This is a genomic window from Lentzea nigeriaca, assembly GCF_016907955.1.
Lineage (GTDB): Bacteria > Actinomycetota > Actinomycetes > Mycobacteriales > Pseudonocardiaceae > Lentzea > Lentzea nigeriaca.
This window is the reverse complement of the sequence record NZ_JAFBCX010000031.1, coordinates 1-56,747: the sequence shown is the minus strand read 5'-3', so window position 1 is coordinate 56,747 and position 56,747 is coordinate 1. Positions and strand designations below refer to the sequence as shown.

The 56,747-nt window shown below is 69.3% G+C and carries 50 protein-coding genes and 1 pseudogene; 22 read left to right on the top strand and 29 right to left on the bottom strand.

What is annotated here, in order from left to right; all coding sequences use genetic code 11:
• Positions 1-108: 108 nt before the first annotated feature.
• From JOD27_RS44120 to mmuM, 3 genes are all read left to right on the top strand, one after another.
• Positions 109-1,455, top strand: coding sequence for an endo-1,4-beta-xylanase (locus JOD27_RS44120; protein ID WP_239571726.1), 1,347 nt, complete (start codon positions 109-111; stop codon positions 1,453-1,455).
• A gap of 235 nt (positions 1,456-1,690) precedes the next feature.
• On the top strand, positions 1,691-2,725 hold the full coding sequence (locus JOD27_RS44115; protein ID WP_204768371.1) for a LacI family DNA-binding transcriptional regulator: 1,035 nt from the start codon (positions 1,691-1,693) through the stop codon (positions 2,723-2,725).
• A gap of 22 nt (positions 2,726-2,747) precedes the next feature.
• Entirely contained in the window at positions 2,748-3,632 is an 885-nt protein-coding gene (mmuM, locus tag JOD27_RS44110) for a homocysteine S-methyltransferase (RefSeq protein ID WP_275591968.1), read from the top strand.
• Here the strand turns inward: mmuM and JOD27_RS44105 are convergent.
• The 7 genes from JOD27_RS44105 to JOD27_RS44075 all read right to left on the bottom strand — a co-directional run bounded on the left by JOD27_RS44105 (position 3,621) and on the right by JOD27_RS44075 (position 14,432).
• Positions 3,621-4,508 carry a cellulose binding domain-containing protein gene (locus JOD27_RS44105; RefSeq protein ID WP_204768370.1) on the bottom strand — a complete coding sequence of 296 codons (888 nt, stop codon included), beginning with the start codon at positions 4,506-4,508 and terminating at the stop codon, positions 3,621-3,623. The two genes, mmuM and JOD27_RS44105, sit on opposite strands and share 12 nt — an antisense overlap.
• Positions 4,509-4,665: 157 nt before the next feature.
• Positions 4,666-7,758, bottom strand: coding sequence for a family 43 glycosylhydrolase (locus tag JOD27_RS44100; RefSeq protein WP_204768369.1), 3,093 nt, complete (start codon positions 7,756-7,758; stop codon positions 4,666-4,668).
• Positions 7,759-7,790: 32 nt separating this feature from the next.
• On the bottom strand, positions 7,791-9,005 hold the full coding sequence (gene mmsB / locus JOD27_RS44095) for a multiple monosaccharide ABC transporter permease (RefSeq protein ID WP_204768368.1): 1,215 nt from the start codon (positions 9,003-9,005) through the stop codon (positions 7,791-7,793).
• Complete coding sequence (gene mmsA, locus JOD27_RS44090; protein ID WP_239571755.1) at positions 9,002-10,507, bottom strand: multiple monosaccharide ABC transporter ATP-binding protein; 1,506 nt, start codon at positions 10,505-10,507, stop codon at positions 9,002-9,004. The genes mmsB and mmsA overlap by 4 nt, the downstream gene beginning before the upstream one ends.
• A gap of 27 nt (positions 10,508-10,534) precedes the next feature.
• Complete coding sequence (chvE, locus tag JOD27_RS44085) at positions 10,535-11,617, bottom strand: multiple monosaccharide ABC transporter substrate-binding protein (RefSeq protein ID WP_204768366.1); 1,083 nt, start codon at positions 11,615-11,617, stop codon at positions 10,535-10,537.
• A 289-nt stretch (positions 11,618-11,906) separates the two neighbouring features.
• Positions 11,907-13,097: a glycoside hydrolase family 5 protein gene (locus JOD27_RS44080; protein ID WP_307830672.1), complete on the bottom strand. Its 1,191-nt coding sequence runs from the start codon at positions 13,095-13,097 to the stop codon at positions 11,907-11,909.
• A 384-nt stretch (positions 13,098-13,481) separates the two neighbouring features.
• Positions 13,482-14,432, bottom strand: a complete 951-nt coding sequence (locus JOD27_RS44075) for an alpha/beta hydrolase (protein WP_204768365.1) — start codon at positions 14,430-14,432, stop codon at positions 13,482-13,484.
• A 98-nt stretch (positions 14,433-14,530) separates the two neighbouring features.
• Between JOD27_RS44075 and JOD27_RS44070 the strand changes: the two genes are divergently transcribed.
• Positions 14,531-15,520 (top strand): PucR family transcriptional regulator, encoded by a 990-nt coding sequence (locus JOD27_RS44070; RefSeq protein ID WP_204768364.1) that lies wholly within the window; start codon positions 14,531-14,533, stop codon positions 15,518-15,520.
• On the opposite strand, the gene JOD27_RS44065 is transcribed toward JOD27_RS44070, so the two are convergent.
• The 4 genes from JOD27_RS44065 to JOD27_RS44050 are packed head-to-tail and all read right to left on the bottom strand — an operon-like array spanning position 15,468 to position 18,686.
• Positions 15,468-16,607, bottom strand: a complete 1,140-nt coding sequence (locus JOD27_RS44065; protein ID WP_204768377.1) for an NAD(P)/FAD-dependent oxidoreductase — start codon at positions 16,605-16,607, stop codon at positions 15,468-15,470. The genes JOD27_RS44070 and JOD27_RS44065 overlap by 53 nt on opposite strands.
• A gap of 5 nt (positions 16,608-16,612) precedes the next feature.
• Entirely contained in the window at positions 16,613-16,807 is a 195-nt protein-coding gene (locus tag JOD27_RS44060; RefSeq protein ID WP_204768363.1) for a ferredoxin, read from the bottom strand.
• 12 nt (positions 16,808-16,819) lie between these two features.
• Positions 16,820-17,479 (bottom strand): TetR/AcrR family transcriptional regulator, encoded by a 660-nt coding sequence (locus JOD27_RS44055; RefSeq protein WP_204768362.1) that lies wholly within the window; start codon positions 17,477-17,479, stop codon positions 16,820-16,822.
• 4 nt (positions 17,480-17,483) lie between these two features.
• Positions 17,484-18,686, bottom strand: coding sequence for a cytochrome P450 (locus JOD27_RS44050; protein ID WP_204768361.1), 1,203 nt, complete (start codon positions 18,684-18,686; stop codon positions 17,484-17,486).
• A 149-nt stretch (positions 18,687-18,835) separates the two neighbouring features.
• Between JOD27_RS44050 and JOD27_RS44045 the strand changes: the two genes are divergently transcribed.
• Complete coding sequence (locus tag JOD27_RS44045) at positions 18,836-20,149, top strand: MFS transporter (protein ID WP_204768376.1); 1,314 nt, start codon at positions 18,836-18,838, stop codon at positions 20,147-20,149.
• Here the strand turns inward: JOD27_RS44045 and JOD27_RS44040 are convergent.
• The 4 genes from JOD27_RS44040 to JOD27_RS44025 form a co-directional block, all read right to left on the bottom strand.
• The gene (locus tag JOD27_RS44040) at positions 20,130-21,071 is read right to left on the bottom strand and encodes an alpha/beta fold hydrolase (protein WP_239571724.1); all 942 of its coding nucleotides are present in this window, start codon (positions 21,069-21,071) and stop codon (positions 20,130-20,132) included. The two genes, JOD27_RS44045 and JOD27_RS44040, sit on opposite strands and share 20 nt — an antisense overlap.
• Before the next feature lie 68 nt (positions 21,072-21,139).
• The gene (locus JOD27_RS44035; protein WP_204768359.1) at positions 21,140-21,613 is read right to left on the bottom strand and encodes a GNAT family N-acetyltransferase; all 474 of its coding nucleotides are present in this window, start codon (positions 21,611-21,613) and stop codon (positions 21,140-21,142) included.
• The gene (locus tag JOD27_RS44030; RefSeq protein ID WP_204768358.1) at positions 21,610-22,461 is read right to left on the bottom strand and encodes an NAD(+)/NADH kinase; all 852 of its coding nucleotides are present in this window, start codon (positions 22,459-22,461) and stop codon (positions 21,610-21,612) included. The genes JOD27_RS44035 and JOD27_RS44030 overlap by 4 nt, the downstream gene beginning before the upstream one ends.
• 21 nt (positions 22,462-22,482) lie before the next feature.
• Positions 22,483-23,280: an MBL fold metallo-hydrolase gene (locus JOD27_RS44025; RefSeq protein ID WP_204768357.1), complete on the bottom strand. Its 798-nt coding sequence runs from the start codon at positions 23,278-23,280 to the stop codon at positions 22,483-22,485.
• Between the two features lie 145 nt (positions 23,281-23,425).
• Here JOD27_RS44025 and JOD27_RS44020 point away from each other — a divergent pair, with 145 nt between their 5' ends.
• A complete protein-coding gene (locus JOD27_RS44020) occupies positions 23,426-23,938 on the top strand; it encodes a M15 family metallopeptidase domain-containing protein (protein ID WP_204768356.1) in 513 nt (170 codons plus the stop codon).
• Here the strand turns inward: JOD27_RS44020 and JOD27_RS44015 are convergent.
• Positions 23,892-24,911, bottom strand: coding sequence for a glycoside hydrolase family 5 protein (locus JOD27_RS44015; protein WP_204768355.1), 1,020 nt, complete (start codon positions 24,909-24,911; stop codon positions 23,892-23,894). The two genes, JOD27_RS44020 and JOD27_RS44015, sit on opposite strands and share 47 nt — an antisense overlap.
• Positions 24,912-25,021: 110 nt before the next feature.
• Here JOD27_RS44015 and JOD27_RS44010 point away from each other — a divergent pair, with 110 nt between their 5' ends.
• Positions 25,022-25,396 carry a MerR family transcriptional regulator gene (locus JOD27_RS44010; RefSeq protein WP_204768354.1) on the top strand — a complete coding sequence of 125 codons (375 nt, stop codon included), beginning with the start codon at positions 25,022-25,024 and terminating at the stop codon, positions 25,394-25,396.
• Here JOD27_RS44010 and JOD27_RS44005 read toward each other — a convergent pair.
• Positions 25,374-26,366 carry a pyridoxal-phosphate dependent enzyme gene (locus JOD27_RS44005; protein WP_239571722.1) on the bottom strand — a complete coding sequence of 331 codons (993 nt, stop codon included), beginning with the start codon at positions 26,364-26,366 and terminating at the stop codon, positions 25,374-25,376. The genes JOD27_RS44010 and JOD27_RS44005 overlap by 23 nt on opposite strands.
• Before the next feature lie 58 nt (positions 26,367-26,424).
• On the opposite strand from JOD27_RS44005, the gene JOD27_RS44000 reads away from it, so the two are divergent.
• Entirely contained in the window at positions 26,425-26,655 is a 231-nt protein-coding gene (locus tag JOD27_RS44000; protein WP_204768353.1) for a hypothetical protein, read from the top strand.
• Between the two features lie 65 nt (positions 26,656-26,720).
• A complete protein-coding gene (gene ligA, locus JOD27_RS43995; RefSeq protein ID WP_204768352.1) occupies positions 26,721-28,712 on the top strand; it encodes an NAD-dependent DNA ligase LigA in 1,992 nt (663 codons plus the stop codon).
• 871 nt (positions 28,713-29,583) lie between these two features.
• Here ligA and JOD27_RS43990 read toward each other — a convergent pair.
• The 3 genes from JOD27_RS43990 to JOD27_RS43980 all read right to left on the bottom strand — a co-directional run bounded on the left by JOD27_RS43990 (position 29,584) and on the right by JOD27_RS43980 (position 36,493).
• On the bottom strand, positions 29,584-32,682 hold the full coding sequence (locus JOD27_RS43990; RefSeq protein ID WP_204768351.1) for a M14 family metallopeptidase: 3,099 nt from the start codon (positions 32,680-32,682) through the stop codon (positions 29,584-29,586).
• A 187-nt stretch (positions 32,683-32,869) separates the two neighbouring features.
• Entirely contained in the window at positions 32,870-35,851 is a 2,982-nt protein-coding gene (locus JOD27_RS43985) for a DUF4062 domain-containing protein (protein ID WP_204768350.1), read from the bottom strand.
• Between the two features lie 96 nt (positions 35,852-35,947).
• A complete protein-coding gene (locus tag JOD27_RS43980; RefSeq protein ID WP_204768349.1) occupies positions 35,948-36,493 on the bottom strand; it encodes an SMI1/KNR4 family protein in 546 nt (181 codons plus the stop codon).
• Between the two features lie 57 nt (positions 36,494-36,550).
• On the opposite strand from JOD27_RS43980, the gene JOD27_RS43975 reads away from it, so the two are divergent.
• The 9 genes from JOD27_RS43975 to JOD27_RS43935 all read left to right on the top strand — a co-directional run bounded on the left by JOD27_RS43975 (position 36,551) and on the right by JOD27_RS43935 (position 45,317).
• Positions 36,551-37,150 (top strand): sulfite oxidase-like oxidoreductase, encoded by a 600-nt coding sequence (locus JOD27_RS43975; RefSeq protein ID WP_204768348.1) that lies wholly within the window; start codon positions 36,551-36,553, stop codon positions 37,148-37,150.
• The gene (locus JOD27_RS43970) at positions 37,120-37,860 is read left to right on the top strand and encodes a ferredoxin reductase (RefSeq protein ID WP_204768347.1); all 741 of its coding nucleotides are present in this window, start codon (positions 37,120-37,122) and stop codon (positions 37,858-37,860) included. The genes JOD27_RS43975 and JOD27_RS43970 overlap by 31 nt, the downstream gene beginning before the upstream one ends.
• Before the next feature lie 13 nt (positions 37,861-37,873).
• Positions 37,874-38,134, top strand: a complete 261-nt coding sequence (locus JOD27_RS43965; protein ID WP_204768346.1) for a DUF6510 family protein — start codon at positions 37,874-37,876, stop codon at positions 38,132-38,134.
• A 148-nt stretch (positions 38,135-38,282) separates the two neighbouring features.
• Positions 38,283-41,375: a PA14 domain-containing protein gene (locus JOD27_RS43960; protein WP_204768345.1), complete on the top strand. Its 3,093-nt coding sequence runs from the start codon at positions 38,283-38,285 to the stop codon at positions 41,373-41,375.
• Between the two features lie 53 nt (positions 41,376-41,428).
• Positions 41,429-42,271 (top strand): NYN domain-containing protein, encoded by an 843-nt coding sequence (locus JOD27_RS43955; protein WP_204768344.1) that lies wholly within the window; start codon positions 41,429-41,431, stop codon positions 42,269-42,271.
• Between the two features lie 108 nt (positions 42,272-42,379).
• Positions 42,380-43,006 carry a DUF2238 domain-containing protein gene (locus tag JOD27_RS43950; protein ID WP_204768343.1) on the top strand — a complete coding sequence of 209 codons (627 nt, stop codon included), beginning with the start codon at positions 42,380-42,382 and terminating at the stop codon, positions 43,004-43,006.
• A gap of 19 nt (positions 43,007-43,025) precedes the next feature.
• Positions 43,026-43,709, top strand: a complete 684-nt coding sequence (locus tag JOD27_RS43945) for an alanyl-tRNA editing protein (RefSeq protein WP_204768342.1) — start codon at positions 43,026-43,028, stop codon at positions 43,707-43,709.
• Positions 43,709-44,263: a helix-turn-helix domain-containing protein gene (locus tag JOD27_RS43940; protein ID WP_204768341.1), complete on the top strand. Its 555-nt coding sequence runs from the start codon at positions 43,709-43,711 to the stop codon at positions 44,261-44,263. The genes JOD27_RS43945 and JOD27_RS43940 overlap by 1 nt, the downstream gene beginning before the upstream one ends.
• Positions 44,264-44,276: 13 nt before the next feature.
• Positions 44,277-45,317, top strand: coding sequence for a threonine aldolase family protein (locus JOD27_RS43935; RefSeq protein ID WP_204768340.1), 1,041 nt, complete (start codon positions 44,277-44,279; stop codon positions 45,315-45,317).
• Here JOD27_RS43935 and JOD27_RS43930 read toward each other — a convergent pair.
• The 5 genes and pseudogenes from JOD27_RS43930 to JOD27_RS43910 all read right to left on the bottom strand — a co-directional run bounded on the left by JOD27_RS43930 (position 45,310) and on the right by JOD27_RS43910 (position 49,251).
• The gene (locus JOD27_RS43930; RefSeq protein WP_307830671.1) at positions 45,310-45,906 is read right to left on the bottom strand and encodes a TetR/AcrR family transcriptional regulator; all 597 of its coding nucleotides are present in this window, start codon (positions 45,904-45,906) and stop codon (positions 45,310-45,312) included. The two genes, JOD27_RS43935 and JOD27_RS43930, sit on opposite strands and share 8 nt — an antisense overlap.
• Positions 45,907-46,006: 100 nt before the next feature.
• Positions 46,007-46,522: pseudogene (locus JOD27_RS43925) on the bottom strand (response regulator); the annotation flags it as partial.
• A gap of 5 nt (positions 46,523-46,527) precedes the next feature.
• Entirely contained in the window at positions 46,528-47,613 is a 1,086-nt protein-coding gene (locus tag JOD27_RS43920) for a sensor histidine kinase (protein WP_307830670.1), read from the bottom strand.
• Positions 47,614-47,623: 10 nt separating this feature from the next.
• A complete protein-coding gene (locus JOD27_RS43915; protein ID WP_204768338.1) occupies positions 47,624-48,352 on the bottom strand; it encodes an ABC transporter permease in 729 nt (242 codons plus the stop codon).
• Positions 48,352-49,251: an ABC transporter ATP-binding protein gene (locus tag JOD27_RS43910; RefSeq protein ID WP_204768337.1), complete on the bottom strand. Its 900-nt coding sequence runs from the start codon at positions 49,249-49,251 to the stop codon at positions 48,352-48,354. The genes JOD27_RS43915 and JOD27_RS43910 overlap by 1 nt, the downstream gene beginning before the upstream one ends.
• A 211-nt stretch (positions 49,252-49,462) precedes the next feature.
• Between JOD27_RS43910 and JOD27_RS43905 the strand changes: the two genes are divergently transcribed.
• Positions 49,463-50,650 (top strand): serine/threonine-protein kinase, encoded by a 1,188-nt coding sequence (locus tag JOD27_RS43905; protein ID WP_204768336.1) that lies wholly within the window; start codon positions 49,463-49,465, stop codon positions 50,648-50,650.
• Here the strand turns inward: JOD27_RS43905 and JOD27_RS43900 are convergent.
• The 3 genes from JOD27_RS43900 to JOD27_RS43890 form a co-directional block, all read right to left on the bottom strand.
• Positions 50,617-51,723, bottom strand: a complete 1,107-nt coding sequence (locus tag JOD27_RS43900) for a sensor histidine kinase (protein WP_204768372.1) — start codon at positions 51,721-51,723, stop codon at positions 50,617-50,619. The genes JOD27_RS43905 and JOD27_RS43900 overlap by 34 nt on opposite strands.
• Before the next feature lie 16 nt (positions 51,724-51,739).
• The gene (locus JOD27_RS43895) at positions 51,740-52,294 is read right to left on the bottom strand and encodes a VanZ family protein (RefSeq protein ID WP_204768335.1); all 555 of its coding nucleotides are present in this window, start codon (positions 52,292-52,294) and stop codon (positions 51,740-51,742) included.
• Between the two features lie 67 nt (positions 52,295-52,361).
• Positions 52,362-53,144 (bottom strand): GAF and ANTAR domain-containing protein, encoded by a 783-nt coding sequence (locus JOD27_RS43890; protein ID WP_204768334.1) that lies wholly within the window; start codon positions 53,142-53,144, stop codon positions 52,362-52,364.
• Positions 53,145-53,278: 134 nt separating this feature from the next.
• Here JOD27_RS43890 and JOD27_RS43885 point away from each other — a divergent pair, with 134 nt between their 5' ends.
• The 3 genes from JOD27_RS43885 (at position 53,279) to JOD27_RS43875 (ending at position 56,011) form a co-directional block, all read left to right on the top strand.
• Positions 53,279-54,514, top strand: coding sequence for an MFS transporter (locus JOD27_RS43885; protein ID WP_204768333.1), 1,236 nt, complete (start codon positions 53,279-53,281; stop codon positions 54,512-54,514).
• Positions 54,515-54,690: 176 nt separating this feature from the next.
• Positions 54,691-55,506 carry a thermonuclease family protein gene (locus JOD27_RS43880; RefSeq protein WP_204768332.1) on the top strand — a complete coding sequence of 272 codons (816 nt, stop codon included), beginning with the start codon at positions 54,691-54,693 and terminating at the stop codon, positions 55,504-55,506.
• On the top strand, positions 55,496-56,011 hold the full coding sequence (locus JOD27_RS43875; protein WP_204768331.1) for a hypothetical protein: 516 nt from the start codon (positions 55,496-55,498) through the stop codon (positions 56,009-56,011). Before JOD27_RS43880 ends, JOD27_RS43875 begins: the two co-directional genes overlap by 11 nt.
• A gap of 523 nt (positions 56,012-56,534) precedes the next feature.
• Here JOD27_RS43875 and JOD27_RS43870 read toward each other — a convergent pair.
• The coding region (locus JOD27_RS43870) for an HNH endonuclease signature motif containing protein (protein WP_204768330.1) at positions 56,535-56,747 on the bottom strand (213 nt) is incomplete at its 5' end.

Genomic DNA, 56,747 nt, shown 5'->3' with positions numbered 1-56,747 from the left:
ACATGTCGGGCGCGCTGCCGGACGCCCCGCTGTCGGGCAAGTGGTTCTCCGCACAGTTCCAGGAACTCATGCGCAACGCCTACCCGGCGCTGTGAGGAAGAGACCGTCATGAAACGACTCCCGCACGTGCTGTCGCTCGTGCTGGCGTCGACCGTCGCCGTCGCAGCCCCCGCTGCGACGGCGACGGCTGACGACGCCGGGCAGTGCAAGATCACCTACAGCGTGCCGAACGACTGGGGCTCCGGGTTCACCGGCGCGGTGTCCATCACGAACACCTCGGGCATGGCGATCGATGGCTGGACGCTCACCTTCTCGTTTCCCGGCAACCAGAGGATCACCAACGGCTGGGGTGCCACGTGGACCCAGACGTCGGCGACCGCGATGAGCTGGAACCGGACCATCGCGCCCGGTGCCACGCTCTCCGGTCTCGGGTTCAACGCGTCCTACAGCGGCGCCAACAGCCCGCCCGCGGAGTTCCGGCTCAACGGGCAGCTGTGCAACGCGCCGACGCCCGGCACCAAGCCGTTGCGGGACCTGGCCGCTGCCAGGGGGAAGTACTTCGGCAGCGCGATGACCGTGCCGGAGCTCGAGGACACGCAGAACCGTGAACTGACCGCACGCGAGGCCGGGGTCATCACCGTCGGCAACGAGATGAAGTGGGAGGCCACCGAACCCTCTCGCGGCCAGTTCACGTTCACCGGCGGCGACCGGATCTGGGCGGGTGCGGTCGCCGCCGGCCAACGCGTGCGCGGCCACACACTGGTGTGGCACAACCAGACCCCGCAGTGGGTTCAGGACCTACCGGCGAACCAGCTGCGGCAGGCGATGCTCGACCACATCGCCGCCGTGGCGGGGCACTACCGCGGCAAGGTGTTCGCCTGGGACGTCGTCAACGAGGCGTTCGAGGATAACGGCACGCGCCGGCAGTCGTTCTGGCAGCAGAAGCTCGGGGACGGCTACCTCGCGGAGGCGTTCCGCGCCGCTCGTGCCGCGGACCCGGACGCCAAGCTGTACTACAACGACTACAACACCGACGGGCTCGGCGCGAAGAGCGACGCCGTGTACGAGCTGGTGAAGTCGTTCAAGCAGCAGGGCGTGCCGATCGACGGCGTCGGGTTCCAGTCGCACCTGCTGCTCGGCGGTGTGCCGGCATCGATGCGGCAGAACCTGCAACGGTTCGCGGACCTCGGCGTGGACGTGGCGATCACCGAGCTCGACATCCGGATGACGCTGCCCGCGGACTCCGTGAAGCTCGCGACCCAGGCCGCGGACTACGGCGCCGTGGCCAGAGCCTGTCTCGCCGTGACGCGGTGCGTCGGCATCACCACGTGGTCACTGTCCGACAAGCACTCGTGGATTCCGTCGGTTTTCCCGGGCCAAGGGGCGGCGCTGCCGTTCGACGAAACGTTCGCACCCAAACCCGCATATCGGGCGCTCGCGGGCGCCTTCAGTTGACGCGAAGTGTGAACGTGCTCACGCTCTGTATCGATTGGTTCCGCGCTGCGGAGCGTGAGCGCGAACACGCTGAGCTGCAAGAAGTTTCTGTTCTGGAACTTTCCAGACAACACAATTCGTCTGGACCACGTATCGCAAACAATGTTAACGCGAACATGACCCTTGAGTTCACCTGAACGTGCTCCCTATCGTGGCGGAACGCAGCAGGTGAAGTGGGTTCGCGAGAGGGGTCGGTGTGGTCACCATCGCGGACGTCGCACGACACGCTGGTGTCGCCCCGAGCACGGTTTCCTACGTGCTGACGGGCAAGCGGTCGATCTCGGCCGACACCAAGTCGCGGGTGCGCGAGAGCATCAGGGCGCTCGGCTACCAACCGCACGCGGGCGAGCGGGCGTTGAACTCCAGCAGGGCCAACGTGATCGGGCTCGTGCTGCCGTTGCGCGCGGGTCTCCATCTCCCGGTGATGATGCGGTTCGTCACGGCGGCCGTGACGGCCGCGCGCAGACACGACATGGACGTGCTGCTCATGACCGCTGAGGACGGTGCCCCAGGCTTGCGCAGAGCCGCTGACAGCGCCCAGGCCGACGGTTTCCTGGTGCTCGACGTGGAGATGGACGACGACCGCGTCCCCGTGCTTCGCGAGCTCGCGAAGCCGTCCGTCCTCATCGGACACCCGGCGGCCACGAAGGGCCTCACCTGCGTGGACCTCGACTTCGAGGCCGCGGGCGCCAAGTGCGTCGACCACCTCGCCGACCTCGGCCACCGCTCCATCGGTTTCCTCGGCGCCCCGAGCGCCGTCTACCGCCGCAACACCGGTTTCGCCCATCGCGCGATGGCCGGGTTCAGCGCGGCCGCCATGCGGCGCGGCATCGCCACGACGGCCATGCCCGCGGAAGAGGACTACGAGTCGGTGCTCAGGTCCGTCCAGGCGCTGCTGCGCGCCCACCCGGCGATGACAGCGCTGGTCGTGCACAACGACGCGGCGCTCGGCTGGGTGAGCTCGTGTCTGCGCGCCTCCGGGCGCAAGGTGCCCGGCGACGTCGCCGTGGTCGCGATCTGCCCCGATGAGCTCGCCGAACAGGTCTCGCCCCCGCTCACCTCCGTGCGGCTGCCGGTGGACGAGCTGGGCCGGCACGCGGTGGAACTCCTGGTGGGCAAGCTCGAGGGGCGCACGGTCCCGCCGCTGCTGTTGCTGCCGCCACGGCTGTCCCGGCGCGTGAGCACCCCGGAGCTCGCCGCCGCCCGGTTCGGCGCGGCCTCCTCCAGCTGACCGTAGAATCGCCGGGGTGGAACTGACGAACGCCTTGGCGCACAGGGTCGTCGTGCTGGACGGCGGTATGTCGACGGCACTGGAACTCGCGGGGCACGACCTGTCCGACGCTCTGTGGTCGGGCAGGCTCCTGCTGACCGACCCGGACGCGGTGCGCGAGGCTCACCTGGCGTTCTACCGCGCGGGTGCCGAGGTCGCCATCACCGCGAGCTACCAGGTGACCTACGAGGGCTTCGCGCGGCACGGCATCGGTGCTGACGAGACCACGCGGCTGTTGCGTGCCAGCGTCGCGCTGGCCCGGTCCGCCGCCTCCGATGTGGACGGACCGCGCTGGGTCGCGGCCTCCGTCGGACCTTACGGGGCGATGCTCGCCGACGGGTCGGAGTACCGCGGCAACTACGGCCTGGGCAGGCAGGAGCTCGTGGAGTTCCACCGGCCTCGCATCGAGACGCTGGTCTCGGCCGACCCGGATGTGATCGCCGTCGAAACGATTCCCGATGTGGACGAGGCGTTGGCTGTCGTCGACGTCGTACGCGGCAGCGGTGTGCCGATGTGGCTGTCCTACAGCATTCGCGGCGACCGGACGTGCGCCGGGCAGCCGCTGGAGGAGGCGTTCGCGGTCGCCGCGGGGGCCGACGAGGTCGTTGCGGTCGGTGTGAACTGTTGTGCCCCTGAGGATGTCGCGCACGCGGTCGACGTGGCCCGGAAGGTCACCGGGCTGCCCGTGGTGGTGTATCCGAACAGCGGGGAGCAGTGGGACGCGACGGAGCGCGCGTGGACCGGTGCCGGCACCGGGTTCGGCACGCTGGCGGGGGAGTGGACGGAGCGCGGCGCCCGGCTGGTCGGCGGGTGTTGCCGGACCGGGCCGGACGCGATCGGTGTGCTCGCTGCCGCGCTAACCGAGTGAGCAGGTCACACCGTTGACCACGAACGTGGCCGGCGGGACGTTCGGCCCGGACGTGACCGCGTTGAACCGCAACGACACCTGCTCGCCCACGTTGATCGAACCGTTGCCGTCCTGGCTCACCGCCAGCACGTCCCCGCCGTACTGGTAGGCCGTCATGCCCCAGGTCTCCCTGATCTGCTGACCGCTCGGGAACCTCCAGTACAGCTTCCACTGCGTGAACGGCTTGTCGGTGTTGTTGCGGACGGTCAGCTCGGAGTTGAAGCCGCCCGGCCATTCCCTGGCCAGGCGGTACGTGACCACGCAGCCCTTCTTCTCGACCGGCGGAGGCTTGGGGGTCGTGGTGGTCGGAGCGGGTGGCGGCGGAGGAGGGGGAGCGACCGTCGGTGTGGCGTCCTGGCCCTTGCACGGTAGGCCCCACAGGCCCAGGCCCGCCTCCGCGGCGGCCTTCTCCGGCTCGGTGAGGACCGGGTCGTCCTTCTCGGCGCGGGCGGCACCCTGGCTCACGGCGAGCAAGGCGAAGTCGTGGTCGTTGGCCAGGCGCAGCGTGATGGCCGACTCCGAGGCGCGGCTGTAGCGCACCGGCTTGCCGAGCAGGGTGTCCTTGGCGAACTTCAGCGATGCGGCCGACCAGCACTCTCCTGGCGCCGCCATGCCGAGCACGCGGGCCTTCACGCCGTTCGACAGCACGACGGTCCTGCCGTCGACGACCTCCTCGACCGTCTCGGGCGGCGGTGGGAGAACGGTGACGTGCTGGGGCGAGGTCACCGAAGACGGGGTGTTGGCGGGGGTTTCCGCGGCGCTCGTCGCACACGCGGCCACGACGAGCACGGCGAAGGGCGTGTACAGGATGGGCCGGTGGTGGCCGAACGGTCTCAAGAATCCCCCGGTGCTGGTCGTCCCGTGTCCGGGAGTGGACCGTACGTCCCTCCGGCGGAACGCGGGAAGCGCTTTCCCGACCGCGAGAGTGAGTTGTAACAATAAAACGACCCGTTCGACGCCGTTCGAGTCGAACGGCGTCGAACGGGCCTGTCACCTAGTTGAAGTAGGCCCGGCAGTGCTGCGGCCGGATCCTTTGTGGAGCCACGCTTTCCAGGGTCGGCGCGACGGGCGCGATGGTGCCGTCGCGGTTGAACCGCATCCTGTCGATCGTGGTCTCGCGGTGCATGCCGTCACCGCCGGGGATGGCGAAGCGGTGGTACACGAGGTACCAGTCGTCGGTGCCGGGCACCTGCAGCATCGAGCTGTGGCCGGTGCCGAGGACGCCGAGCTTCGGGTCCTTCTGCAGGATCAGGCCGCGGTTGGTGAACGGGCCGAGCGGGCTCGACGCCGTCGCGTAGCCGACGCGGTAGTTCTCGCTGCGGGTGTCGTCGATCGACCAGCTCAGGTAGTAGGTGCCCTTGCGCTCCACCATGAACAGGCCCTCGCGGAAGTCGTCGAGCCCGGTGATCCGCGTGACGCGAGCCGGGTCGTACGACACCATGTCGGGGTTCAGCGGCACGACGTAGGCCTCACCGTTGCCCCAGTAGAGGTATGGCTGGCCGGACTTGTCGATGAACACCGCAGGGTCGATCGCCTGGCCACCACCTGGGTTGCGCGCCACCAGCGGCTTGCCGGAGTCCACGAACGGGCCCGTCGGCGAGTCCGACACCGCGACACCGATCTTCGCCTCGGCGCAGAAGTAGAAGTAGTACTTGCCGTTGCGCTCGGCGATCGTCGGTGCCCAGGCCCGGCTGTCCGCCCAGCTCACATCCGGGCCGAGGTCGAGGATGACGCCCTCGTCCTTCCAGTCGACGAGGTTCTTCGACGACCACGCGGAGAACTTCGTGCCGCTCCAGCCGTCGAACCCGTCGGTGGTGGCGTAGATGTAGTACGTGTCCCCGAATGCGATGATGTTCGGGTCGGCGTTCAGGCCAGGCAGCACGGGACTGCGCATCTCGTGCGCCTCCACCGTCCACTCACGACGGTCGCCGGAGGAGTTGGTGACGACGAACTTCCTGGGCTTGCGTAGGTCGACGGTTCCGGCCGGAGTGATCTTCGAGCCGGGCGCGAGACCGAACTTCGGCGCGAGCCTGCGCAGGTCCGTGCCGGGCTTGACCGGCAGCACCACCGTGTTCGCGGCCGGGTCGATCACCGCGGGCACCTTGAGCGACGCCAGCTCGACCGATGAGATCACGGTGCTGTTCGACGGGAGCGCGGCGACCTCCGCACCCGACAGGGCCCGGTTGTACAGCCGGACGTCCTTCATCTTGCCGATCAGCGTCTTGTCCGCGGCGTAGACCGAGCGGCCCAGGTAGTTCGCCGCCGTCACGCCATCGCCGAGGTCCGACGGCTTGATCGTCACGCCTGTGTTGCGCGCGACCTCGGCACCGTCGAGGTACAGCACCTCGACCCCGTTGCCGATGGTCAGCGTGACGTTCTTCCAGACACCGCGGGGCAACGCCCGACCGGAGTTGGCGCCCTGCTCGGTCGTCCAGTTGCCGGACGCGATCGCGCCGCGATAGCTGTCGCCGGTGCTGAAAAGGTAGCCGTTGCCGACCCCGTCCTTCGCGGTGTTGCCGAACCCGTAGAGGAAGTACGGCGTCTGCTGCCCGGGATCCACCAGCACGTCCGCGGACATCGTGAACGCCGAGGCACCGGTCAGCATGTTGTTCGGCAGCTGGACGTACCCGCCGTTCAACGACAACGCCCCGCCGGACCACGAGGTGTTGCCGGCCAGCGCACCGTCGTAACCGTGGCCGGTGGCGTCGGCGGCGACCGACCCGGACGTGGCGTTGAGCGGCCAGTGCGCGACAAGACCCTTCGCGTCGGCCTTGACCGGCGCAGGGGGAGCGGTCAGCCGGTTCAGCTCGGCCTGCGTGACCGGGAGGACGGTGCCGTGGCGCGGGGACGCGGGCAGCTTCGCACCGGTCGACATCGTCCACTTGCCGGACGCGAGGTCGGTCGTCTCGAACGGCACGTAGCCGCGGCCGCCGAACTCGTCGATGAACAGGTACCACTTGTTCTCGGTGTTGGACTTGAAGCCCGTCGGCCCCTCACCCGCGGAGAGTCCGGGGCTCGTCGCGGTGGCCTTGCCGATGCACTCCGCCACGAAGTCGTACTTCGGGTTGAGCAGGTCGGTCGACTTCTCCGCGGTGATGAACTTGCTGCACGGCGTGCTCGACGTGTTGTTCCGCTCGTCCTTCGTGTACCGGTAGTACGTGCCCTTGTCCTCGATGATCGTCGAGTCGATCACGGAGTAGCCGGGGTCGATCCACACCTTCGGCGCGCTGAACGTCACGAAGTCACGCGTCGTCGCGTACATCATGCGGTTGTAGCTGTCGCCGGTGTGGTTCGGGTCGTTCTCCGCGTAGAGCTTCGACGCCCAGTAGACGACGTACGTGCCGCGCTTGGCGTCCCAGAACGCTTCCGGCGCCCACGTGTTGCCCGCGGTGGGCGGCGACACCTGGACGCTGCGCTGGCGGGACCAGTGCGCGAGGTCGGTCGACTCCCACACCATGATCGACCGGCTGCCGCTGCGCTGGGCCGCGTCCCAGCCGCGTCCGCCGTTGATCTTCAGGTCCGTGGCCAGGAGGAAGAACTTGTCACCCTCGGGCGAGCGCAGGATGAACGGGTCGCGCACACCCAGCTCGCCGAGGGTGGACTTGAGGATCGGCTGGCCGTTGTTGAGCTCCGCCCAGTCGAGAGGGTTGTCGCCCTTGCTCGCGGCGGCGTAGATCTGCTCACCGCTGGGGCTGCCCTCACCGGTGAAGTAGAAGAAGCTGTAACCCGCCAACGGTTCCTTGGCGGGCAGCGGCGCGACCGTCGCCGTCAGCTTCCTCGTCGTGCTCTGGAACCCGCGGCTCACCTTGGCCGTCAGCACGACCGTGGCCGGCTTGGCGCCCGAGGCAGGGCGGGTGACCTCACCGGTCGGGGTGATCACGGACCGGTTCGACGACGTCCACGTGATCGTGGTGTCGCCGGAACCGGTGGTGGGCAGGGTCAGGTGTCCGCGCACGTCGTCGATGTTCGGCACGGACAACGCCTCGGCGGCGCTCTTGACCACGGATTCGGCTGCGTTGGCGGGAACAGGGACCAACGCGGCCGTCACCGCGAGAACGACGCCGAGGCGGCGCAGGGATAACAACATCGTTGTTGCTGCCTTCCGATTTGCAGGGGGTGTCAGGCCCTTCTCTTGGTCCACACGTCGTAGGCAACCGCCGCGAGCAGGACCAGTCCCTTCACGAGCATCACGCGCTCACTGGGAGCGCCGATCAGGGACATGCCGTTGTTGATGACGCCCATGATCAGGCCGCCGGTGATCGCGCCGACGACCTTGCCGACGCCACCCTGGACGGCGGCGCCGCCGATGAACGCCGCCGCGATGGCGTCGAGCTCGAACGCCGTACCCGCGGTGGGACCGGCCTGGTTGAGCCGTCCCGCGAAGATGACGCCCGCGAGCGCGGCCAGCGCGCCCATGTTCACGAACACCCAGAACGTGACGGCCTTGACCTTCACGCCCGACAGCGTGGCGGCCTGCAGGTTGCCGCCGATCGAGTAGATGTGCCGGCCGAACACGGAGTTGTTGGCCATCAACGAGTAACCGAGCGCCAGCGCCGCGAGCAGCACCAGCACCCACGGCAGGTTGCGGAACCGCGCCAGCTGCACCACGACCGCCATCACGACGACGCCGACACCGACGATCTTCAGCACGAACAGCGGCATCGCGTCGACGGACTGGCCGTAGCCGAGGCGGGCGGCACGCTTGCGCCACTGCGACAACGCGAACCCCGCGACGAACAGGAGCCCGGCCAGCAGGCTGACGAGGTCGGCACCGCCCAGTGGGCCGAGAGCGACGTTGCCGAGGTAGCCGCCCGTGAAACCGTTGGACAGCGATCGGATCTCGTCCGGGAACGGCCCGATGCCCTGGTTGCCCAGCGTGGTGAGAGTGAGCGCGCGGAACACCAGCATGCCCGCCAGCGTCACGATGAACGCCGGGATGCCGAAGTACGCGATCCAGTATCCCTGCGCCGCACCGATGAGCGCGCCCGCGAGCAGCGTCAGCAGCACCGCGACCGGCCACGGCAGTCCCCAGTGGACGGTCAGCACCGCGCAGATCGCACCCGTCAGCGCCACCGTCGAGCCCACCGACAGGTCGATGTGCCCGCCGATGATCACCAGGATCATGCCGATCGCGAGGATCAGCACATAGGAGTTCTGGACGATGATGTTCGAGATGTTCTGCGGCTGCAGCAGGGCACCGTCGGTCAGGAACGCGAAGAGCACCACGATGAGTGCGAACGCGACGTAGATGCCGGACTGCCGCAGGTTGATGGAGATCCGGCTCTGGGGAGCCGTCGGTGCGGTCGCCGCTGTGGTCGCGGTCTTCGTGGTCATGAGTTCTGTCCTCGGGTCATGTACTGCATCAGGCGTTCCTGCGTTGCCTCCGCCCGGTCCACCTCTCCGGTGATCCGGCCTTCGGACAACGCGTAGATCCGGTCGCACAGGCCGAGCAGCTCCGGCAGCTCGGAGGAGATCACGAGCACGGCCCTGCCCTGCGCGGCGAGATCGTTGATGATCGAGTAGATCTCGTACTTCGCGCCGACGTCGATGCCGCGCGTCGGCTCGTCGAGGATCAGCACGTCCGGGTCGGTGAACATCCACTTCGCCAGCACGACCTTCTGCTGGTTGCCACCCGACAGCGTGCCGACCTGCGTCGACACCGCGGGCGTGCGGATGCCCATCGAGCGGCGGAACCGTTCCGCGACCGAGAACTCCTCGTTCTCGTTCACCCAGCCGTTCTTCGAGAGCTTGTCCAGCGCCGCGGCGGAGACGTTGCGCTGCACGCCCTCGATGAGGTTGAGCCCGTACCGCTTGCGGTCCTCGCTGACGTACGCGAGCCCGTTGCGGATGGCGGCCTGCACGGTCCTGGTGTCGATCTCCTGGCCGTCCTTCACGACCCGGCCGGAGATGCCGACCCCGTACGAGCGGCCGAACACGCTCATCGCGAGCTCGGTGCGGCCGGCACCCATCAGCCCGGCGAGACCGACGATCTCGCCGCGCCGCAACGTGAGCGTGGCGCGGTCGACGAGCACGCGGTCGGGCTGGGCTGGGCTGTGCACGGTCCAGTCCTCGATGCGCAGCACCTCGTCACCGATGTCGGGCGTGCGCGGCGGGAACCGGTGCTCCAGGTCGCGGCCGACCATGCCCGCGATGATCCGTTCCTCGCTGAGCCCCTGTGCCGGCAGCGTCTCGATGGTCTTGCCGTCGCGCAGCACCGTGACGGTGTCCGCGATTCTGGTGACCTCGTTGAGCTTGTGCGAGATGATCACCGAGGTGATGCCCTCGTCCCGCAGCCCGTCCAGCAGGTCCAGCAGGTGCTGCGAGTCGTCGTCGTTCAACGCCGCCGTCGGCTCGTCCAGGATCAGCAGACTGACCTCTTTGGACAGTGCCTTCGCGATCTCTACCAGCTGCTGCTTGCCGACACCGAGGTCGTTGACCGGGGTCGTGGGGTTCTCGCGCAGACCGACGCGGTCGAGCAGTGCCTGGGCCTCGTGGTTGGTGCGGTTCCAGTCGATGAACCCGCGCCGCGCTCTTTCGTTGCCCAGGAACAGGTTCTCCGCCACCGAGAGCTGGCCGCACAGCGCCAGCTCCTGGTGGATGATCACGATGCCGCGCCGCTCGCTGTCGCGCACGCCGTGGAACGCGCACGGCTCGCCGTCGAAGACGATCTCGCCTTCGTACGTGCCGTGCGGGTGAACGCCCGACAGCACCTTCATCAGCGTGGACTTGCCGGCGCCGTTCTCTCCGCAGATCGCGTGGATCTCACCGCGCCGCACGCTCAACGAGACGTCGTGCAGCGCGGTGACCCCTGCGAACCTCTTGGTGATGCCCTGCATCACCAGGATTTCGTCAGACACATTTACTCACTTGAGCTGGTCGGCGGTGTAGTAACCGGTGTCGATCAGCTCTTTCTTGTAGTTGGCCTTGTCCACCGGGACGGGCTGCAGCAGGTACGACGGGACGACCTTGACGCCGTTGTCGTAGTCCTTGGTGTTGTTCACCTCGGGCTTGCCGCCCTTGAGCACGGCGTCGGCCATCGTCACGGTGACCTCGGCGAGCTTGCGGGTGTCCTTGTGGATCGTCGAGTACTGCTCACCGGCGATGATCGACTTCACCGAGGCGACCTCGGCGTCCTGACCGGTGACGATCGGGTAGGCCTGGCCGGCGGTGCCGTAGCCACCGCTCTTCAGTGCGGACAGGATGCCGATCGAGATGCCGTCGTACGGGGAGAGGACGCCGTCGACCTTCGCACCACCGTAGGTCGAGGTGAGGATGTCCTCCATGCGCTTCTGCGCGGTGGCCGGGTCCCAGCGCAGGATCGCGACGGTCTTGAAGTCCTTCTGGCCGGACTTCACGACGAGCTTGCCCTGGTCGATGAGCGGCTGCAGCACCGACATCGCGCCGTTGAAGAAGAACGTGGCGTTGTTGTCGTCCGGCGAGCCCGCGAACAGCTCGATGTTGAACGGACCCTCACCACGGGTCTTCAGACCGGCGAGCAGCGAGTTCGCCTGCTCCACACCGACCTTGAAGTTGTCGAACGTCGCGTAGTAGTCGACGTTCTTGCTCTGCCGGATCAGCCGGTCGTAGGCGATCACCGGGATCTTGGCGTCCGCAGCCTGCTGCAGCTGCGACGTGATCGCGGTGCCGTCGATCGAGGCGACGATCAGGAGCTTGGCGCCCTTGGTGATCTGGTTCTCGATCTGGTTCGCCTGCGTGGGGATGTCGTTCTCCGCGTACTGGAGGTCGACCTTGTAGCCCTTGCCTTCGAGGGCCTTCTTGATGTTGTCGCCGTCGTGGATCCACCGTTCCGACGACCGGGTCGGCATGGTCACGCCCACGAGCGCGCCATCGTTCGAACCGCTTTGCTTGTCGATGGTCTTCTCCGCCGAACCGCAGGCTGTCAGCGTGAGAACCAGCGCGGCGGCGGCGATGTGCGGGAGCCTCATAGGCGGCGAGTGTTATCGCTAACAATCTCCTCGTCAAGGTCTTGTTAACTCCGAGACCAAATTGATGTTAGCGCTCACAGAACGGAACCGGTTCCACCTGGCACGGACCTGGGCCGACCTGGGAGGACGCCCAGGTGAGGGGGTGCGCGGTTCGTGCGGTGGGGTCCGAGGGGCGGTCAGGGGTGTTGTTGCGGGATGGTAAACGTCCTTCGCCGGCAAGGGTATCCGGTGCGAAGCCGAGTGCCGCCGCGCCGGGCGGACGCGGCGGCACCGAGCGGGCGGCGCGTGGTCAGCTGCCGACTCCGCTCCTGATGGCGTCGATCATGCCCTGCTGGGTGATCGCGAGACTCCGCCGGTCGACCAGCCCGAACCCGTACTGGCCGGTGTAGCCGTTGTCCCAGTACACGGGTGCCGCGCCGTACTTCTTGGCCGTGGCGGCGACGGCCCGCACGTAGTCCGCGCGGTAGCGGGGGTTGGTGGAGTCGGCGAACGCCTTGTCGATCGCGCCGTACTCACCGACGACGACGGGGTATCCCTGCGTGACGAACTTGTCGTACATCTTCTTCAGCTGCCCGTCGAGGAAGTCCTCCTGGCCCCAGGTCGACCTCCTCGACGCATCCGTGGAGCCCCGGCCCCACTGCGTGATCTTGGTGCTCTCCTCGCCCGTGAAGTCCCACGGGTCGTAGTAATGGACCGAGATCATGATGCGCTTCTCGTTGCCGGGGATGGAGGGGGAGCGGTAGCTGTCGGTCGGCAGCACGAAGCCGTAGTTGCCCGCGGTGTAGTCGATGTTGGTGTTCCAGCCGGGGACGAGCAGCCATCGCGACGGGTTGTTGCCGCCCGCCCTGCGCACGGTGTCCACGAAGATCTGGTTGTAGCTGTTGATGTTCGAGTAGCACGGCTGGGTCGGCTGGCCCCACTGCCCGTCGAAGTTCTCGTTCATCGACTCGAGGATCAGGCGCTGGTCGTAGTTCGCGAACCTGGTCGCGATCTGCTGCCAGACCTTCTGGTACTTGTCCTTGATCGCCGTCTGGTTGGGGGCGTCGCAGATCAGCCACGAGCCGGTGACGGTCTTGTACCCGTCGCCGTGCATGTTGATCAGCACGTACAGGCCGCGGTGGTAGGCGTAGTCGACGACTTCCTGGATCCGGTTCAGCCAGCCGGAGTTGATCGTGTAGTTCGGGCCGGGGCCGATGTTGTTCAGGTAGGAGACCGGAATCCGGATGGTCCTGAACCCGGCGGCCTTCACCTTGTCGACGAGCGCCTGGGTGATGGTCGGCTGGCCCCACGCGGTCTCGCTCGGGTAGCCGTTCGAGTTGGCCTCCATCTGGTTGCCCAGGTTCCAGCCCGCGCCCAGGTCGGCGACGATCTGCGCCGGTGTGGCCGCCGACGCCTGGTTCGCCGGTCCGGTCACGCCCGTCGCGACCGTCAGCAGGACGGCGAGCGAGATGCCGCTGAACCTTCGTTTTCTCGAAGTCACGCTTGGTGCTCCTCTCTTCAGCGGCGGGGCTGGTACCGACGTTTCAGAAAGCGATTTCCGAGCTGAAGGTAGGGCGGGTCGTGAGAGGTGGTCAAGCTTTCAACTGATCGTTTGAGGGTAAACTCGGATGCGTTCGACGATCGGCCGCGATGTTGATCGGTACGCTTTGCATTGGCGGGGTCGAATGGCGACCACGGCGGCGTATCGGCAGCTCAGCGAGGTATGGGCGGGTTCGAGCGTTGCGTTGAAACTCTGTCGAATTCTCCCGCTCGCCAGTACTCCTGCGGGATTCCCAATTCGGCCGGGGCGAATTGTCGAATCGACTGTCGAACAAACAGAAAACCCGCGCGTCCGCAAGGACGCGCGGGTTCGGAGGGGATCGGTTCAGATTCGCAAACCGCGACGCAACGCCTCCAGCTCGTCGGCGAACATCCTGCGGGTGATCGCCGCACTCTCGACGAAGCCGGACCCGTGGAACGTGGCGGGGTAGTGGCGCAGCTCGGTCGGCACACCGGCGTGGGCGAGCCTGCGGGCGTACTCGATGCCCTCGTCGCGCAGCGGGTCGTACTGGCAGGTGGTCACGAACGCCGGTGGCAGGCCCGCGAGGTCGGTGGCGCGGGCGGGCGCGGCGTAGGGCGAGACGTCGTCGCCGCCCGGTTCGGTGCCGAGGTAGCTGGCCCAGCTGAAGATGGCGTTGGGCCGGTTCCACAGCGGGGTGTCGACGTAGTCGCGCATCGACTCCGTGTCGAGGCGGTCGTCGAGCTCGGGGATGCCGAGGTACTGGAAGCACAGCTCGGGGCCGCCGCGGTCGCGAGCGAGCAGTGCGGTCCCGGCACTGAGCCCGCCACCGGCGCTTTCCCCGCCGATGCCAAGGCGCTTCGGGTCGATGCCCAGCTCGTCGGCCTTCGCCGCGACCCACTGCAGCGCGGCGTAGCAGTCCTCGACCGGTGCCGGGAACGGGTGCTCCGGCGCCAGCCGGTAGTCGACCGACACGATGACGATGCCGAGCTCGTCGGCGAGCCGCAGGACGTGCGAGTGGAACATGTCCAGATCGCCCAGGACGAACCCGCCGCCGTGGATGTACACCAGGCCGGGCACGGCTTCCGTGCGGTTCGCCGGGCTGTAGATCCGCACCGGCACGTCGGGGGCGTCGGAGGGACCGGGAACCGTTGTGTCGCGGACGTCGACGGGGTTCGCCGGTTCGTACACCGGCCGGAGCTCGGCCAGCTGGGACTGCCCTCCGCGGGCGGTCAGCAGGGCGTCGTAGTCCTGCAGCACCACTGACGGCAGCATGTCGAGCCAGGGCAGCAGTTCGGGGTCGATGGCGTAGCTCATGACCTGATCCTCGGCTCGGCGTGACGGGGCGGGCAGCCGACACGTGGCGGGCAATCATGGCACCGGACCCGCCACGTGTCTGGGGCTATGGTGACGGGGTGAGAGGCCTGCTGCTGAGGTTGTCCGCGCTGGACGCCGACGCCGAGAACGCGGTGCGGGTGATCGGGTTCTTCGATCGCCTCATCACCGAGCGCGCGGGCCTCGACACGCTGGTGCGCAGCACGGCCGAGCTCGCCGGGTGCCCGGTGGGTCTTTCCGCGCCCGGCCAGGGGCTCGCGCTGCGGGCCGACTCGGGTGCCGCCGTCACGGCGGGGCAGGCGCCGAGGCGAGCCGCGGTGCGGTCGCTCGAGGGCGGCGTGGAGGTCTGGGTCGCGCGCGACGGCACGCCCGCGCCGCTCGACGACATGCTGCTGGAACGCTTCGCGATCGCCGCCGCGGTGCTGCTCGACCACTCCAGCGTTCCGCTGCCGGAGCTCGGTGATCCCGCGCTCGTCGAACTGGTGCTCTCGCATGGCGTCGGCACCGCGGAACGGTGCCGCGCCCTGCATTTGCTCGGCATTCCGGTGACGAGTCCGTTGCGGGTGCTCGCCACCACCGGCGAGGCCGAGGGACGGTCGGCGTTGCTGGGCACCGTGCGGGCGGTGCTGGTCACCGAGGTTCGCGAGGCCGAAGGCAGGATCGGGGTCGGGCCGGTGGTGCCCGCCCTCGACGCGGCCAAGTCGTGGGAGGCCGCGCGGACGGCGTTGCGGTACACATCGGACAGTGATCCGGTCGTGTGGTGGGAACGGCTCGGCGGCCTCGCTCTGCTCGCGGAGCAGCTGGATCCCGCGGACATCGCGGCGCTGCCCGACGTGCGGGTGCTCGACCGGCTGGACGAGGAACCGGACATGATCACGGCGCTGTCCGCGCTCGCCGCGACCGGGTCGGTGCGCAAGGCGGCGACCGCGGTGCACCGGCATCACAGCACGATGACCGCACGGCTCGCCCGTGCCGAGTCGATGCTCGGGTTCGAGCTCGACTCGGCGTCCGGACGGTTCAGGCTGCACCTGGCGTTGATGCTGCGGCGGTTGCGGGACAACGCGGAGTGATCTGCTGGCGGTGCTGCCGAGCCTGCTTGGGCATGTTCCAGCCCAGCACGCCGACCACCTCGCCGCCGCGGTGGTACCGCACCACGAAACGACGTTCGGCCAGGCTTCCCTCCACAACGGACGTTTCCGGTCCGACGAACCCATGGACGTGGATCTTCGCGTCGAACTGGTCGGTCCAGAAGTACGGCACCGGTGTGTAGGGCTGGTCGGCGCCGAGGATGTTGCCCGCGACGGCGACGGCCTGCTCGGTGGCGTTCGTCCGGTTCTCCAGCCGCACCAGCCTGCCGAGCGTCTCGTGGTGCCAGCGGGCGACGTCGCCCACGGCCCAGATGCCGTCGGCGGCACGGCAGCGGGAGTCGCACACGACGCCGTTGCCGAGCACGAGTCCGCTGTCCTGCAACCACTCGGTCGCAGGAACGGAGCCGAACGCCACCACGACGAGGTCAGCGGGCAGCACCTCGCCGGTCTCCAGCAGCACGCCGTGGTCGTCGACGCCGGTGACGGCTGCGCCGAGGCGCAGGTCGACGCCTTGTGAGGTGTGCAGTTCGGCGAGGAGTTCAGCGACCACCGGCCCGAGTTGCAGCGCCATCGGGGCCTGCTGCGGGCCGGTCAGGGTGACGGCGACGCCCATCTGCCGCGCGGTCGCGGCGATCTCGGCGCCCAGCACGCCGTCTCCGACGACGATCGTCCGCTTGCGCTTCAACAGATCCGAGCGCAACGCCAGCGCTTCGTCGAGCGTCCGGAGCGTGCGCTGCCCCGGCAACGTGCGGGGGTGCAGACCCGCGGCCAGCACGACGTTCTCGGCCTTGAGCACACGACCGGACGCGGTGTGCACGGCCCGCTCGGCGACGTCGAGGTGCACGGCGGGGTCGCCGAGTACGAACTCCGCGTCGAGAGCGCCGAGCGCTTCCGGCGAGCGGAGCTGGGCCTTCCCGGGTTCCCACGTGCCTGACAGGACCTGTTTGGACAGTGGCGGCCGGTCGTACGGCAGGTGCGGCTCGGCACCGAGAATCGTCAGGCGACCGGTGTAGCCCTTGCGGCGCAACGCCTCGGCGGTCGCGAGCCCGGCGGCGGACGCGCCGACGATCAGCGTCACGACGACACCGAGATCGCGGCGGCCGGGCAGACGCTAGCCGCCTCCTGCACGAGCGAGTGCAGTTCGGCGGGCGGTTCGGCGTCGAGCAGCACCACGATGCCGTCCTCGTCGCGCTGGTCGAACACGTCCGGCGCGAGCAGCACGCACGTTCCGGCGCCGCAGCACTTGTCCTGGTCAACAGTGATCTTCACGGTCAAGCCTTCTCATGAGTCGGTGGTGACCGGCGCGAGCCAGAGACCGACGAGGGCGTCGACGAGGCCGGTCGCGGCGTCGCGCCAGCCGGCTCGCGGGGTCGGGGTGTTGTCGGCGAGCGCGCGCTCGCGTTCGGCGATCATGTGCACGAGCAGCTGCCTGGACATGTCGAACCGTTCGGCCCGCACGTCGTCAGGGAGGTGCTGGAGGCAGAGCTCGAGCCCCGCCAGGACCCGCACCATCGACGGCGACGACTGCGTCTCCCCGACGATGATCGGCCGCAGCATCGGATCGGTCATGACCTGCGCGCCGAACCGGGCGAACCAGGTCGGGCTGCCCACCTCCGCCAGGTGGTCCGTGACCGGCCGTACCAGGCAGGACAGCCAGTCGCGCACGTCCGTGCTGTCGCCGATCTCGGCGAGCACCTGCTGCCTGCGCTCCTCGATCTGCGCGAGGTGCTTGCGGGCGATGGCCCGCACGAGGTCGGCCTTGGTGCCGAAGTGGTAGCCGACGGCCGTGTTGTTGCCCTGCCCGGCGGCCTCGCTGACCTGCCGGTTCGAGACAGCCAGCACCCCGTGCTCGGCGAACAGGCGTTCGGCCGCGGTCAGGATCAGCTCACGCGTGGCGTGCGCCCGCTCCGCCCGTGACGGGTTGTCGTCGACCTTGTTCATCACTTCACCATCGCACCGGTAGTTCCACGAGCCCGCCCACGACGAGCCCCTCGACTCGACGTAGATCTTCCACTTCGACCGCCAGGTCGAGCGACGGGAGCCTGCGCAGCAGCACCTCGAGCACCACCTGCAGCTCGGTGCGGGCAAGCGGCTGACCGAGGCACGCGTGGGCGCCGGCACCGAACGCCAGGTGCTGGTTGGGGCTGCGGCTCAAGTCCATTTCGGACGCTCGGTCGAACACGTCCTCGTCGCGGTTTGCCGCGGCCATGCTGCACATCGCGGTGGTGCCCGCAGGCAGGACGACCCCGCCGATCTCGATCTCCTCGGTGAGGTAGCGGGCCATGCCGACGCCTGCATTGGCGTCGAGCCGCAGCGCCTCCTCGACGGCGGTGCGCACCAGCGACGGGTCGGCGAGCAGCTGCTCCCAGCGGCTGCGCTCGGACAGCAGCATCGCGACCATCTTCGTGATCATGTTCGCGGTCGTCTCGTGGCCCGCGATCAGCAACCCGATGCCGGTGGCGATGAGCGTCCGGTCGGACATCGGCTCCGGGTCCGTGGCCAACGCGCTGAGCAGGTCGTCGCCCGGCTGTTCGCGCTTGGCGGCGATGTGCGCGGCCATGTACCGCCCGAACTCCTGCTCGGCGGCCTTCATCTCCTCCGCGCTGTAGCGGGTCATGCTCAGCATCGTGTCCGACCAGTGCGAGAACTGGTCGCGGTCGGCGTCGGGGACGCCCAGCATGTCGCAGATGACCCATACCGGCAGCGGAAAACCGAGGCTCGCCTTGAGGTCCGCGGGCGCGCCCTTGGCGACCATCTCGTCGATGAGCTGCTCGGCCATCGCCGCGATGCCCGGCCGCAGCGCGTTCATCCGCTTGGCGGTGAACCACTTGCCGATGCCGCGCCGCCACGTCAGGTGCGCCTCGCCGTGCTGCGGGATGACCTCGGCCATGTCGCTGTTGAAGATGCCGCCTTCCTCGCTGTCCGCGATGCGCGCGGCGTCGTCGCCGCGAGTCGGCCTGGTGAACCGCGGGTCGGACAGGACGTTCTTGACGTCCTCGTGGCGGGTGAGCAGCGCGGCCACGTCACCGCTGGCCAGTTTCACGTGTGCCACCGGGCATTTCGACCGCAGCTGCGCCCACTCGGCCGGCGGTTCGAGGGCCGCGTCGGCGGGGAACGGGAAACGCGGCAGTTCGTCTACTTCGGACATTCGGGAGGTTCCTTCGTGGTGGGAGGCGTCTCCTCTTCACCATGTCGACCCGGATGGATTAAGTCAAGTGATTGACTTAGAGTGGTGGCGTGCTCCTCGACGAAACGCGTCCGGTGACGCGCCCCAACGTGGTCGTGGCCGTGCTCGCGATGGGCGGCATCGTGGTGTCGCTGATGCAGACGCTGGTGATTCCGCTCCTGCCGCGGTTTCCGCAGCTCCTGGGCTCGTCGCCCGGCGACACGGCGTGGGTGGTCACCTCGACGCTGCTCGCCGGCGCGGTCGCGACCCCCGTGGTCGGGCGGCTCGGCGACATGTACGGCAAGCGCCGCATGCTGCTGGTCAGCCTGGTCATGCTGATCCTCGGCTCGGTGATCGCCGCGCTCAGCCACTCGCTGCTGCCGATGATCGCCGGACGGGTCGTGCAGGGCCTCGCGGTCGGCGTGATCCCGCTCGGCATCAGCATCATGCGCGACGAGCTGCCGGTCGAGCGGCTGGCGTCGGCGACCGCGCTGATGAGCGCCTCGCTGGGCGTCGGGGGAGCGCTGGGCCTGCCCGCGGCGGCGTTCCTGGCCGAGCGGAGCGACTGGCACCTGCTGTTCTGGACGTCGGCGGCGGCCGGGGTGATCGTGCTCGCCGCGGTGCTGGTCTTCGTGCCGGAGTCCGCGGTCCGCAGCGGCGGCCGGTTCGACCTCCTCGGCGCCGCCGGGCTTTCGGTCGCGCTGGTGTGCCTGCTGCTCGGCGTTTCGAAGGCGTCCGCGTGGAGTGCCGGTGCCATCACGGGGTTGTTCGTCGCGGCGGCGGTCGTGTTGCTGGTGTGGGGCTGGTGGGAGCTGCGGTCGTCGCAGTCGCTCGTCGATCTGCGCACCACGGCCCGTCGTCAGGTGCTGCTGACCAACATCGCGTCGGCGGTGTTCGCGTTCTCGATGTTCGCGCAGTCGTTGGTGCTGCCGCAGATTCTGCAGCTGCCGACGTCGACCGGGCACGGGCTCGGCCAGTCGTTGCTCGTCACCGGTCTCGTGCTGGTGCCGTCCGGACTGGTGATGATGGCGATAGCACCGGTGTCCGCGCGGATCTCGAACGCGCGCGGCCCCCGCGCCACGTTGATGCTGGGCACCGTCGTGGTCGCTTCTGGTTACGGCACAGGGGTTTTCCTGATGTCCGCGGTGTGGCAGCTCGTCGTGGTGTCGGCGGTGATCGGCGCCGGGATCGGCCTGGCGTACGGCGCGATGCCCGCCCTGATCATGGGTGCTGTGCCGGCGTCGGAAACCGCGGCAGCCAACAGCCTCAACACCTTGATGCGCGCGATCGGCACGTCGATCTCCAGCGCTGTGGCCGGTGTCGTGCTGACGCAGGTGACGATCCCGTTCAGCTTCCGCCTGATCATGGGCCTGGGTGCCGCGACCGCGCTGCTGGCGTGCGCGGTCGCGGCGTTCATTCCCCGGCTCAGCCGAAAAACTCCGTGAGGGAACGGGCGACGGCGTCGGGCTGCTCCTCCGCGAGCCAGTGTCCGGCGCCCTCGACCGCCACGACCTTGGAGTCGACCGCGACGTTCGGCAGTGCGGCCACCATCTGCTCGTAGGACAGGATCGACGCGAGTCCCAGCACCGGCGGCGTCAGCTTGGCGTACGTCTTGCCGTCGGCGATGTCCTGGTGGAACGCCTTGTACCAGCCGTTGCTCGCACGGATGGCGTCCGGCGAGTTGTACGCCCGCGCGTAGATCTCCCTGGACCGCTCGTCGAGGCCGTCCGGGTTGAGCGCGGTGTTCGCGAACAGCCAGTCGATCAGGTACCGGAACCGCCCGGCGAGCAACTGCTCCGGCAGCGTCTGCACCTGGTTGAACGCGAACCACCACAGGCTGAACTGGCCGGGCGGCGGCAGCAGCGGGATGTGGTAGTAGCCCTCGTCGGGGTGCAGCACGTCCAGCAACGCCACCTTGCGCGTGGCGCCGGGGAAGTTGGCCGCGAAGCTGAACGCGACCTGGCTGCCGATGTCGTGCCCGGCGATGTTCACCTTGCCGTACCCGAGCTTCTTGACGAGCTCGTGGATGTCGGCGGCCATCGTCTTCTTGTCGTAGCCGCCCTGCGGCTTCTCCGACCCGCCCATGCCCCTCAGGTCCACCGCGATGACCCGGAACTTCGTGGCGAGGGCGGGCATGATCTTGTGGTACTCCCACCACGTCTGTGGCCAGCCCGGTAGCAGCACGAGCGGCTCGCCCCTGCCGCCCGTCACGTAGTGCAGGCGCACACCGTTGACCTGGGCGTGGTTGTGCCGGAATCCGGGCAGGTCCGCCTCGTGGTCGCTGTCGGCGGACGCGACGCCGGTGGCGCCCAGCGCGGCGATGCCCGCGCCTAACGCGAACATGCCGCGTCTGTTCAACTCTGACATCTCGCAAACCCCCATAGTCCGCTCGGCGCTCGCCGAGCGCGGCACGAGCCTAGGTGGAGGCGGCGGCGTTATCGAGGGAGTTGGTAGGACATGGTCGGCCAGATCGTTCCCTTGATCTCGCGGTCCTGGTCACGTCCCGGGTCGCGGACGAACCCGGCGCGTTCCGCGACCTTGCGCGAGCCGGTGTTGTCGCGATGAGTCCACAGCCGCAGCTCGTCGACCGCGTGGTTCGCGAAGATCCAGTCCACGAACTCCTTGAGCGCCTGGGAAGCCAGGCCTCGTCCGCGTGCGTGCGCCGCGACCAGATAGGACACGTGCCCGATTCCGTTCTCGAAGTCCACGGCCACGTTGCCACAGCGCTCACCGGCGTCCTCGATGCAGAACGCCGCGGTGGCCGGGTTGTCCCGCAGGCCCGCGATCGCCGCGGCCACCTGGTCCGCGGTGATCGTCGGCGGATCGGTGGTGTAGCGCTGGACCTCGGGATCCCTGGTGGCTTCCGCGTACCAGGCGGCGTCGTCGACCGTCCACTCGCGCAGCCTCATCCGAGCTCCGCCGAGTCCGTCAGCCGCAGCTTGCGCCGTGCCCGCTGGTAGAACGTCGTCATCCCGAGCCGGACCACGCGTGCGGCACCGGGACGTGCCTGCAAGGACACCCGCTCGCCCGGCTTCACGTACCCGGCGACCATCCCGTCCACCTCGACCGCGAGCCGTCCGCTGGACGGCAGCAGGTCGAGGTCGACGTCGTCGCGCACCGACAGCACCACCCCGCGGCTGTAGGCGGAGTGCGGGGCGGCCGGGGTCACGAGCAGCGCCTCCACGGACGGGCTGGTGATCGGCCCGCCCGCGGAGAAGCTGTATGCCGTGGAGCCGGTCGGGGTGGCGACGATGACCGCGTCCGCCGCGTAGCTGACGAACGGCTGGCCCGCCACGCGCACCGCCACCCGCGCACTGCCCTCGCCGGGGATGCGGACGACGGCGATGTCGTTGAACGCCGTGACCCTGCCGCCGTTGAAGACCGCGTCGACGGCCAGGCGGGGTTCGACGGTGAAGGCGTGGGCGTCGATGGCGGACAGCGCGGCGGGCAGGTCCGGGACGTCGACCTCGGCCAGGAAACCGAGTTTGCCCAGGTTGACGCCCAGGACCGGGGCGCGTTCGCCGTCGGCCAGGCGCATGGCTCGCAACATCGTGCCGTCGCCGCCGAGGCTCACGACCAGGTCGGCGCGGCGGCCCAGCTCCTCCGGGGAGACCGGGGTGGCCTCGCAGCGCAGGCGCTGGATCTCGTCCGCGATGCCGAGGATCTCGACACCGCGGTTGGCCGCCCAGCCGAGGACCGCCTCGACGGCCGCGGCGGAGTCCCGTTGCGGGTGCAGCACCAGGCCGGCGGCGTGCACGTCAGCACTTCCTCGTTGCGGTCACGAAGCCAGTCTGCCGAATTCCCACGGGTCGTGGGCGCTGAAGAGCGTGACCTCGTCGGAGTGGTCGCGCGCGAGGGTCCTCAGCCGGACCTGGGTGTCGATCCTCTGGTCGTGGTCGACCTCGGAGGTGGTCTGCACGATGTCCATCAAGGGGTGTGTTTCGGGGTTTTCGTCCAGTTCTCGGTGGTAGTAGTAGGCATCCCCGCAGTGCAGGAGCCACCTGGTGCCGTCGTGCACGGCGATTCCGGTGTGTCCCGCGGTGTGGCCGCCCATCGGGACGAGCTTGATCTCCTCCGGGAGACCGGACGGCTGGATCGCGGTGAAGCCGAACCACGGGTCGCCTGTGGACTCGTAGGTGCGCCAGTGTGGACCGTGGGCCCAGTGGGCCGGGCGGTAACGCCGGCTCGGGGCTTGCGCCACGGCCGCGCGGAGTTCGGCCTCCAGGACGTGGACCGCGGCGTGCGGGAAGTCCGGCAGGCCGCCGCAGTGGTCGACGTCGAGGTGCGTGAGGAGGACGTGCCGGACGTCGGCCGGTGTGAAACCCAGGCGTTCGACCTGGCGGATGGCCGTTTCGTGCTCCTGCAACGCCGGCTGGGTCATGTCCACCCAGTCGGCGCTGAGGCTGCCGCCGGGGTCGCGGACGTCGTCCAGGCCGAGTCCTGTCTCGACGAGGACGAGTCCATTTCGGTCGGTTTCGACCAGCAGGCAGTGGTTGACGGCCGGTGCGCTCGGCAGACCTTCGTAGGTGGGGTCGATCTGGCGTACGGAACCGCAGTTGAGGTGGTGGATCTTCATGGGGACGAGGGTGCGACTTGAACCGTGGTTGAGGTCAAGCCCTCGGTCGAACGGCTGATGTCCGGCCCGGCCAACCGTCCGTTCGGCGTCCGGGGTCGACCTTGAGGAGGAGTCCGGCGTGGTCGCGCGTTCCTAGGTTGGCCGCATGACCATCCTGCTGGCCGATCCGGTCTTGCGCGCCGTTCGCGTCCTGGAGAACGGCGATCCGTTGGCACCACTCGTCTTCGCGCCTGACGTGCTGGTCAGGCAGGGGCTCGCGCTGCGGCTGGTCGACGCCCGCGACGCGCTGCCGTCCGGTGTGGACCTGCGGGTGATCGAGGGGCATCGCAGCATCGCCGACCAGAACGCGATCATCGAGCGGTATACCGGCGATCTGCGTGAGCTCCACCCGTCGGCCGATGCCGTCGAGCTCGACCGGGCCTGGCACCTGGATCTCCAGCGGCGGCCCGGTCCTGCGCCCGGAGTCCGGGTCATCGAGCACGGCGACGTCGATCTCCCTGCCCGCGAGCACCTCCTCGACGAGCACCCGGTCGTCGCCGCCGCCGGGCCGATCGCGGCGGTGCTCACGATCGTGGCGGCGGCGCTCAGCCGGCGTTACGTGGAGGAACCTGTCATGCGGCGAGGTAGCCGTTCACCAGCTCCAGCCACGCCTGCTTGACGATCCAGCCATCGGGATCGGCCGGGTCGCGGTAGTAGATGCCGTGGGTGTCCGGGTTGGTGCCGTTGAGCCGGTAGGTCCACCAGGCCCAGCCGATCCCGTTGTCCTCGAAGGCCTGCAACACGGTGCGGGCCTTCAGCTTCGCGTCGTCCGCACCGCTCTCGACACCGACCTGGTTGATCCAGACCGGCACGTTGTGGGCGGTGCGGAAGTCGGTGATGGGCTTGATGCGGTTGAGCGGCTTGTCGAAGATGAAGTAGTTGCAGGTGTAGATGACCTTCGGGTCGGCCGTGGTGAAGGCGCCCTCCAGGTGGCTGCAGCTGTAGTTGTCGTTGGGCCCCACCACGACCGGTGTGCGGCGGTCGATCCCGCGGATGACGCCGATCATCTCGTCGTAGAACGCGCGTACCTGGTCGTCGCTCTGACCGATGGGCTTGGGCTCGGGCAGGATCTCGAAGGCGCCCATGTACGGCGTGGCCTTGTAGCGCCGCACGAGGAACTGCCAGACCTCCTTGAACTGCTGCTTCATCACGGGGTCGGTCCAGAAGTTGTCGGGCGTTCCGCCAGCGCCCTGGCCGTAGTTCGAGTCGACGAACAGCGTGATCCACAGGTGCTTGGCACTGGCCTGCTCGATCGTCTGGTCGAGCAGCGCCAGGTGGCCGGCCTTGATGTGGCTGGGGTTGGCGGGATCGGGGTCGCGACTGTCCACGTCGTCCTTCCACTCGCCCCACCAGCGCAACGGGATCCGCACCGAGTTGGCGCCCGCCGCCACGTGGTCGCCTGGGTCCTGCGTCTGGACGGTGCCCCAGTGCCCCCAGTTGTAGCCCCGCAGCACGATCGGGTTTCCGGCCGGGTCGACGACGTTCGCGCCCGACACCGAGAGACGTGGCTGTGCCGCCGCCGACGCCGGGACGGCGCCCAGCAGCAGCGCCGTCGCGGTCGTCAGGCCGAATAACACCCGTCTCAGTTCCATGCTCTGCCCCTCTCAAGGAAACGTTCGGGGCGGTACGTTGCCGGAGCCGGAACCGGGGCTGGTTCGGGATTTGTTCGAGGAATGTCAAGATCGCGATTAGCCTCGGCCGGGTGTTGGACATCGCCGAAGTGGCCGAGAGGACGGGGCTGGCGCCGTCGGCTCTGCGGTTCTACGAGAAGAAGGGGCTGCTCTCGTCGAGCGGTCGCAACGGACTGCGCCGCACGTACGAACCCGAGGTGCTGCACCGGCTGGAGCTGATCAACTGCGCGCGCCGGGCCGGGTTCTCGATCGCGGAGATCAGCCGGTTCCTGGTGGCGACGCCGGGGGACGACGCGTTGCGCGCCAGGATGGCCGAGAAGGTCGCCGAGCTGGACGAGGACATCGCCCGGTTGCAGCGCATGCGGCACAGCCTGGAGCACGCCACGACGTGCACCCACGAACCGCTGGTGGAGTGCCCGGAGTTCAAGCAGGCGCTGAGGTCGTGAGACCTTCGGTGCTGATGAGGACGACCGTGCCGAGGTCGCCCAGGTCGTCGCGGACGGCGCGGAGCCCGGCGAGGGGTGCGGCGCCGCACGGTCCTGAGTAGACGTTCAGGGCATGCAGGTCGCGGACGGCTCGGGCGCAGTCGGAGTCGGAGATGGCGACGGCGGCGTCCAGGCCGTGGTGCAGGAACGGCCAGGCGGTGGCCGACGGTGTGCCGCAGTTGAGGCCGGTCATGATCGTGTCGCCCGTGGGGATGGTCGTGAGTGCGCCGGCTTGGAGGCTTTCCAGGACGCAGGCGGCGTTCTCCGGTTCGACGGCCAGGAGTCTCGTGCGCGAGTCGCGGCCGCGGTAATGGGTGATCACGGCCTGGGCGAACGAGCCGACGCCGACGGGGATCACGACGAGATCGGGTTCTTCGGTGAGTTGCTCGTCGATCTCGGCGCACAGGGTGCTGTAGCCCTCGACGATCCAGGCCGGGATCTCCTCGTAGCCGGGCCGGCCCATGTCCTGGACGAGGACGCCGTCGGCCCTGGCGGCCGTGTTGACCGCGTCGTCGTACGTGCCGTCGACGATCGTGACCTCGGCCTGTTCGGCCTTGATGGCTTCGATGGCGTGCTGGGGGACGTTGTGCGGCACGAAGATGTGTGCGCGCTGGTGGAAAAGGCGCGCCATGCGCGCGACGGCGCGGCCGTGGTTGCCATCGGTCGCGGAGGTGAGGGTGATCTGTCCGGTTCTTCCCTGCAGGACGCGGTGCACGGCCCACGACGCGCCGAGAGCCTTGAATGCGGGCAGGCCGAGCCGGGAGGATTCGTCCTTGACGAACAACCGGCCGACGCGGAGTTCGGTCGCGAGGGCCGGGAGTTCCGTCAGTGGCGTGGGCGCGTAGCCGGGAAACCGCGCGTGGAAGTCCCGCACGCCGGTGGGCGCGGGCGGGCACGTCCAGGTGTGGGCGTCTGGCCGCAGGAACTTCATGAGCACAGCGTGCGGTGGCGCCGATCGCCGGTCCAGCGCATGTCGGGAGGAGGTGCCGATGACCGACGAGGAGCTGTTGGTCGAGTTCGCGCTGACCCGCCTCGACAACCCCGGCCTCGACCTGGAGGAGGTCGCGGCGCTGGTGGTCCGCCGGGTGGGGCCGCAGCGCATGGTCGAGTTCGCGGGGCAGACGCTCGCGCACCGCGACGAGCTGCGCGGGGCCGTGTTCCCGGCCGCCGTGGAGCACGTACTGCGGGTGGTGCTGACGCTGCGAGGGCCGCGGGACTAGCGGCTTGACCAGCGGTTTTTCCTGGTTGACCGGAATTGTCGGTGCCGCCGGGTACCGTCCGTCCCATGAGTGCTGGGGACCGGATTCAGGAGCTCGCCGCGCGGATCGTGGAGCTGCGCGACGCGTACTACCAGGGCGCGCCGCTGGTGGCCGACGCGGAGTACGACGCGGTGGAGGACGAGCTGCGCGCGTTGATCGCGGAGCACCCGGAGCTGACGCCGGAGGACAACCCGCTCGACCACGTGGGCGCGCCGTCGGTGCTGCATGCGCCGGTGCGGCACTCGCGCCCGATGCTGTCGCTCGAGAAGGCGAACAAGCCGGAGCAGGTCGAGGCGTTCTTCGCCCGTTTCCCCGGCCAGCCCGTGGTCGTCATGCCGAAGCTCGACGGCCTGTCGCTGGCACTCGTCTACGAGAACGGACGGCTAGTGCGCGCGGTCACCCGCGGCGACGGCACGACGGGCGACGACGTCACGTTCCTGACGCGCGCGTTGTGCGACGGCGTGCCGGACAAGGTGGACGCGCCGGGGCGCGTCGAGGTGCGCGGCGAGTGCGTGATGCTGCGCTCGACCTTCAACGCCTACAACCAGAAGCACCCCGACAAGCCGTTGATCAACCCGCGTAACGCGGCTGCGGGCACTCTGCGCGCGAAGGACCCGAAGGCCGTCGAGGGCCGCCGCATGCAGTTCTTCGCGTTCGACTTGACCACCGAACCCGAGAGCGCCGACTCCGACCTCGACGCGGGTCTGCGCAAGCTCGGCTTCAGCGTCGCCGAGATGCGGCACTGCTCGACCGCCGCCGAGGCGCAGGAGCAGATCGGCGCGATCGAGCAGCAGCGCAACGACCTCGACTACGACCTCGACGGCGCCGTCCTGCGCCTGGCCAACCGCGACGCCTACGCCGCCGCGGGCACCCGCTCCAGCTCCCCGCGCGGCGCGATCGCCTACAAGTTCGCCGCCGAGGAGAAGACGACGATCCTGACCGATGTCGTCTGGGACGTGGGCAAGACCGGGAAGATCGCTCCGGTCGCCTGGCTGGAGCCGGTCTTCGTCGGCGGCACCACGGTCACCCGCGCGACCCTGGCGAACCAGGAGGTCATCCGCTCGCGAGGCATCAAGATCGGCGACACGGTCCTGGTCCGCCGCGCGGGCGACGTGATCCCGTTCGTGGCGGGAGTGCTCGACGCCTCCAAGCGCACCGGCGCCGAACGCGAGATCGTCCCGCCGTCGGACTGCCCGTCCTGCGCCCAGCCGCTGACCGAACAGGGCAACAGCCGCGAGCTGTTCTGCACCAACGCCGCCTGCCCGGCCCAGACCGTCCGCCGCCTGATCCACTGGTCGTCCCGCGCCGGAGCCGACATCGACGCCATCGGCCAGGTGTGGATCGAACGCCTCGCCGACACCGGCGACCTGGTGAACCCGTCCGACTTCTACACGCTCACCAAGGAACGGCTCCTGGAGTTCGACCGCGTCGGCGAGGTCTCAGCGACCCGCATGATCGAGTCGATCGACCGCAGCCGCTCCGTGGGCCTGCGCCGCGCCCTCATCGGCCTGTCCATCCCGATGGCCTCGGAAGGCACCGCCGCGCGCCTCTGCCGGGCAGGTTTCAGATCACTGGAGGAGGTGGCCGACGCGGGCGTCGAGAAGCTGGTGGCCGTGGAGGACATCGGCCAGAAGGTGGCCGAGTCCCTGACCCAGCACCTGGCTCGCCTGCGCCCGGAGATCGAACGTCTCCGCGAGCGCGGCGTCTCCCTGGACGTCCGCGAGGAGGACCTGCCGCCCGAGGTCGTGGCGGGCGCACCGCTGGAAGGCAAGACCGTCGTCATCACCGGCTCGATCAGCGACCCGCGCTCGGGCGAGAAGGTGACCCGCCCGACGTTCCAGAAGATGTGCGAACGCGCGGGCGCCACCACCGCCTCCTCGGTGTCGGCGACCACCGACATGCTCATCACGGGCGCCGGCGTGGGCGCGAGCAAGCTGACGAAGGCGGAGAAGCTCGGCGTCGAGGTGGTCGACCAGTCCGACATCTGGCCGCTGCTGATCGAGGCGGGCGTCGCCTGACCCGGTGAGCGAGAACGCCCTCAGGCCGCCGTCGGGGGACAGGTGACGGCCTGAGGGCGAGTCTGGTGGCCGGTGTGGCGGTCGCCTCTCGGCGAGGGGCTCGACGCGGTACCGGGTTTCCGGTGTTCCGCGAAGGCAATTGGGTGAGGCCCGGGGGACACGAACCGCACCGACCACTGTGTTCAACGGGGTCTGGACGCCTGGTGTTTCCGGCTTACCTGTGTGGTCGCTCACTGCGGTGAAGCCGTGGTGTTGCAAGGAAAGGCGCGGTGACGCGACGTTTCAGACCGTGGCTTGGGGCCTGTGGGAATGGCGGGGAAAGGGATGCCCCCAGGCCGTCATCGGGGGAGAACGTGACGGTCTGAGGGCAAGTCTGGTGCTTGGGAAGCCCGCAGGCCACCGCTGGGGGGTGTGACAGTGGCCTGGGGCGGGTCGTGATGGTCGGTGCGGCGGTCGCCTCTCGGCGAGGGGCTCGACGCGGTACCAGCCGAACGGTCTTCCGCGAAGGCAGTCGGGGTGAGGCCCAGGGGACCTGTACCGCACCGACGCTCTCTACAACGGTGGGGGAGTCTCGGGTGTTTCCGGCCGGTCTGTGTGGTCGGTCACCGTGAAGTTGTTGTTTTGCAAGGAAAACTGAGGAGGGTAGGCGCGGTGGTCGCCTCTCGGCGGTGGGCTCGACGCGGTACGAGCCGAACGGTCTTCCGCGAAGGCGATTTGGGTGGGACCCAGGGGACACGAACCGCACCGATCGTTCTCTACAACGGCCCCGGCATCCCCTGTGTTTCCAGGTGATCTGTGTGCTCGCTCACCGCGCCGCGAAAGCGGGCGGCGTGGTCAGGAGACCACGCCGCCCGCTTCCCGCCGGGCAGAGTCAGTTGCCCAGCAGGTACTTCATCGACCTGGACATCACGGCGTTGCGGACCGCGGCGCTCGTGATGCCCTCGAAGCCGAACCCGAAGTACAGGGTGTCGGCCGTACTCACCACGGCACCCTCCGGGAACCCGGCGGCGGTGGTGCGGGTGAAGTTGTTCGGGTTCGGCGCGCTGCCCGCGGGCGGGCCGGTGACGACCCAACCGTCCAAACCGGACTCGAATGACGTGGTGCCTTCGCCGGTCGTGACGGTGATGTCGTCGACGAACGTGCCAAGACCCTGAGATGCCCAGTCGCTCGCGTAGGCGATGGAGACCTCGACCTGGCTGCCCGCGTAGGCGGACAGGTCGACGTTCCACTGCTGCCAGCCGCCGGAGTTGCCGGACGCCGCGTTCCAGGTACCGGTGGAACCGGTCGGTGAACAGGTGCCGTCGGCGTTGATCGTCTGGTAGTGGTCGAGGTGCGGATGCAGATCACGCCAGCCCGCCGGGCAGCTCTCGCCGGTGGCGGTGGAGGTGTGCCCGTTCAGGTCGGGCAGCGTCGTCCAGTTGGTGCCGCCGGCCGTGCGGGCCTCGACGAACACGTGGTCCCACGCGAGTTCGGTGTCGTACGAGGTGTAGAACGACATCTGGGCGCCACCGGCGGGAACGGTGATCGTCCGGGTCAGTCGCTTGTACGACACGTCACTGATCTGCGAGTACATGTAGTAGGTACCGGTATGCGGCGCGAACGGGCCACCGGGGCGGTCCCAGGCGGCTGCGACCGTACTGGCGAACTGCGGGTACTGGTTCACCGGCAGCAGGCCACTCGTCGTCAGGAACGACGCGGTGTTGGTCTGGTTCTGTGCGCTGTCCGCTCCGTTGAGGCCCCACGTGAGGCCCGTGTAGGGATCCGCGACACCCTTGACGGGGAACGGGTTGTGGTTCTCGTCCTGACCCGCGCCGCCGTTGATGATCGCGGCGCCGAACCAGTACTCGATGACGTCGTTCACGCCGTTGCCGGAACCGCGCAGGAGGCGGCACCGCGTGTCCCTGTCCGGCAGGCTGCTGCACTGCTTGTTCTCGAACGGGTCGTAGAACTGGTTGCCGATCCCGCTGGCGCCGGTGTACTGGTGCCCGGCGTTCTTGCCGGTGTAGAGCACCTTTCCGCCCTCGTTGAGGTAATCGCGGATCTCGAAGAGCTCCGTCTGCGCCAGGCTCGAGGCGTTGCCGGGGCCCCAGCCCGCCTCGCGCGTCACGAGGTCGTCGCCGGTGTACCAGATGACGGCCTGGTAGTGGCTCAGCACGCCGAGCGCGTCAGGTGCCTTGCGGCCATGCGCGTCCACGTCGTACACGTCGTGGCTGACGCCGTTGGCGTTGAGTGCGTCGGTGTAGTACGACAGGTACTTCGGTGCCGTGACGCCCTGTACGGGCGAGGCGCCGGTGTAGTCCTCGGCGGCGAGGACGAGCACCTTGCCGCCGCTCTCGGAGACGGCGTGGTAGGTGAACGAGCCGCTGGTCTGACCGCCGCCCTCGAACCACACCTTGACGTCGTCACCGGGGTTCGTGCCGGTCACCGTGCCACGCACGACGTGGTAGTAGTTCGCGTTGCCCGCGCTGTAGCGCTCGCCGCCGGTCCACTCGGTCGTCGGCGCGCTGTGCACCGGGCCGTTGCCGACCTGCCACTTGGCGGTCACCGCGCCGAGCGACTTCTTCGCCAGCACGCGGACTTCCTGCGGGTCGCCGTACGACTCGGTGAACGTGAAGTCCAACATGGACAGTGGGCCGTTCTCCTGGTCGGCCTCGGCCTGGTCCAGGTAGAACGGCTGGACGCCGATGCCGACGGCAGACTTCGGGTTGGCAGGGTCGGGCGCGGACTTCGCGAGCGACAGCGAGAACGGCAGCGCCCTCTGGAACTCGGCCTCGACGAGCGCCTCGTCGTCGGGGAAGACGAAGCCGCAGCCGTCGCAGCCCTCGCCGAGCTCCGGCGTGAACGCCACGGTGCCGTTGTGGCTGTCGGCGTAGTCGGTGGTCTCGCCGTTGGTCACGTACAGCTCGTCGGAGCTGATGCCGGGGTCGAAGCCGGGGATCGCGGGGTTGGCGTCGGTGCCGGCGAGTGCGGTGTAGATCGGGTTGTCGGCCTCGGGCGTGCCGGTCTGCCAGCCCTGCGGGTAGAGGATGAACGGGCCGTAGGAGTGCATGTTGGACTGGAACTTCGGCTTGATCCGGTCGAGCAGTCCCTGCATCGCCTTGGTCTCGGGCTCGGAGACCGCGTTGGGCCCGCGGTAGGTCTCGCTGGCGGTCGCGCTCGACGAGCCTTCGTTGTCGTAGTTGAAGTGCTCGTCGAAGTTGCGGTTCGGGTCGACGCCGTCACCGACGGTGATCTGCCCGTTGCCGTCGTTGTCGCGGAGGTTCTTGCGCCACAGGCGTTCCACGTCGAACGTGTACTGGTAGCCGTCCGGGTTGGCGACGAGCACGAACCACAGCTCGGTCGCCTTCAGCAGGTCCTTGATCTCCTTGTCGCCCGCCTTGAACCGGTTGACGACGTGGTTCAGCAGCCTGCGGTTGACCTCGGTGCTGATCCACTCACGCGCGTGCTGCGTCGACGAGTACAACACCGCGGGCCTGCTGCCGTCGCGCAGACCGACGGCGCCCTGCGTCACCTTCAGCGCGATGATCTCGCGGCCCTGCCCGGTCTTCCCGAGCACCTCGAGCTTCACGAGGTTCTGGTTGTCGCGGGCCAACGCGTACAGCTGGTCGCGGATCCCGCCAGGTTGGTCGTAGGACCGCCACACCGTGTACCCGGCGGCGGCCTGTTCGGCGGCGAGCTGCCGTGCGCTCTTGCCGTCCTTGTTCTTCTTCACCTTCGCGTCGACACCGCGCCTGGCCAGTTCCGCCTGCTGGCCGCCGGTGAGCACGAGGTCGACCTCGACCTTGTCGCCGGACGTCCGGGTGCCGGTGACGTCGAAGCCTTGTCTGGACAGGTCAGCCGCCTGCTGAGGTGTCACGTCGGCGACGTAGACGTCGAGCGGGTCGGCCGTGGGAGCGGCCGCGGCGGGTGACGCCGCCACGCCGCCGAGGACGAGGGCCAATGCGGACAGGAGTGTCGTGGACCGCTTCATCGCGTTCCTCCGTGGCGTGCGTGGTCGACGCAAGACCAGCCGACGCTACGCCGATCGGGCGTTACTTTGACGGGCCTTTCGGCCCTGCTCTTTCGGCCTAACAGTGGCATGACGTGACTACGCGGACGCTCACCGTCACCCATCGCAGTTCACCCGCGAGCCGAAACGGGTTCGTCGGCGCGGGTTCCTAGGTTGATCTCCTGGCGTCGCGCCGGTTCCTGACCTCCTTGAGAACCTTCACCTCCCACGGCAGCGGAGGATCGCTCGCCGGGTCGTACGGCGCGAGTCGTGGTTGAGCCGCACCGAGATCGTGCAGCAGCAAGGAAGCTTCCCGCAGGTCGTAACGACGGACGTGCGGCTCGCCATCGGCCCAGGCCCTCCGGTACGCCAGTTCCGCCTGCGCGAGAGCCTTCTCGTACTCGCCGAGTGCCCGCCACAGCAGGGCGAGCGGTGCGTGCGCCGGTCGGTCGCCGGAGGAGAGGCGTGCGGCCTCCGCGGCGGCGTTCGACGACTGTCCTGAGTGGAGCCTGGCGAGCACGAGCTTGGTGGCGGTGTCGGTGTCGTGGATGTCGGACGTGCGCGCCATCCGCATCGCCTCGCCGAGCTCGTGCGCGGCCGCGCCCCAGTCCTCCAGCTGCAGGAACAGGTTCCCTCTCAGCCTGTGCACCTTGCGCTGCAACGCTTTGCTGTTCGTCGCTCGCGCGTGGTCCTCGATCGACGTGAGCTCCGAGTCGGACAGCCGGCCGGTGCGCAGCTTGAAGTACGCGTTCACGATCTCCGCCTGTCCGCTGCGGCGCGCGGCGTAGTCCCAGCTGTGCAGGAAGTCGAGCGACGCCCAGATCTTCTCGGCCTCCGCCTCCTGTCCCGCGTCGACAAGGCGTTCGAACGTCGTGAGGCGCGCCACGAACAACGCCCTGCCGTTCGGATAAAGCTCGGCCAGCTCCAGCGCGAGGCGCACCACCCGGTCGGCCCGCGCCAACCGGTTCAACCCGTCGAGCGTGGTCGCCGCGTTCGCGAGGTTCACCACGGCACGCACCGAGTTGCCGCTGTCGATGTTCTTGGTCAACGCGAGACCGTGCAGCGCGAGGGCGCGCTCCAGCTCGCCCACCCTCGTCAACGCGCACGCCGCATCGGTCGCGAGCGACGCGGCCTGTTCGGTGATGAGGTCGCGATGCGGTGCCGACCAGCCGTGCGTGAAAAACGGTTGCAGGAGCGAGAGAACCTCCGGAAACGCTTCGAGCTTGTGCACCAGCGCACCGCCCAGCTCGGTGTACCGCAGGCCCGCCTCGTGGATGCGGCCCAGCTGGACGAGCGTGCGCACGAGGGTCATCCCGTGGCGCAGGTCCTCCACGCTCTCGGGCTCGACGTGCGGGTTCTCCCACCGCGCGGAGAAGTGGTCGACCATGCGCTGCCCGATGCGGTGCACGTCCTCCTTGAGCAGCCCACCGGCCGTGACACCGCGCACCACGGGGTGGATGTCGTAGCGCTGGGTTCGCCGGTCGTACTGCAACAGCCCGCGGTGCTCGAGGTCGTGCACGGTCGCGCTGAGCTTGTGCAGGGCCGCCGCCTGCTCCTCCGGTTCGGCCGGCCGGTCGAGCGGCAGGTGCGGGTTGAACGCGCTGAGCGTCTCGTAGTCGACGGTCTCCGAGAGCAGCGCCAGCGTGTTGAGCAGCTGCCAGCTCGGTTCCGGCAGCGCCGCGAGTGCCGCGCGCAGGATGTGGTTGCGCTTCCCCACGAGGTCGAGCTCGGAGAGTTTGAGATGGCCGCCGTGGTGAGGGTCGGCGGCCCAGGCGTCGAAGTCGCCGCGTGCCGGGAGGTAGCCGTTGACCAGGCCGGCCACGACCCCGGTCACCAGCGGGTGGCAGTCGCAGTGCCGCTTCAGATACGCGCGTATGGCCGCGGAATCGCCGGCGACGTTGCAGCTGCGCAGCAGGGCCTCGGCGTCGGCGGGCCGCAGCCCGGGCAGGCGTTCGTGCAGCACGCCGGGAATGGGGTGGTTCGACGTGTTGAGCAGCACGGACGGCACGAGGCGCGAGGTGATGAGGATCTTCGACGGCTCGGCACCCGCGAGCTGCCGCAGGAGGTCCTCGTCCTCGACGCGGATCGCACCGCACGGATCGCGGTCGGTGATGTCGTCCGACTCACCCGCGCGGTCGTCGAGCAGCTGCGACGCGTCGTAGTGGTGGTAGGCGGCGAGAACCCGTTCGAGTCCGTCGAGGACGAAGAGCCACGGGTGGCGCTTGAGCTGCCGCACGAGCAGCTCCGCGACCTCGGCCGACCCCTTCATCGCGAACTCGCCGACCGGGCGCATCGTCGTGTACGCGAGGGCGCGGCGGCAGAAGTCGTCCATCACCGCGCCCTTCTCGTAGAACGAGTACCAGAACCGGCCGGCCCAGTCGCCGCGCACGGCGGGAGCGTGGCGCGTGATCCACTGCCACGAGAGCATGCTCTTCCCGGCACCGCCGATCGACTCGAAGAGCAGCACGGGATGCTGGTCGGCCGCGTCCGCCCAGTCGTTCAGCGTCGCGAGCTGGGCCTGCCTGCCGACGAACGTGTGCGACCCGATGTAGCTCGGGTGGGCGTAGAGCGCGGGCGGAGCAGGAACGTCGAGGTCGACGTCCTGTGCGGGAGCCGACGTGAGGTGCCAGCGCAGCTCGGCGACCGACTGCGTGGCGGCCGCCGAGAAGTCGGCCAGGTCGTTGAACACCCTGTACACGCGGTGGACCGAACCACCCGCGGACGCGCGTTTGGCCTCCTCCCGGAACGCCTCCAGCTTCCGTCGCTTGTCGGGATCGACCTCCACCGCGCCGGCGACCACTGGATGGGCCGGCCCCATGATGAAGACCAGGATCGGCAGGCCCAGCCTGCGAGCCTCGCGGAACTCCAGCTCGGTGAGCGAGAGCCGGTCCGGATTCTCATGGCACTCCGGCACCTGGCCGTACCGGTGGCTGATCACCCCGACGTAGGCGGCCGCGTGCCGCACCTTGCTCAGCGACGCCTCGACGACCGTGCCGGCGGGCAACGCCGCGTCCTGCTCCATCGCCACCGGGTGCAGGTGCTGTCCCTCGATCGCCCGCATCAGCGCGGCGCGGTGCTCCTCGAGATCCTCGAACGTGCTCGACACGACGACGCCGGGGTAGCGGCGCGGTTGCGGCCTGTGTGGATGCACAGCGCCACAGTACGATCATCCGGCCGTAGACCGACGTAACCGTTGCGGTAAAAGCACTTTATGCGCGCCCAGGTGGAAATCCGGCGGGCCTGTGCGTCAACGGCACCAGGACTGGACGGTCTCCTCGAAGCCGGGGAACTCGGCACGGGCGGCGGCCAGCACCTCTGCGGGCGTGCGCGGTCCGACAGCGGAGTACTTCTCGGCCACGGCGCGGAGTTTCTCGTGCGGCACCCCGCTGTCGGACCCGAACTCGACGGCTTCCTGCGGGCCGACGCCACCGGCGAGCAGCCACAGGAACTCGTCCAGGCTCGTCGCCACGACCCCGGTCTCGCCCTCGGAGCCGAAGAACACGACCGGCTGCTCGGTCAGCGGCCGTCCGGGGCGCACCAGCCAGAGCGCGGCCAGGCCGCCGGTGCCGTCCTTCCCGAACACCCGGAACGCATCGCCGTTCAGCTCCTTGTTGCCGGTCCAGGCCCAGATCCACTCGTTCGTCTCCTCGGGGGAGTCGAACTCGACGTACGGCTCGTAGTCGATGTTGTACGGCGCCGGGGTGTCGGTCTTCTCGTCGTAGTCCCAGGGGAAGTCGATGCCGCTCAACGCGTCCAGTGCGGCGGGGAACGAGCGATTGTCGGTGATCTCCACGCGCGCACGGTACAGACCGGCGTGGCGCGTTCGCGGCCGGTGCTGTGTACTGCACCCATGCCGATCGTCTCACCCGGCTTCACCGGCCGGCGCCAGTCGCCGGACGTGCAGCTGCCACCGGGGCAGTACCTCACCGAGGACTTCCCGGTGCTCACCGCGGGCCCGACGCCGCGCGTGCCGACCGACCGGTGGGAGTTCACCGTCAGCACCGAGATCGGGCAGAAGCACACCTGGTCGTGGCAACAGCTGATCGAGCTGCCCGCGGAGAAGATCACGACGGACATCCACTGCGTCACCAAGTGGTCCAAGCTGCACACCCGGTGGAAGGGCGTGTCCCTGGACGTGCTGCTGGAGGACGTGGAGACGGCGGCGGACTTCGCGCTCGTGCACTCCTACGGCGGCTACACGACCAACCTGCCGCTGGAGGACCTGCTCGACGGCCAGGCGTGGATCGCCTACCGCTACGACGACGATGACCTCACGCCGGAGCACGGCGGGCCGGCGCGGTTGCTGGTGCCGCACCTGTACTTCTGGAAGTCGGCCAAGTGGGTCCGCGGCATCCGGCTGCTGCTCGAGGACGAACCCGGCTTCTGGGAAACCGCCGGCTACCACGACTACGGAGACCCATGGCGCGAGCAGCGGTATCAGGGCGACTGACCTGGCGGGTGGCCGAACTGGCCGACGCCGCCGACCTCACCAAGAGCGCGCGCACCCTGGTCTTCGACGTGCCCGGCTGGCCGGGACACCTGCCGGGGCAGCACATCGACGTGCGGCTCACCGCCGAGGACGGCTATTCGGTGCAGCGCAGCTACTCCGTCTCGTCGGCCCCGGACGGCGACCGGGTCGAGCTGGCCGTGCAGCGGGTGACCGACGGCGAGGTGTCGCCGTACCTGTGCGACGTGCTCTCGGTGGGCGACAAGATCGAGCTGCGCGGGCCGGTCGGCGGCTGGTTCGTGTGGCGGGCCACCGACCAGGCGCCGGTGACGCTGGTGGCGGGCGGGTCCGGCATCGCGCCGCTGATGGCGATGATCCGGACACGGGCCGCGGAGGGCAGCCGCGTGCCGTTCCGGCTGGTGTACTCGGTTCGCACGCCGGAAGACGTGATGTTCGCGGACGAGTTGCGGCAGCGTGCCCGTGAGGACGCGGGGCTCGACGTGCGGCTCGTCTACACCCGGCAGGCCCCGGAGGGGTCTTCGGAGCCGCCGGGCCGGCTGGGTGTGGCCACCTTGAACACGCACGGATGGCCCGCCGAGTTCACTCCGAACTGCTTCGTGTGCGGGCCCACCGGTTTCGTGGAGACGGTGTCCGACATCCTCGTGGCGCTGGGCCACGATCCGCGCCGCGTCCGCACCGAACGCTTCGGCTGACAGGAGACCACCGATGAGCGACCACGTCGACGGCAACGCGCTGGCGGGCGATCTGCGGGAGATCTTCGCGGTGGACCTGACCGTGGCGACGGGCCAGTGCGCGGGCTGCGGATACCGGGGCTCGGTGGCGACGTTGCACGTCTACCAGAACGCGCCCGGTCTCGTGGCGCGCTGCCCGCACTGCGAGGAGGTCGTGCTGCGGCTGGTGCGCGCGCCCGGCCGCGCGTGGCTGGACCTGCGCGGCACGGTGAGCCTGGAGATTCCGCTGCCGTAGTCCATGTCCGCGCTCTCACGCAGTGCGTGAACTTGTCCGGTTTGACATGGCCGATGCCTCCGTTCGGAGGTAGCCGGTCTCTGAGCCCTGTGCGTGGATAGATGGGAGCGCTCTTACAACGTTGTAAAAAGCGAAGGGGACCTCGCCGATGAGAAAAGCCGCCCCCGTACTCGTCGCGCTGCTGGCGCTGGGCGTCGCGCCCGGCACACCACCCGCGGGCGCCGCCGAGCCCGTGCACGGCCTGAAAGGCGAGTACTTCAGCATGTCGGCGCCCGGTGCGCGGGACTTCGCGACCCTCGCGGGCACCGTGCTCGACGCCGAGGTGAACCACGCGGACCTGACCTCGATCTTCGGGTTCCTGGCCGGCCGCACCGAACACACGACCGCGCGCTGGACCGGCCGGATCACCGCGCCGCGGACCGGTGACTACACCTTCCACGCCATCGGGGACAACGGGTTCCGGCTGTTCGTCGACGACAAACCGGTGATCGACCACTGGGTCGGCGACTGGGACCGCGAGCAGACCAGCGCGCCGGTGTCGCTGACCGCCGGGCGGCAGTACGACTTCCGGCTGGAGATGTTCCAGGACACCGGTGGCGCCAACATGTTCCTGCGCTGGTCGGGCGCGGGCCTGCCGAAGCAGATCGTGCCGGAGTCGGCGTTCACGCCGCCGCCGGACTTCCAGGTCGTGCCGCGCACCGCCGCGGTGTCCGGCGACGGCCGGGTGCTGACGGCGGAGTTCGGCGGACGCGTCACGAACGTCACCGACCTGAAGGCCCACCTGCGGATCGACGTGGACGCGACGCCGATGCCGGTCGACGTGATCACCGCGAGCCGGGGCCGGCTCACGGTCCGGCTGAGCGAGAAAGTGCTGAAGAGCCAACGGGTCCGCCTCCTCTACGACGGTGCGGGACAACTCACGGTCGACGGGAGGAAGGTCGGGAAGACCGCACGCACGGTCGCGAACTCGTCGACGCAGCGGTTGAGGACACCGTGGGGCGAGAAGATCGACTCGCGCAACCCGTTGCCGGAGTACCCGAGGCCGCAGCTGGAACGCGAGAAGTGGCTCAACCTCAACGGTCCGTGGGAGTTCGCGGGCGCTAAAGCGGGACAGCAGCCGGTGTTCGGGCAACGGCTGCCCGAGCGGGTGATCGTGCCGTTCCCGATCGAGTCGCAGCTCTCCGGGCTGGAACGGCACGAGGACCACATGTTCTACCGCCGCACGGTGACCGTGCCGCGTGACTGGTCGGGACAACGCGTGAAGCTCAACTTCGGCGCGGTCGACCACGAGGCCAAGGTGTGGGTGAACGGCAAGCTCGTCGCCGAGCACTCCGGTGGTTACACGGCGTTCAGCGCGGACATCACCGATGCCCTCGTGCGCGGCGAGCAGGAGATCGTCGTCGCGGTCACCGACACGACCGGCCCGCACCAGCCCAAGGGCAAGCAGTCGCGCGACCCCGGTGGCATCTTCTACACGCCGTCGTCGGGCATCTGGCAGACCGTGTGGATGGAGCCTGTGCCGGACAAGGCGATCGACGACGTCAAGATGACGCCGGACCTCGCCACGAGCTCGCTCGCGCTGGAGGTCAGGTCCACCGGCGACGCCGGCGTCACGGCGGTCGCGAAGGACGCGCGCGGCAGGCAGGTCGGCGCGGTCACCGGGCCCGCCAACACGAAACTGACCCTGCCGGTGCCGGACCCGCACCTGTGGTCGCCGGACGACCCGTACCTCTACCAGCTGGAGATCAGGTTGGGCGGAGACCGGGTGAAGAGCTACTTCGGCATGCGGTCCACCGGGATCACCGACGTCGGCGGGCAGAAGAAGCTGACGCTCAACGGAAAGCCCGTCTTCTCGTTGATGATGCTGGACCAGGGCTTCTTCCCGGACGGCCTGAACACCGCGCCGAGCGACGCGGCGCTGGAGTTCGACCTCAGGGCGCAGAAGGACCTCGGGTTCAACTCGGTGCGCAAGCACATCAAGGGCGAGCCCGCCCGCTGGTACTACCACGCGGACCGGCTGGGACTGCTGGTGTGGCAGGACTTCGTGTCCGTCGAGGACGGTGGGAGCCCGGCCGCGCAGCAGGCGTTCCTGACCGAGAACCGCGAGATGATGAAGCAGCTGCACAACTCGCCGTCGATCTTCGCCTGGATCGTGTTCAACGAGGGCTGGGGCGAGTGGGACCGCACGGTCACCGGCCAGATCACCGACGAGGTCAAGGCCGCCGACCCGAGCCGGATCGTCAACGCGCACAGCGGCGTGAACTGCTGTGCCTCCAAGGGTGATTCCGGCAGGGGTGACGTCATCGACCACCACGACTACAACAACACCGATCCGGCCCGCCCGGACGGCAGGCGGGTCGTGATGGACGGCGAGCACGGCGGCTTCACGCTGCGAACTCCGGGCCACCAGTGGCCGGGCGCGCCGGCGAACATCTACAGCGGCGTGGCGGACAAGGCGGCGCTGACGGCGAAGTACGTCGACAACACCCGCACGTTCTACCTCGGGCAGGCGCGCGCCGAGCTGTCCGCGTCGGTCTACACCCAGGTCACCGACCTGGAGAACGAGCTCAACGGGTTCTGGACCTACGACCGCAAGCGCATCAAGGTCGATCCCGGTCCCGTTCGCGAGATCAACCGGCGGGTGATCGAGGCGGGTGCGGGGAAGCCGTACCCGTACGCGGGGCGCGGCGAGTGGAAGTTCGAGGAGGGCAGGGGAACGGAGGCGAAGGACTCGAGCGGCGGCGACAACCCGCTGACGCTGAGCCCGTCCGGTGTCGCGTGGAAGTCCGGTGCCGTGGAGTTCACCGGTGGCTCCGCCGACACCTACGGCCCGGTGGTCGACACGACGGGCGACTACACGGTGTCCGCGCGGGTGCGGCTCGACGAGCTGCCCGGCAACTACGCCACCGCCGTGAGCCAGGACGGCCGGGAGCGGGAGAACCCGTTCTACCTGCAGTACGGGCAGGGCGCGTTCGCGTTCAGCACGCCGGGCGGCAACAGGGCCCGCTTCGAGATCATCCCGGAACTCGGCCGCTGGTACGAGCTGACGGGTGTGCGGGCGGGCGACGAGATCCGGCTGTACGTCGACGGTGTGCGGGTCGCCACGGCCCCGGCGGGTCCGGCGATCGTGAGCACCGGGGCGTTCACGGTGGGACGCGCCAAGTTCGGCGGCCAGAACGTGGACTTCTGGCGTGGCGCGATCGACGACGTGAGCATCGTGGGCCGTGCGCTGACCGGTTGAGTGGCGAGGTGCTGGACCCGCTGGTCCAGCACCTCGCAGGTAATGTCTGTCCAATGGGGAAGATCGTCCGCATAGGCGTGTTCTACGACGGCACGTGGTTCGCGTACCTCAGCGACTTCTACGCCACCGCGCACGAGCGGGCCGCCCGGATCTCGCTGGACGGTCTGCACGACGCCCTGCGCTGGTACGTCCACACCGAGACGGGCCACCCGATCGACGAGTGCGTCGTCTCCGAGGCGCACTACGTCCGCGGCCGCATCGACACCCCGGCCGCGTCGTTCGACGCGGTGCTGAGCGCCGCGGGCGTGACTCGCCACGACCTGCCTCTGCACGGCGGCAAGGAGAAGGGCGTCGACGTCCAGCTGGCGCTGGAGGCCTGGGACCGCGCGACCACCGTGCCGTTGCAGTGGGTCGTCCTGCTCACCGGTGACGCCGACTTCACCCCGCTCGTGACGAGGCTGACCGAACGCGGCGTGCACGTGGTCGTCCCGGTCGTGGACGTCCGGACCGCCGCGCCCGCCTGGACCCCGCGCACCGCCGCACCGCTGCGCGCCGCGACGCCTTTCACCCCAGGTTTCGACGAGCTGTTCGCTCCGGGCGACCTGCCCGAGTACCCGCTGCGGCGCGCGTTCGTGCGGTCGTCGGAGGCGGTCGCGTCACCGGTGGGTGCTCCGCGCGGTCGTCGGCGGGGGACCGTGACGACGTGGAAGTCCGGGCAGTCGCACGGGTTCATCACCGACACGCGTGGTGGTTCGTGGTTCGTGTCGCGCGACGATCTGCCGGAGGGGCTGACGTTGCTGCTGGCCGGCACGCCGGTGTCGTTCACCGGGTCGCCGGTGCCGATGCCGGGCCGCAAGTACCCGAGAGCGCAGCTGGTCCGGCTCGACGACAGATGACACGCGCGGGTGGGTCTGCCCGGCGTTCGCGCTCGTTACGCTGGTCGTGATCGCGGTTGAGCGCCGCCAGGTAACCGAACACCTCGAACACCCATAGATTGACCCCGCATGGAGCACGAAGTGCGCGGCGTGGGCCGGACCGAGGGCCGGGTGCTGGCGGGCGTCGTGATCGCCGCGCTCGTGGCGAGCGGAGTGCAGGCGAGGTCGCTCGGCACCTGGGTGCTCGAGGTCGTGTGGGTGCTGATCGGGCTGCCGCTGGTGGTGGCGCTGCACAAGCGGTTTCCGTTGACCAGGCTGTTGTCGTGGCTGTTGGTGCTGCACGCGTTGGTGCTCTGCTACGGCGGGCAGTACACGTACGCCGAGACGCCGCTGGGGGAGTGGGCGCAGGAGCTGCTCGGCACTCAGCGCAACAACTACGACCGCTTCGCTCACTTCATCCAGGGCTTCGTGCCCGCGGTGGCGGTCCGGGAGGTGTTGCTGCGGCGGACACCGCTGCGGCCGGGCGGCTGGGTCGGCTTCCTCACGGCGAGCGTGTGTCTCGCGATCAGCGCGTGCTTCGAGTTCGTCGAGTGGTTCAGCGCTCTGATCCTGGGCAGCGGGGCCGACGACTTCCTCGCCACCCAAGGCGATCAGTGGGACACCCAGTGGGACATGTTCCTGTGCTTGTGCGGCGCCATCGTGTCGTTGATCGTGTGGCGCGGGGTCCACGACCGTCAGCTCCAGCGTTCGTTATAGTAAACGCATCGTTCAACGGTTGGAGCTGACGATGCAGGTCAAGGCGTACCTCGACGACACCTACGCGGACGAGGCCGACACTCGGGTGATCGCGGTTGGGCAGCGCGACGGACGGCCGTGGGTCGCCGTCGAGCACTGCCTGTTCCACCCGCAGGGCGGCGGTCAGCCCGCCGACCGGGGCTGGCTGGACGACGTCGAGGTCGTGCCCGTCCGGGACGAGGAGTCGGGTCTGGTGGTGACCGAGGGACCGCAGTCGGCCGTGGGGCAACGGGTGCGGGCCAGGATCGATCTGCGGGTCAGGCTCGCGCACGCCGCCCTGCACACCGCCGGGCACCTGGTCGAGGCGGCGGGCCGTTCGTTCGGGTGGGAGCTGGCCGGGAGCAACCACTTCCCCGGTCAGGCGCGCGTCGAGTTCACCGATCCGCGTGCCGATCCCCGGCTGGCCGATCCCGATGGCCGCGAGGAGATCACCGCCGAACTGCGCAAGGTGGTCGCGGCGGCCGTCGACGAGGACCTGCCGGTGACCGCCGAGACGAACGACCAGGGGCGGCGAGTGGTGTTCCTGGGAGACCTGCACGCGGCACCGTGCGGCGGGACGCACGTGCGCAGCCTCGGCGACCTCGCCGATCTCGTGGTGCCGACGCTGAAGGTCAAGAAGGGACGCGTCCGGGTGTCGTACTCCGCCGTGCACGGGGAGCGGTGATGGCGTCGACGAGCAGCACCGCCGCGTCCGTGGGCGCGCAGATCCGCCGTCGTCGTGAGCAGCGCGGCATGACCGGCTCCGAGCTCGCGCGACGGGCGGGCCTCAGCAAGGCGACACTGTCCAAACTGGAGGCAGGGCTGGGCAACCCGACGGTGGAGACGCTCGACGCGCTCGCCATCGCCCTGCGGATCCCGCTGACCGACCTGCTGACCCGCGACACCGACCCCGGACCGGTGTTCGTGCCCGGTACCGAGATCGCAGAGGGCGAGGTCGGCCGGGAGCTGCTGCGCCGGATCAGCAGCGGCAACAGCCTGGAGATCTGGCGGCTGCGCATGCCGAAGGACACCGAGATGCACGGCATCCCGCACGCGACCGGCACCGTCGAGCACCTGCTGGTCGTCTCCGGCCGGCTGACCGCGGGCCCGTCGGAGAACCCGCGCGAGCTGGCGCCCGGCGACCTGCTCGCGTTCGCGGGAGACGCTCCCCACCTCTACCGCACGGGCACGGAACCGGCGGACGTCACCGTCGTCATCGCCTCGCCCATCGTCAGCTGAAAGGGCCCACCACGTGACCGCCTACGCGCACGCCTTCGCCAGCGACAACTCCGCCGGAACCACCCCGGAGATCCTCGACGCCGTGGCCCGCGCCTCCTCGGGACCCGCTGCGGCGTACGGCAACGACACCACCAGCGCCGAGGTTCGCCGGCGGCTGTGCGAGATGTTCGAACGCGACGTGGACGTGCTGTTCACGTCGACCGGTTCCGCCGCCAACGCGCTGTGCCTCGCGGCACTGACCCGGCCGTGGGGAAGCGTGTTGTGCCACCGCGAAAGTCACGTCGACAACGACGAGTGCGGAGCGCCCGAGTTCTTCACCGCGGGCGCCAAGCTCGTTCCGCTGCCCGGCGACGACGCCAAGATCGACCCCGACGCCCTGCGTGCCGCCGTGCGGCACAAGAAAGGCGACGTGCACAGCGTCGAGCCGTCCGTCGTGAGCATCAGCCAGGCCACGGAAACCGGCGGGGTCCACACTCTCGACGAGCTCCGCACGATCGGCGAGATCACCAAGGAGGCGGGGCTGCGCCTGCACCTGGACGGCGCGCGCTTCGCCGGCGCGGTCGCCGCTCTCGGCTGCACCCCCGCCGAGATGAGCTGGAAGGCAGGCGTCGACCTGCTTTCCTTCGGTGCCACCAAGAACGGCACGATGACCGCGGACGCCGTCGTCGTCTTCGACCGCTCGCTCACCCCGGAGCTCTCGTTCCGCGCCAAGCGCGCGGGCCAGCTCACGTCCAAGATGCGCTTCCAGGCCGCCCAGCTCGCCGCCTACCTGACCGACGAGCTGTGGCTGCGCAACGCCAGGCACGCCAACGCGATGGCCGCTCGACTCCAGAATGGACTGAAGGCGGTCCCCGGTGTCGAGCTCGTCGCCTCGGTCGACGCCAACATCATCTTCTGCCGGCTGCCACAGCACGTCACCGACGGCCTGCTGGCTCAGGGATACGCCTTCTACCACGACCGCTGGGAGCCGGGAGTAGCCCGGCTCGTCACCTCGTTCGCGACCGCGCCCGAGGACGTCGACGGTCTGCTCACCGCCATCAGTGCGCTCAGCTGACGCCGCAGACGCGTTCCGCGAGGACCTGCCAACCGGCGATCAGACCGTCCACCTCGGGCGTGCCCTCGCTGTGCAGGTACAGCAGGATCGGCCCCTCCAGTGCGGCGACCAGCTGCAACGCCAGGGCGCCGCTCGCGGCCTCCGCCGGGCACGCCTCGCCCAGCAGCATCCGCACGTGGAACAGCGACGGGCTCTCGCTCACGGGAACGGGCCGGCCGGGATCGAGCGAGGCTCGCGCCAGGACCATGTGCTCCGCCAGGAACTCCAGGCGTGCCCGGCCGAACGCGACCAGCCGCTCGACCGGCGGCGCACCGGGACCGAGTGGTGGCGGACCGCTCAGCACCCGCTGCTGGAAGTGCCGCTCCTCCTCGTCGAGCAGCGCGTGGAAGATGCCGGCACGGGTACGGAAGCGGCGGAACACCGTGCCCTTGCCCAGCCCCGCCTGCTCGGCGAGGCCGTCCATGGTGACCTTGTCGGCGCCCAGCTCCGCCACCATCCGGCGGGCGACGTCGATCAGGTGGGCGCGGTTGCGTGCGGCATCGGCCCGTTCCTCACGAGGGCGGCCCCACGGCAGCGCGACAGGTTCCACGGGCTGAACGCTACCCGGCCTACAGCCAGCCGCTGTCCTCCGCGACCCGCACCGCCTCCGCCCTCGTCCGCGCCCCCGTCTTGCCGATCGCGGCGCTGAGGTGGTTGCGCACGGTGCCCTCGGACAGGTGCAGCGCCTTCGCCAGATCGGCCACCGTGCCGCCATCACGGGCCACGGCGAGGACGTCGCGTTCCCGGTCGGTCAACGGGCTGTGCCCCGTCGCGAGCGACTCGGCGGCGAGCGCCGGATCCACCACCCGCAGACCGGCGTGCACCCGGCGGACGGCGTCGACGAGCTGTTCGGGGGTGGCGTCCTTGACGACGAACCCCGCCGCGCCCGCCGCCATCGCCCGCGCCAGGTAGCCCGGCCGTCCGAACGTCGTGCAGACGATCACCCGGCACCCCGGTACGGTCTTGCGCAGCTCGGCGGCGGCGGTGAGGCCGTCCACCCCAGGCATCTGGACGTCGAGCAACGCGACGTGGGGCTCGGTGCGCCGGGCGGCGGCCACGACCTCGTCGCCCGCGCTGACCTGGGCGACGACCTCGATGTCGGGTTCCAGGCCCAGCATCGCGGCGAACGCGCCCCGCACCAGCGCCTGGTCGTCCGCCAGCAACACCTTGATCACACCGCCTCCTGTCCGACCTCGGCGCGCAGCCGGAAGCCGCCGTCCGCCAAAGGCCCCGCGAGCACTGTTCCGCCGTGCGGGGCCAGCCGTTCCGACAGGCCCCGCAAACCGGTTCCGGGCTCACCGACGCCGACGCCGCGCCCGTTGTCCCGCACCTCGAGCCACGTGGCGCCGAGCCGGACCGAACAGCGGGTCGCGGCCGCGTGCCGCAGCACGTTGGTGATCGCCTCACGCAGCACGTACCCGAACACCCCCTGCAGCTCGGGTCGCACGTTGTCCACGGCGTGCGGCAGGTCCGCCTCGACCCCGGCCGTGCGCAACGCCGCCCGCGCGCCGACCACCTCGGCCGACAGCGACACCTCCCGGTAGCCGGAGACAGTCGTGCGCACATCGCTGAGCGCCTGCCGGGTGAGGTGCTCGACCTCGCGGATCTCCGCGAGCGCCCGGTCGGGTTCCGAGCTCTCCAGCAACCGCCGCGCCACGCCCGTCTTCAACGTGATCGTCGTGAGGCTGTGCCCCAGGATGTCGTGCAGGTCCCGCGCCAGCCGGGTGCGTTCCTCGGTCCTCGCCAGCGAGGCGATCTCGTCCTGCGCCGCCGACAACGCCTGGTTCGCCCGGATCATCCTGCCCACCGCGAGCATGCCCAGGGAGACCGACAGCAACGTGGCCAGGCGGTCGCCGTCGCGCGGGAGTTCCTGCGTGAGGTACATCGTGGCCGCGAGCACCAGGAGCACCGACCCGTCGATCGCGATGGCGCGCCACGGCTTCAGCACGACCGCGACCGTGGACATGATGTAGACCATCAGGCCCGCGTAGTCCATGCCCAGCCAGAACACCGCGACGAGGCCGATCGCGGTGAGCACCAGGCACGCCAGCGTGTTGAAGTTCTCGCCGGCGCCGGACCAGAGCCACCGCGGGATCAGCATCCAGCCGACCCCGTAGGCCAGCAGCACCAGCACCAGCCCCACCCGCTCCACCAGGGGCCGGTCGCCGACGGCGACGTCGTAGATCACCGAGGGGATGTAGAGCAGGACGAACAGGACGGAGAACCAGTACCACTTGTTGTTGTCCTTGCGGCGCACGACGACGAACCTAGCTTTGCGCGCGGTAGCGGCGCACGGCGATCAGCGACAAACCAGCCACCCACAGGCCGATCACGACCAAGGCCTGCCTGATGTCGATCCCCGAGACGAACGGCGCCTCCGTGAGCTGCTTGACCCAGTACGTCGGCAGCACCTTCATGATCGTCGCCAGCCAGTCCGGCGCCACGTCCGCCGGGATCCAGATGCCGCCCAGCAGACCGAACAGCATCGACGCCAGGCCCGTGATCGCCTGCATGCCGTCCGCGGTCGCGACCAGTCCGATCACGATGCCCAGCAGCACGAACGGAACCGCGCCCAGCCACAGCGTCGCGAGCACACCGACCCAGTGCAGCGCGTCCATCCGGACGCCCTCGGCCACGCCGATCGCGCACACCAGCAGGATGGCGGGCAAGCCCACCAGCATGCCCAGCGCGCCCTTGGTCATCAGGTAGCCGGAGCCGGTCAGCGGGGTCAGCCGCAGCTGCCGCTGCCAGCCCAGCCCGCGTTCGACCGCGATTCGCGCGCCGATCGACAGCGGGCCCGCCATCACGCCGAACAACGCCATGTTCATCATCAGCGACGTGGTGACCGGTAATCCGTTCGGGAATGTGCCTTCGCCGCCGCCGTAGAGGTTCACGAACAGCACGAACATCACCGAGGGCACCACCACGGTGAAGATCAGGTAGCGGCCGTTGCGCACCGCGCGCCGGAGTTCCAGTGCCAGGAAACGGGTGTTCATCAGTTGTCCTCTCCGGTCAGCGCGAGGAACGCGTCCTCGAGTCCGAGCGCGGTGATCTCGATGTCGTGGGCGGTGGGGTAGCGGGTCAGCAGCGCGCGTACTGCGGCGTCGGAGTCCGTACAGGTCAACGTGATCTGGTCGCCCCGGCGTTCGACCAAACGGACGCCCGGCAGCGTCAGATCGGTCGCTCCCGGCACCACCGCGCGCAACGTGCGGCCGGACACCGCGGCCCGCACCTGGGCCACCGAGCCGTCGGCCACGATCCGCCCTGACCGCATCAGCACCACGCGGTCGGCGTACTCCTCGGCCTCCTCCAGGTAGTGCGTCGCGAACAGCACGGTCCGCCCGGTGTCGGTGTAGGCCCGCATCTGCTGCCAGAACGCCCGCCGCGTCTCCACGTCCATCGCGACCGTCGGTTCGTCGAGCACCAGCAGGTCCGGGTCGCACACCAGCGCCAGCGCGAACCGCACGCGCTGCTTCTGCCCGCCGGAGAGCTTGGTGCACTTGCGGCCTGCCAGGTCCGCGATCCCGGCTTGCTCCAGGGCCTGCGCCACCGGCATGGGCTTGCGGTGCAGCGCCGCGATCAGCCCGACCGCTTCGGCCACCGTCGCGTCGTCGAGCAACGCCCCGCTCTGCAGCATCGCCGAGATCCGGCCGGCCACCACGGCCTCGCGCGGCGACGTCCCGAACACGCTGATCGTGCCACCGTCCGGAGTGGACAGTCCGAGCAGCATGTCCACCGTGGTGGACTTGCCCGCGCCGTTGGGGCCGAGCAGCGCGACCACCTCGCCGGGCGTGATCACCAGGTCGATCCCGTCGACCGCGCGCACCTCGCCGAACCGTTTCCGCAGGCCGTTCAGCGCCACCGCGGCGCCCGCCCGCACAGCTGTCTCCGTCATGTCCCCAATGCTGTCGGCCCGCGCACCGCTGGACGGATCCCAGCTGTCACGACCCCGGCGTGACAGATGTCATGGGCTGTTTCCGCCCGTTTAGTGCCAACTGTCGTCTCAACTGGTGGTTGACCGTTGACAGTCGAGCCGGGGTGGATTAATCAGTCACCGTAGGTGGGCGGGGCCACCGAGACCGCAGTAGTCGGCAACGAGGTGACGAATGACAGAGGAGTTGCCGGAGATCCCCGGATTCCGGTACGCCCGGCCGCTCGGCAAGAACGTCCACCTGTACCGCGGTGCGGACGGTGAGGTCGCGGTCAAACTGCTCGTCGACCCTCCGCGTGCCGCCGAGATGAGGACCGTGCTGGCCCTGGGGCACCCCGGCATCGTCCTGGTGCACCGCGCGGGCCGGACCCGCGCCGGGCTGCCGTACCTGGTGATGAAGCACTACTCGAACGGCGACGTCGCCGCGTTGGCGCCGTTGCCGTTCGAGCGCGTGCTCGACATCGGCGTGCAGATCGCGGACGCCCTGCACGCCGCGCATTGGGTCGGGGTGGTGCACCGCGACGTCAAACCGGCCAACGTCCTGCTCGACGAGCACGGCAACGCCTGCCTCACCGACTTCGGCGTGCTCGGCCGCGACCGGCTGCCGTGGACGGCGCCCGAGGTGATCACCACCGGTCTCTACAGCGCGCGGGCGGACGTCTTCTCGCTCGGGGCGACGTTGTGGCACCTGCTCGTCGGGCACTCGCCGTTCGTGCTGCCCCGCGGCAACAACTCGCACAGCGCTCTCGAACAACGCATCCTGCACGGCCGTCCGCCGGTGACCGGCAGGGCACCGCGGTCGCTGGAAGTCCTGCTGCACCAGGCGATGGCGGCCGATCCCGCCGCGCGTCCGGTGTCCGCCGAAGCCTTCGCGCTGCGGTTGCGGGAGATCTACCACGAGACCGCGCCAGCCGGGTCCACTGTGGACGCCGTGGTGCGCCCGGCCGACCCGAGTCCCCGCCGGAAGCGGCGCTGGCCGGTGTACGCGAGCGCGGCCGCGGTCGCCGCCGGAGTGCTCGGCACCAGCGGGGTGCTGTGGCTGAAGGACGACAACTCGCTGCCGCAGCAGCGCCAGGACGCCGGGCCGCAGAGCGCCTTGGACGCAGGGTCGTCGGCCAAGGCGACCGTCACCGCCACCCGCGTCAACCGCGAGACCCTCCGCTTCACGTGGACCTACCCGTCGCCGCTGGCAGGAGACACGTTCGCCTGGCGCACCAACGACGACCTGAAGACGGGCACGGTCCAGACGCCCTCGGTCGAGCTCTACGCCCCCGGCACGTTGTGCGTCCAGGTCAGGGTCGTGCGGGCCGACGGCAGCAACGCGAGTGATCAGTCCTGGTCGCCGGAGGGCTGCGGGTTCTGAGGCGCGACGGGCAGCCGGACCGTCACGACGAGACCGCCGCCGAGGCGCGGCGTGAGGTGAAGCGTTCCACCGTGGGCCCGCACGACGCTGTGCACGATGGCCAGCCCGAGCCCGACACCGGCGTGCCCGTCGGTGCGGGCGCGTTCCGTGCCGCGCTGAAATGGTTCGACGAGCGTCGGCACCAGCTCCGCCGGCAGTTGCGGACCTGTGTTCTCGACTCGCAGCACGGCGGTGTCGCGCCACGACTCCGTGTGCACGGCGACACTGCCGCTGGGAAGGTTGTGGACGATCGCGTTCTGCACGAGGTTAGTCACCATCCGCAGCAGCAGAGCCTCCGAACCGGCGGCCTTGGCCGGCTCGCCGGTGACGTCGAGCGTGATCCCGCGCTGCTCACCGAGAGGCAGCAGCGTCTCGACGGCTTCCTCGGCGACGAGCGAGAGGTCCACGGGCTCGCGGGTGAAGTTCCCGCGGTCGCTGCGGCTGAGCAGCAACAGGGCCTCGGTGAGGTCGATCGCCCGCGTGTTCACGGTGTGCAGGCGTTCGGCGAGTGCAGTGTGGTCGTGCGACGGGTCCTTGATGGCGACGTCGAGCAGAGACCGCGTGATCGCGAGCGGGGTGCGCAGTTCGTGGGAGGCGTTCGCGGCGAAGCGCTGCTGCTCGGCGACGTGGGATTCGAGCTGGTCGAGCATGGCGTCGAACGCGTCGGCCAGCTCGCGGAACTCGTCCTGACGGCCCGGCAGCCGGACCCGGTGCGACAACGAGCCGGTAGAGGACCTCCGTGCCGCGTCGGTGATCCGGTGCAGCGGCGCGAGCATCCGGCCGGCCAGGATCCATCCTCCGGCGAGGCCGCACACGAGCAGGACTGCGAGCGCGATCGCAGCGGCCCGCCCGAAGATGCGGGAGAGCAGGTACCGGTTGGGCGAGGTGTAGAGCAGGCCCTGCTCGACGTTCGGGACGTAGCGCAGCAGGTACATCCACACCACGGCCAGCAGGACGGCGCCGGTGACGAGGACGAGCGCCGCGTAGCTCAGCGTGAGTTTCAAGCGGGCGCTGAGGCCCGGTTCCCTGCTCACACGCATACCCGGCACCCTAGACACCGCTGTACATCGGCGCCGTGTCCTTCGTCGCTTTCGTGCACCACCAGCGGTACGACGCGAGCGACGCCAGGCCCGCCCCGGCCGCGTTGAGCAGCACGTCGTCCACAGAGGACACCCGGTCCAGCCACAGGTACTGCGTGACCTCCATCAGCGCCGACCAGGAGGCCGTGATCACCAGGATCCGGCGCACCGACGCGAGTGCCGCGAACCGCATCGGCCCGAAGAACCCGAACGCGGCGAACACCGCCAGGTTGCCGAGGATCTGGCCGGTGTCCATCACGAGCAGGTCGCTCAGCGGCACGAGGTTGAGCGGGCCGAGGACCTGTCCCGGGTACTCGCCAGGCAACAGGATCATCCACACCCACGGCACCGTCCCGTGGACCATGCCGACCTCGGCCAGCGACGTCCGCCACGGCGCCGGGGTGCCGGCGACCTTCCGGCGCCACCCCAGACCCACGACGGTCAAACCGGCGACCGGGAACGAGAGCACGGTGAGGGCTACGACGCCGGTGAACGTGCCGACCCAGTCCTGCCAAGTGTTGAGCATGCCCCCACTGAAGACGAGAACCTGTTGCCGCGGCGTATCCGGTTTTCGATATGCCCGCGATATGTGGTCAGGACCGGGCGACGGAGTCGAGCAGGTTCTTCGCGACGTCGCGCAGCTTGACGTTCTCGTGCTGGGACCGTTCGACGAGCATCGTGAACGCCTCGTCGGCCGTGCACGAGTGGACGGCCATCAGCACGCCTTTCGCCTGGTCGATGACCGCACGCGAGACCATCGCCTGTTCCAGGTGGGCGATGTGCTCGCGGGAGCGCTGCCAGCGGTGGGCGGTCGTGATCGTGGCCGACGCCGCGGTCGTGAAGAGGCGCATCAGGCCCGCGTCGAACGGGTCGAAGGCGGCCGCGGTGTGGCTGTAGACGTTGAGCGTGCCGACGTGCTCGTCACCCGCGACGCTGGTGGAGGGCAGCACCACCGGCACCGACAGGTAGGCGCGGATACCGTGCTCGGCGGCCGCGGCCTCGAACTCCGGCCACACGTCGAGGTGTTCGCCGACCACTGCGCGCACGGGCCGCAGGGTCCGCGCGGAATCGAAGCACGGGCCGCGACCGGCGCTGTACTGCTTCTCGTCGACGTCGGTGAGCCGGAGGTCCGTGGCGGCGGCGGTCCTGGGATGTGCCGAGGTCACGACCGAGACCGTCACGGCGTCGGTGTCCGGGATCGCCCTGGCCGCCGTTTCCGCGAGCCGCTGCAGGGCCGTGTCGAGCGACTCCTCGCCGGTGAAGGCGTCGCGCAGCAGTTCCAGCGCCTCCGCTGCCTCGTCGAGGCGGGCCACCGGGTCGGAGCGAGTGCCGTTGTGCGATCTCGCGGTCAGGAACGTGCCTGTTTCGTCAGACATGGCGAGGCACCTCTTCGTCCGTAGGAGCGGAGTCCACGGCGCCTGCTGCTCGACGTCGTCCACCGCATCGTACGGGTGCTGATCGTGGTGCGCGTTCGTCTGTAGGGACACAATTGGGCCAATAGGCTGTCGGGGTGGGGGACACCGAGGAGCTCAACGCGTCCGATCGCGACTTCAGCCGTTATCTCAACGCGCGCGTGCTGTCGGTCGTGGGCGCGGTGGTGTCGGCGGTGGCGATGCCGGTCCTCGTCTACCGGCTGACCGGGTCGGCGGGGTGGACCTCGGCGGTCACCGCGGCGGAAGCGTTGCCGTACCTCGTTTTCGGGTTGCTCGCGGGTGCGCTGGCCGACCGGCTCGACCGCCGGAAGATGATGGTGGCACTGGACTTCACCGTCGCCGCCCTGTTGCTGAGCATGCCGCTGGCGTGGCTCGCCGGGGTGTTGACCGCGCCGCACGTCGTGGCCGTGGCGTTCGCGGCGCAGACGGCGTTCGTGTTCTTCGACGCGGCCAACTTCGGCGCGCTGCCGGCGTTGGTGGGCAAGGACCGGCTGACCGCCGCCTACTCGACCCTCTACGGACGCTCGACGGTGGTGGAGCTCGTGGTGCCCGGCCTGACGGGGCTGCTGGTGGCCGTCGTCGCTCCGGCGGCACTGCTCGCGGTCAACGCACTGACCGGTGTCGGGTCGGCGTTGTTGTTGCGCGGCATCACCAGCAGCATGGCCAACCCACGTCCGGTGCGCGGTGCCGGCGAACTCGTCGCCGATGTGCGGGAGGGGTTGCGGTTCCTGTGGCGGGAGCCGGTCGTGCGGACGCTCACCTTCGTCGGTGCGGCGCACTCGGTCGCCAACGGCGCCTGGGTCGCGGTGCTCGTGCCGTTCGCCGACCGCGTCCTGGGTGTGGCGCCGCGTGGGGACGTGCGGCTCGCGGCGTTGTTCAGCTGCTGGGGCGTGGGCGCGATCATCGCGTCCCGGCTGCTGCCGCGACTGACCGAACGCTGGGGCGGGGCACGGCTGGCGTTGGGCGCGTTGCTGCTCTCGTTGCTCGGCGGGCTGATCATGCTCGTGAGCGGCCACTGGCTCGTGACGTGTGCGACGGCGGTGTACTGGGGTGCCGCCAGCGCGATCGTGGTCATCAACGGCATCACGTACCGCCAGCAGGTGTGCCCGGAGGAGTTGCAGTCACGGGTGAACACCACGGCCAGGATGCTGGCGTGGGGCCTCGGTCAGCCGCTCGGCGCGGCGCTCGCGGGAGCCGTGTCGGTCGCGGCGGGGGATCCGCGCGCCGGGCTCGCGACGGGGGTGGCGGTGCTCGGGGCCGGGGTGGTGCTGGCGTGGGTGACGCCGGTGCTGCGGCGTGCGGCGCGGGCCTGACCTCGTATGCGAAGGCAATAACACCAAGGATTGTGTGAAATATAGGCGAACAATCGATTGAACCTTTTTGCGTTCTTGACGCTCCACTTGTGAGCGATAACACTGCGTCGACACTCGATCGCACCACGCCGGGACTGCCATTGCCGAACCCAACCCAGCAACCGGATCCGGGAGCCGTGCGCCGCTTCTGGTGGGGCGCGGGCCACCACACCAGGCTCACGATCATGTGCCTGGGTGTCGTCACCGCGCTCGCCGCCACCGGCGCGGCGGGCTTCCTGGGCGACGCGGAACCGCGGGACCACGGCGACGCCGGCCCCGACACCGCCGTGCTCAGAGGCGACTCCTTCGAGGTGACCGTCCACACGGTGTCCGATGTGGACCTGTTCGAAGGCGTGGAACCTGCGACGGGTCTCTTCTTCAACGCCCGCGTGGCGGGCCTGCGCAGCATCGCGGACTGCTGGCTGACGGAGTCCCGCTCCACCGCCCAAACCCTGCTGCGCGGCAAGACCGTGCGCCTCACCGTGAAGAAGAACATCGACGCGGGCGCCAACCGAATCGCCGTCGACGTACGCCTGCCGGACGGCGCGGACTACGCCCAAACCATCGTCCACGACGGCGTGGCCCGAGCCGACCTGTCAACGCGCGACGAGCTGGCACCAGTCGAATCCGCCGCCCGCCAGGAACGCCGCGGCCTGTGGGCGGCGAGCTGCCTGACGAACGAGACACCGACGTCCTCCAGTACCCCGTCGTCCACCACGACAACCACGACCACGAGTGCTCCCACGTCGGAACCCTCCACACCGCCGCCGCCACCGCCCCCACCGTCGATCACGACCACCACGACGCCACCGTTCGACGAGCACGACGAGTGGGACAACATCTGGCTGGGCAAGATCTGCTTCAAGGAAGGCGCACGCCGAACCTCACCGAGCGGCGAGGAAATGGTCTGCGCCCGCAACGGCAGGAACCTGAGGTGGCGCCGTGCAGACTGACACCGGCATCGACCTGTTCGCCAAACCACCGGAGATCACCGACCCGCCCCCAAGCCTGGCCCACGGCAAACCGCCACGCGGCCTGACGAAGGCAGGCTGGGTCCGCACGACGGGCTGGCTCCAGGTAGGCGACCACCCCGTGCACTCCGCCCACGTAGCCGCCCTGGTGGGCCTGCTGTGGTCGCTGGTCGGCGCCTCCTTGCTGGTGTCCGCCTTCCCCGTGGTCGCAGGCATCCTCGTGCTCACGGTCCCCGTGCTGTGCGGCGGCTCGTGGTGGCTCTTCACCGCCTTCATGAAGCCTTCGTCGGTGGCGCGCAATCTCGGCACCAAACACGCCGACGAGCTGTCGCCTGGTGACCTGGTCCGCTTGTACGGCTCTATCGGGCCGATCGGCCAGGTGACCGCCGTGGCATCCAGCGACGACGTCCGGGTGACCTTCCACGGCGGCTGGCACCGCTCATGGCCACGTGATCGCATGGTGCACACGGCGGAACTGCTCAACTGACGGCCTTTGACGAGCTTTGGTTTTTTCATCGCCGCTTCGCGACGATTGCGATTGGCGCTTGACTTCGGGGCCCTTGCGAGGCGCTGGTCGGCCTCAAAAAGCCGGGCATAAAGAGCCCGGCCGATCCGAACACGGTAGCACCTCGCACCCAAAGTCAAGCGCCAATCGCCTGCGTACGTGGTTGAGTTTGTGCGGTCAGGTTCCGGAAATTACCGCTTGAACAGCGCGGCATAGGGCTGTCCGACTCGGCTTCGCCTTCGCGGTTTCGGGGTGCCTTGGCTTCACCATTGGCCATGCCCGGTCTTTACGGTTCGTATTGCTGGAGCAGTATCGGTTGCGTCTTGGGCTTTGCCGAGTGCGTCCGCTTAGTCGATGCCGCCGCTAGTCGACACAACCTTTGGTCGGAGTTGCTGTCTTGACCAGTGTGCCGGTTTTGGGCATGGCGGTGCCACGGCCGTGGTGGTGCTGCACGGCCGTGGCGGTCGAGGTGGTGGGGCCGCTTGTGTTCCCGGTGTGGTCGGGGTTAGGCGGCGGTGTGGAGCTGGTTGTGTCTGGGTCTGCGTTCGGGGTCGAGCCAGGCGGGCGGGTAGAACACCGGCATGCCGTGTTCGATGGTGACGTCCCAGCCGCTGCGGTGGATGAGGGTGTGGTGGTGGCGGCACAGCAGGACGCCGTTGTCGAGGGAGGTGTCGCCGCCGTCGGCCCAGTGCTGGATGTGGTGGGCGTCGCAGTGTTT

Bases quoted from the DNA above. Each gene is read 5' to 3' on its own strand.
- JOD27_RS44120 (WP_239571726.1), top strand. From the start codon at position 109: ATGAAACGACTCCCGCACGTGCTGTCGCTCGTGCTGGCGTCGACCGTC.
- JOD27_RS44100 (WP_204768369.1), bottom strand. From the start codon at position 7,758: ATGTTGTTATCCCTGCGCCGCCTCGGCGTCGTTCTCGCGGTGACGGCC.
- mmsB (WP_204768368.1), bottom strand. From the start codon at position 9,005: ATGACCACGAAGACCGCGACCACAGCGGCGACCGCACCGACGGCTCCC.
- mmsA (WP_239571755.1), bottom strand. From the start codon at position 10,507: ATGCAGGGCATCACCAAGAGGTTCGCAGGGGTCACCGCGCTGCACGAC.
- chvE (WP_204768366.1), bottom strand. From the start codon at position 11,617: ATGAGGCTCCCGCACATCGCCGCCGCCGCGCTGGTTCTCACGCTGACA.
- JOD27_RS44075 (WP_204768365.1), bottom strand. From the start codon at position 14,432: ATGAGCTACGCCATCGACCCCGAACTGCTGCCCTGGCTCGACATGCTG.
- JOD27_RS44055 (WP_204768362.1), bottom strand. From the start codon at position 17,479: ATGAACAAGGTCGACGACAACCCGTCACGGGCGGAGCGGGCGCACGCC.
- JOD27_RS44050 (WP_204768361.1), bottom strand. From the start codon at position 18,686: ATGTCCGAAGTAGACGAACTGCCGCGTTTCCCGTTCCCCGCCGACGCG.
- JOD27_RS44045 (WP_204768376.1), top strand. From the start codon at position 18,836: ATGGGCGGCATCGTGGTGTCGCTGATGCAGACGCTGGTGATTCCGCTC.
- JOD27_RS44040 (WP_239571724.1), bottom strand. From the start codon at position 21,071: ATGTCAGAGTTGAACAGACGCGGCATGTTCGCGTTAGGCGCGGGCATC.
- JOD27_RS44035 (WP_204768359.1), bottom strand. From the start codon at position 21,613: ATGAGGCTGCGCGAGTGGACGGTCGACGACGCCGCCTGGTACGCGGAA.
- JOD27_RS44025 (WP_204768357.1), bottom strand. From the start codon at position 23,280: ATGAAGATCCACCACCTCAACTGCGGTTCCGTACGCCAGATCGACCCC.
- JOD27_RS44020 (WP_204768356.1), top strand. From the start codon at position 23,426: ATGACCATCCTGCTGGCCGATCCGGTCTTGCGCGCCGTTCGCGTCCTG.
- JOD27_RS44015 (WP_204768355.1), bottom strand. From the start codon at position 24,911: ATGGAACTGAGACGGGTGTTATTCGGCCTGACGACCGCGACGGCGCTG.
- JOD27_RS44005 (WP_239571722.1), bottom strand. From the start codon at position 26,366: ATGAAGTTCCTGCGGCCAGACGCCCACACCTGGACGTGCCCGCCCGCG.
- JOD27_RS44000 (WP_204768353.1), top strand. From the start codon at position 26,425: ATGACCGACGAGGAGCTGTTGGTCGAGTTCGCGCTGACCCGCCTCGAC.
- ligA (WP_204768352.1), top strand. From the start codon at position 26,721: ATGAGTGCTGGGGACCGGATTCAGGAGCTCGCCGCGCGGATCGTGGAG.
- JOD27_RS43990 (WP_204768351.1), bottom strand. From the start codon at position 32,682: ATGAAGCGGTCCACGACACTCCTGTCCGCATTGGCCCTCGTCCTCGGC.
- JOD27_RS43975 (WP_204768348.1), top strand. From the start codon at position 36,551: ATGCCGATCGTCTCACCCGGCTTCACCGGCCGGCGCCAGTCGCCGGAC.
- JOD27_RS43970 (WP_204768347.1), top strand. From the start codon at position 37,120: ATGGCGCGAGCAGCGGTATCAGGGCGACTGACCTGGCGGGTGGCCGAA.
- JOD27_RS43965 (WP_204768346.1), top strand. From the start codon at position 37,874: ATGAGCGACCACGTCGACGGCAACGCGCTGGCGGGCGATCTGCGGGAG.
- JOD27_RS43960 (WP_204768345.1), top strand. From the start codon at position 38,283: ATGAGAAAAGCCGCCCCCGTACTCGTCGCGCTGCTGGCGCTGGGCGTC.
- JOD27_RS43955 (WP_204768344.1), top strand. From the start codon at position 41,429: ATGGGGAAGATCGTCCGCATAGGCGTGTTCTACGACGGCACGTGGTTC.
- JOD27_RS43950 (WP_204768343.1), top strand. From the start codon at position 42,380: ATGGAGCACGAAGTGCGCGGCGTGGGCCGGACCGAGGGCCGGGTGCTG.
- JOD27_RS43940 (WP_204768341.1), top strand. From the start codon at position 43,709: ATGGCGTCGACGAGCAGCACCGCCGCGTCCGTGGGCGCGCAGATCCGC.
- JOD27_RS43915 (WP_204768338.1), bottom strand. From the start codon at position 48,352: ATGAACACCCGTTTCCTGGCACTGGAACTCCGGCGCGCGGTGCGCAAC.
- JOD27_RS43910 (WP_204768337.1), bottom strand. From the start codon at position 49,251: ATGACGGAGACAGCTGTGCGGGCGGGCGCCGCGGTGGCGCTGAACGGC.
- JOD27_RS43905 (WP_204768336.1), top strand. From the start codon at position 49,463: ATGACAGAGGAGTTGCCGGAGATCCCCGGATTCCGGTACGCCCGGCCG.
- JOD27_RS43895 (WP_204768335.1), bottom strand. From the start codon at position 52,294: ATGCTCAACACTTGGCAGGACTGGGTCGGCACGTTCACCGGCGTCGTA.
- JOD27_RS43890 (WP_204768334.1), bottom strand. From the start codon at position 53,144: ATGTCTGACGAAACAGGCACGTTCCTGACCGCGAGATCGCACAACGGC.